53 protein-coding genes and 1 pseudogene (2 of these 54 running past the window's edge) are annotated in these 57151 nt (G+C 61.9%); 31 read left to right on the top strand and 23 right to left on the bottom strand.

The window, feature by feature from the left end:
- The 3 genes from cysN to LY631_RS09525 all read right to left on the bottom strand — a co-directional run.
- Nucleotides 1–441, bottom strand: partial view of a sulfate adenylyltransferase subunit CysN gene (cysN, locus tag LY631_RS09535; RefSeq protein ID WP_274425033.1) — the 5' end (the start) only. 1473 nt of this gene lie to the left of the window's left edge; only the first 441 of its 1914 coding nucleotides appear in the window; its start codon is at nucleotides 439–441; its stop codon lies off the left edge, out of view.
- A complete protein-coding gene (gene cysD, locus LY631_RS09530; protein ID WP_274425031.1) occupies nucleotides 441–1346 on the bottom strand; it encodes a sulfate adenylyltransferase subunit CysD in 906 nt (301 codons plus the stop codon). Before cysD ends, cysN begins: the two co-directional genes overlap by 1 nt.
- Before the next feature lie 176 nt (nucleotides 1347–1522).
- A complete protein-coding gene (locus LY631_RS09525) occupies nucleotides 1523–2656 on the bottom strand; it encodes a DegT/DnrJ/EryC1/StrS family aminotransferase (protein WP_274425029.1) in 1134 nt (377 codons plus the stop codon).
- 191 nt (nucleotides 2657–2847) lie between these two features.
- On the opposite strand from LY631_RS09525, the gene LY631_RS09520 reads away from it, so the two are divergent.
- The 7 genes and pseudogenes from LY631_RS09520 (at nucleotide 2848) to LY631_RS09495 (ending at nucleotide 6881) form a co-directional block, all read left to right on the top strand.
- A complete protein-coding gene (locus LY631_RS09520; RefSeq protein WP_274425028.1) occupies nucleotides 2848–4203 on the top strand; it encodes a phosphomannomutase/phosphoglucomutase in 1356 nt (451 codons plus the stop codon).
- 198 nt (nucleotides 4204–4401) lie between these two features.
- Nucleotides 4402–4527, top strand: coding sequence for a hypothetical protein (locus LY631_RS20340; protein WP_338000423.1), 126 nt, complete (start codon nucleotides 4402–4404; stop codon nucleotides 4525–4527).
- Entirely contained in the window at nucleotides 4487–5038 is a 552-nt protein-coding gene (locus LY631_RS09515) for a class I SAM-dependent methyltransferase (RefSeq protein WP_338000422.1), read from the top strand. Before LY631_RS20340 ends, LY631_RS09515 begins: the two co-directional genes overlap by 41 nt.
- Nucleotides 5039–5159: 121 nt before the next feature.
- Nucleotides 5160–5279, top strand: a pseudogene (locus LY631_RS09510) (RidA family protein); the annotation flags it as partial.
- The gene (locus tag LY631_RS20335) at nucleotides 5262–6077 is read left to right on the top strand and encodes a helix-turn-helix domain-containing protein (RefSeq protein WP_338000425.1); all 816 of its coding nucleotides are present in this window, start codon (nucleotides 5262–5264) and stop codon (nucleotides 6075–6077) included. The pseudogene LY631_RS09510 and the gene LY631_RS20335, both read left to right, overlap by 18 nt.
- A 76-nt stretch (nucleotides 6078–6153) precedes the next feature.
- The gene (locus LY631_RS09500; protein ID WP_274425027.1) at nucleotides 6154–6516 is read left to right on the top strand and encodes a VOC family protein; all 363 of its coding nucleotides are present in this window, start codon (nucleotides 6154–6156) and stop codon (nucleotides 6514–6516) included.
- The gene (locus tag LY631_RS09495) at nucleotides 6516–6881 is read left to right on the top strand and encodes a DoxX family membrane protein (protein WP_274425026.1); all 366 of its coding nucleotides are present in this window, start codon (nucleotides 6516–6518) and stop codon (nucleotides 6879–6881) included. Before LY631_RS09500 ends, LY631_RS09495 begins: the two co-directional genes overlap by 1 nt.
- Before the next feature lie 156 nt (nucleotides 6882–7037).
- Here LY631_RS09495 and LY631_RS09490 read toward each other — a convergent pair whose 3' ends face one another.
- Nucleotides 7038–7973: a LysR family transcriptional regulator gene (locus LY631_RS09490; protein WP_274425025.1), complete on the bottom strand. Its 936-nt coding sequence runs from the start codon at nucleotides 7971–7973 to the stop codon at nucleotides 7038–7040.
- Nucleotides 7974–8150: 177 nt separating this feature from the next.
- Between LY631_RS09490 and chvE the strand changes: the two genes are divergently transcribed.
- The 9 genes from chvE to LY631_RS09445 all read left to right on the top strand — a co-directional run bounded on the left by chvE (nucleotide 8151) and on the right by LY631_RS09445 (nucleotide 19080).
- Entirely contained in the window at nucleotides 8151–9218 is a 1068-nt protein-coding gene (chvE, locus tag LY631_RS09485; RefSeq protein WP_274425024.1) for a multiple monosaccharide ABC transporter substrate-binding protein, read from the top strand.
- A gap of 67 nt (nucleotides 9219–9285) precedes the next feature.
- Nucleotides 9286–10806 carry a multiple monosaccharide ABC transporter ATP-binding protein gene (gene mmsA / locus LY631_RS09480; RefSeq protein WP_274425023.1) on the top strand — a complete coding sequence of 507 codons (1521 nt, stop codon included), beginning with the start codon at nucleotides 9286–9288 and terminating at the stop codon, nucleotides 10804–10806.
- 2 nt (nucleotides 10807–10808) lie between these two features.
- Entirely contained in the window at nucleotides 10809–12041 is a 1233-nt protein-coding gene (gene mmsB / locus LY631_RS09475; RefSeq protein WP_274425021.1) for a multiple monosaccharide ABC transporter permease, read from the top strand.
- A 10-nt stretch (nucleotides 12042–12051) separates the two neighbouring features.
- Nucleotides 12052–13017 (top strand): AraD1 family protein, encoded by a 966-nt coding sequence (gene araD1, locus LY631_RS09470; protein WP_274425019.1) that lies wholly within the window; start codon nucleotides 12052–12054, stop codon nucleotides 13015–13017.
- A 58-nt stretch (nucleotides 13018–13075) separates the two neighbouring features.
- Complete coding sequence (araD, locus tag LY631_RS09465) at nucleotides 13076–14821, top strand: L-arabinonate dehydratase (RefSeq protein ID WP_274425018.1); 1746 nt, start codon at nucleotides 13076–13078, stop codon at nucleotides 14819–14821.
- 208 nt (nucleotides 14822–15029) lie between these two features.
- Nucleotides 15030–15953: a Gfo/Idh/MocA family protein gene (locus LY631_RS09460; protein ID WP_274425017.1), complete on the top strand. Its 924-nt coding sequence runs from the start codon at nucleotides 15030–15032 to the stop codon at nucleotides 15951–15953.
- Nucleotides 15954–15995: 42 nt separating this feature from the next.
- Entirely contained in the window at nucleotides 15996–17531 is a 1536-nt protein-coding gene (locus tag LY631_RS09455) for an aldehyde dehydrogenase (NADP(+)) (protein ID WP_274425016.1), read from the top strand.
- Entirely contained in the window at nucleotides 17528–18451 is a 924-nt protein-coding gene (locus tag LY631_RS09450; RefSeq protein WP_274425015.1) for a 2-dehydro-3-deoxygalactonokinase, read from the top strand. The genes LY631_RS09455 and LY631_RS09450 overlap by 4 nt, the downstream gene beginning before the upstream one ends.
- Nucleotides 18448–19080 carry a 2-dehydro-3-deoxy-6-phosphogalactonate aldolase gene (locus LY631_RS09445; protein WP_274425014.1) on the top strand — a complete coding sequence of 211 codons (633 nt, stop codon included), beginning with the start codon at nucleotides 18448–18450 and terminating at the stop codon, nucleotides 19078–19080. Before LY631_RS09450 ends, LY631_RS09445 begins: the two co-directional genes overlap by 4 nt.
- Before the next feature lie 4 nt (nucleotides 19081–19084).
- On the opposite strand, the gene LY631_RS09440 is transcribed toward LY631_RS09445, so the two are convergent.
- On the bottom strand, nucleotides 19085–19270 hold the full coding sequence (locus tag LY631_RS09440) for a hypothetical protein (protein WP_274425013.1): 186 nt from the start codon (nucleotides 19268–19270) through the stop codon (nucleotides 19085–19087).
- Between the two features lie 207 nt (nucleotides 19271–19477).
- On the opposite strand from LY631_RS09440, the gene LY631_RS09435 reads away from it, so the two are divergent.
- Entirely contained in the window at nucleotides 19478–20941 is a 1464-nt protein-coding gene (locus tag LY631_RS09435; RefSeq protein ID WP_274425012.1) for an aminotransferase class V-fold PLP-dependent enzyme, read from the top strand.
- Nucleotides 20942–20987: 46 nt separating this feature from the next.
- Here the strand turns inward: LY631_RS09435 and LY631_RS09430 are convergent, their stop codons facing one another.
- On the bottom strand, nucleotides 20988–21683 hold the full coding sequence (locus LY631_RS09430) for an IclR family transcriptional regulator (protein ID WP_274425011.1): 696 nt from the start codon (nucleotides 21681–21683) through the stop codon (nucleotides 20988–20990).
- 124 nt (nucleotides 21684–21807) lie between these two features.
- On the opposite strand from LY631_RS09430, the gene LY631_RS09425 reads away from it, so the two are divergent.
- The 7 genes from LY631_RS09425 to LY631_RS09395 all read left to right on the top strand — a co-directional run bounded on the left by LY631_RS09425 (nucleotide 21808) and on the right by LY631_RS09395 (nucleotide 30947).
- Entirely contained in the window at nucleotides 21808–24156 is a 2349-nt protein-coding gene (locus LY631_RS09425) for a cytochrome P450/oxidoreductase (protein ID WP_274425010.1), read from the top strand.
- 50 nt (nucleotides 24157–24206) lie between these two features.
- Nucleotides 24207–25235 carry a TRAP transporter substrate-binding protein gene (locus tag LY631_RS09420; protein ID WP_274425009.1) on the top strand — a complete coding sequence of 343 codons (1029 nt, stop codon included), beginning with the start codon at nucleotides 24207–24209 and terminating at the stop codon, nucleotides 25233–25235.
- A gap of 140 nt (nucleotides 25236–25375) precedes the next feature.
- Entirely contained in the window at nucleotides 25376–25864 is a 489-nt protein-coding gene (locus LY631_RS09415) for a TRAP transporter small permease (RefSeq protein WP_274425008.1), read from the top strand.
- Complete coding sequence (locus LY631_RS09410; RefSeq protein WP_274425007.1) at nucleotides 25857–27158, top strand: TRAP transporter large permease; 1302 nt, start codon at nucleotides 25857–25859, stop codon at nucleotides 27156–27158. Before LY631_RS09415 ends, LY631_RS09410 begins: the two co-directional genes overlap by 8 nt.
- Before the next feature lie 296 nt (nucleotides 27159–27454).
- Nucleotides 27455–28957 (top strand): sugar ABC transporter ATP-binding protein, encoded by a 1503-nt coding sequence (locus LY631_RS09405; protein WP_274425006.1) that lies wholly within the window; start codon nucleotides 27455–27457, stop codon nucleotides 28955–28957.
- Complete coding sequence (locus LY631_RS09400) at nucleotides 28954–29958, top strand: ABC transporter permease (protein WP_445082860.1); 1005 nt, start codon at nucleotides 28954–28956, stop codon at nucleotides 29956–29958. Before LY631_RS09405 ends, LY631_RS09400 begins: the two co-directional genes overlap by 4 nt.
- A gap of 32 nt (nucleotides 29959–29990) precedes the next feature.
- Nucleotides 29991–30947 carry an ABC transporter substrate-binding protein gene (locus LY631_RS09395; protein ID WP_274425005.1) on the top strand — a complete coding sequence of 319 codons (957 nt, stop codon included), beginning with the start codon at nucleotides 29991–29993 and terminating at the stop codon, nucleotides 30945–30947.
- Between the two features lie 67 nt (nucleotides 30948–31014).
- Here the strand turns inward: LY631_RS09395 and LY631_RS09390 are convergent, their stop codons facing one another.
- The 12 genes from LY631_RS09390 to ligM all read right to left on the bottom strand — a co-directional run bounded on the left by LY631_RS09390 (nucleotide 31015) and on the right by ligM (nucleotide 43395).
- A complete protein-coding gene (locus tag LY631_RS09390) occupies nucleotides 31015–31608 on the bottom strand; it encodes an exopolysaccharide biosynthesis protein (protein ID WP_274425004.1) in 594 nt (197 codons plus the stop codon).
- Between the two features lie 255 nt (nucleotides 31609–31863).
- Nucleotides 31864–33072 carry a LysR substrate-binding domain-containing protein gene (locus LY631_RS09385; RefSeq protein WP_274425003.1) on the bottom strand — a complete coding sequence of 403 codons (1209 nt, stop codon included), beginning with the start codon at nucleotides 33070–33072 and terminating at the stop codon, nucleotides 31864–31866.
- A gap of 97 nt (nucleotides 33073–33169) precedes the next feature.
- Nucleotides 33170–34543: an aminomethyl transferase family protein gene (locus LY631_RS09380; RefSeq protein WP_274425001.1), complete on the bottom strand. Its 1374-nt coding sequence runs from the start codon at nucleotides 34541–34543 to the stop codon at nucleotides 33170–33172.
- Entirely contained in the window at nucleotides 34540–35451 is a 912-nt protein-coding gene (locus tag LY631_RS09375) for an NAD(P)-dependent oxidoreductase (protein ID WP_274425000.1), read from the bottom strand. Before LY631_RS09375 ends, LY631_RS09380 begins: the two co-directional genes overlap by 4 nt.
- Nucleotides 35452–36504, bottom strand: a complete 1053-nt coding sequence (locus tag LY631_RS09370; RefSeq protein WP_274424998.1) for a 4-oxalomesaconate tautomerase — start codon at nucleotides 36502–36504, stop codon at nucleotides 35452–35454.
- Entirely contained in the window at nucleotides 36497–37168 is a 672-nt protein-coding gene (locus LY631_RS09365) for a 4-carboxy-4-hydroxy-2-oxoadipate aldolase/oxaloacetate decarboxylase (RefSeq protein WP_274424997.1), read from the bottom strand. Before LY631_RS09365 ends, LY631_RS09370 begins: the two co-directional genes overlap by 8 nt.
- Nucleotides 37168–37896 (bottom strand): PIG-L deacetylase family protein, encoded by a 729-nt coding sequence (locus tag LY631_RS09360; protein ID WP_274424996.1) that lies wholly within the window; start codon nucleotides 37894–37896, stop codon nucleotides 37168–37170. The genes LY631_RS09365 and LY631_RS09360 overlap by 1 nt, the downstream gene beginning before the upstream one ends.
- Nucleotides 37897–37906: 10 nt before the next feature.
- Nucleotides 37907–38875 (bottom strand): catechol 2,3-dioxygenase, encoded by a 969-nt coding sequence (locus tag LY631_RS09355; RefSeq protein WP_274424995.1) that lies wholly within the window; start codon nucleotides 38873–38875, stop codon nucleotides 37907–37909.
- A gap of 29 nt (nucleotides 38876–38904) precedes the next feature.
- Complete coding sequence (locus LY631_RS09350) at nucleotides 38905–40209, bottom strand: TRAP transporter large permease (protein WP_274424994.1); 1305 nt, start codon at nucleotides 40207–40209, stop codon at nucleotides 38905–38907.
- A complete protein-coding gene (locus LY631_RS09345) occupies nucleotides 40206–40709 on the bottom strand; it encodes a TRAP transporter small permease (RefSeq protein WP_274424993.1) in 504 nt (167 codons plus the stop codon). The genes LY631_RS09350 and LY631_RS09345 overlap by 4 nt, the downstream gene beginning before the upstream one ends.
- Before the next feature lie 6 nt (nucleotides 40710–40715).
- Nucleotides 40716–41726: a TRAP transporter substrate-binding protein gene (locus LY631_RS09340; RefSeq protein ID WP_274424992.1), complete on the bottom strand. Its 1011-nt coding sequence runs from the start codon at nucleotides 41724–41726 to the stop codon at nucleotides 40716–40718.
- Nucleotides 41727–41985: 259 nt separating this feature from the next.
- Nucleotides 41986–43395: a vanillate/3-O-methylgallate O-demethylase gene (ligM, locus tag LY631_RS09335; RefSeq protein ID WP_274424991.1), complete on the bottom strand. Its 1410-nt coding sequence runs from the start codon at nucleotides 43393–43395 to the stop codon at nucleotides 41986–41988.
- 212 nt (nucleotides 43396–43607) lie between these two features.
- On the opposite strand from ligM, the gene LY631_RS09330 reads away from it, so the two are divergent.
- The 5 genes from LY631_RS09330 (at nucleotide 43608) to LY631_RS09310 (ending at nucleotide 48857) form a co-directional block, all read left to right on the top strand.
- The gene (locus LY631_RS09330; RefSeq protein WP_274424990.1) at nucleotides 43608–44558 is read left to right on the top strand and encodes an NUDIX hydrolase; all 951 of its coding nucleotides are present in this window, start codon (nucleotides 43608–43610) and stop codon (nucleotides 44556–44558) included.
- Nucleotides 44559–44619: 61 nt separating this feature from the next.
- A complete protein-coding gene (nadA, locus tag LY631_RS09325; RefSeq protein WP_274424989.1) occupies nucleotides 44620–45594 on the top strand; it encodes a quinolinate synthase NadA in 975 nt (324 codons plus the stop codon).
- Complete coding sequence (locus LY631_RS09320; RefSeq protein ID WP_274424988.1) at nucleotides 45591–47132, top strand: L-aspartate oxidase; 1542 nt, start codon at nucleotides 45591–45593, stop codon at nucleotides 47130–47132. Before nadA ends, LY631_RS09320 begins: the two co-directional genes overlap by 4 nt.
- Nucleotide 47133: 1 nt before the next feature.
- Nucleotides 47134–47982 carry a carboxylating nicotinate-nucleotide diphosphorylase gene (gene nadC, locus LY631_RS09315; protein WP_274424987.1) on the top strand — a complete coding sequence of 283 codons (849 nt, stop codon included), beginning with the start codon at nucleotides 47134–47136 and terminating at the stop codon, nucleotides 47980–47982.
- A gap of 110 nt (nucleotides 47983–48092) precedes the next feature.
- On the top strand, nucleotides 48093–48857 hold the full coding sequence (locus LY631_RS09310) for an SDR family oxidoreductase (protein WP_274424985.1): 765 nt from the start codon (nucleotides 48093–48095) through the stop codon (nucleotides 48855–48857).
- A 46-nt stretch (nucleotides 48858–48903) separates the two neighbouring features.
- Here the strand turns inward: LY631_RS09310 and LY631_RS09305 are convergent, their stop codons facing one another.
- From LY631_RS09305 to LY631_RS09285, 5 genes are all read right to left on the bottom strand, one after another.
- Nucleotides 48904–50127 (bottom strand): pyridoxal-phosphate-dependent aminotransferase family protein, encoded by a 1224-nt coding sequence (locus LY631_RS09305; RefSeq protein ID WP_274424984.1) that lies wholly within the window; start codon nucleotides 50125–50127, stop codon nucleotides 48904–48906.
- A 123-nt stretch (nucleotides 50128–50250) separates the two neighbouring features.
- Complete coding sequence (locus LY631_RS09300) at nucleotides 50251–51291, bottom strand: ABC transporter substrate-binding protein (protein ID WP_274424982.1); 1041 nt, start codon at nucleotides 51289–51291, stop codon at nucleotides 50251–50253.
- Between the two features lie 215 nt (nucleotides 51292–51506).
- Nucleotides 51507–53057, bottom strand: coding sequence for an acetolactate synthase large subunit (locus tag LY631_RS09295; protein ID WP_274424981.1), 1551 nt, complete (start codon nucleotides 53055–53057; stop codon nucleotides 51507–51509).
- Nucleotides 53058–53083: 26 nt separating this feature from the next.
- Entirely contained in the window at nucleotides 53084–54532 is a 1449-nt protein-coding gene (locus tag LY631_RS09290) for an NAD-dependent succinate-semialdehyde dehydrogenase (RefSeq protein WP_274424979.1), read from the bottom strand.
- A 150-nt stretch (nucleotides 54533–54682) separates the two neighbouring features.
- Entirely contained in the window at nucleotides 54683–55306 is a 624-nt protein-coding gene (locus LY631_RS09285; RefSeq protein ID WP_274424978.1) for a cupin domain-containing protein, read from the bottom strand.
- A 184-nt stretch (nucleotides 55307–55490) separates the two neighbouring features.
- Between LY631_RS09285 and LY631_RS09280 the strand changes: the two genes are divergently transcribed.
- Both LY631_RS09280 and LY631_RS09275 read left to right on the top strand, forming a co-directional pair.
- The gene (locus LY631_RS09280) at nucleotides 55491–56249 is read left to right on the top strand and encodes an IclR family transcriptional regulator (RefSeq protein WP_274424977.1); all 759 of its coding nucleotides are present in this window, start codon (nucleotides 55491–55493) and stop codon (nucleotides 56247–56249) included.
- On the top strand, nucleotides 56250–57151 hold the 5' portion of the coding sequence (locus tag LY631_RS09275) for a hypothetical protein (protein WP_274424975.1). The gene runs 802 nt beyond the window's last position; the window shows 902 of its 1704 coding nt (coding positions 1–902); it begins with the start codon at nucleotides 56250–56252; its stop codon lies beyond the right edge, outside the window.

Here is a 57151-nt window from a genome sequence, read left to right as displayed (position 1 = left end):
CAGCACGCGCTGGCGCGCATCCACCAGCACGATTGCGAGATCCGCCGTTGAGGCGCCTGTCGCCATGTTGCGCGTGTATTGCTCATGGCCCGGCGTGTCGGCGACGATGAACTTGCGTTTCGGCGTGGCAAAGAAGCGGTAAGCGACATCAATGGTGATGCCCTGCTCACGCTCGGCCTCCAGCCCGTCCACCAGGAGAGCGAAGTCGATTTCCTCGCCCGTGGTGCCGTATTTTTTCGACTCCTGTTCGAGTGCGGCAAGCTGATCCTCGAAAATCAGCTTGGTATCGAACAATAGCCGGCCGATCAGTGTCGACTTGCCGTCGTCCACGGAACCGCAGGTGAGAAAACGCAGGAGCGTCTTGTTGCCTTGGTTCGCCAAATAGGAGCGGATGTCCTCCGCCTGCGCTTCGGGAAGCTGTTCCTGCTCCGACTTCAGCATCAGAAATACCCTTCCCGCTTCTTCTTTTCCATCGAGCCTGCCTCGTCTCGGTCGATCAGCCGCCCTTGCCGCTCGGAGGTCCGGGCCGTGAGCATTTCGGAGACTATATCCTCAAGCGTTTCGGCATCGGAGTCGATTGCACCCGTCAGCGGATAGCAGCCCAGCGTACGGAACCGTACTTTCCGCTCTTCCACAGTCTCGCCCGGCTGCAACTTCATGCGGTCGTCATCGACCATCGTCATCATGCCGTCGCGGTGCACGATCGGGCGCTTCTTGGCGAAGTAAAGCGGCACGATCGGGATGTCTTCCTGCAGGATGTATTGCCAGATATCGAGCTCGGTCCAGTTCGATAGCGGAAAGACGCGAATGGATTCGCCCTGCGCCACGCGGGTATTGTAGATCTTCCACATCTCCGGCCGCTGGTTCTTCGGGTCCCAGCCATGGCTGGCGGTGCGAAAGGAGAAAATGCGTTCCTTGGCGCGGCTTTTCTCCTCGTCGCGCCGGGCGCCGCCAAAGGCCGCGTCGAACTGATACTTGTCCAGCGCCTGGCGCAGCGCCACGGTCTTCATCACATGAGTGTGGACGTTCGAGCCATGCGTGAACGGCCCTATGCCCTCGCGCACGCCGTCCTCGTTGATATGGACGAGAAGATCGAAACCGCGCTCACGCGCCATGCGGTCGCGGAACTCGATCATCTCCCGGAATTTCCAGGTCGTATCGACGTGAAGGAAAGGAAAGGGCGGCTTGGCGGGATAGAAGGCTTTCATCGCCAGGTGCATGAGCACCGATGAATCCTTGCCGACCGAATAAAGCATGACGGGCCGGGAAAAAGTCGCGGCCACCTCTCGCATGATGTGGATCGACTCGGCTTCCAGCCGTTGGAGATGGGTGAGCGTTGCCGGCATAGATGTGTCTCCGACGATTTTCTGGGACCGGCTTTTCCGGCGTGAAACTGCTCTGGGGATACCACGGGGACTATGGCGCCCTCAAGGCGACGCAACCCAACCGAAGCCGCCGATTGACGTGCATTTTTCGCAGTGCATGCCAATCGGGGAAAGTTCTTCTCGACGGGCTCCCGCCATTATTTTTCGGGCCGGTTCAACCGCACGGCATCCCGAACGGTCGTGATGACCCTATCCTGATCCTTCTCCGACAGATATGGGTGCATGGGCAGGCACATGATCCTTCCAGGCAGTTCCTCGGAAACCGGCAGGCCTTTTGGCGACCGGGGATAGTCGGCGTAGGCCTGCTGCACGTGCAGCGACTTTTCATAATAGACGACGGAAGGAATGCCCGCCTCCTTGAGATGCGCGCGCACGGCGTCGCGCACTGGCGTCTCGATGGCGTACTGCGCCCACGCCGAGCGGCTGCCCTCCGGCACCGCCGGGACCTTCACGACATCGCCAAGGCCTTCCGCGTAACGGTTCGCCACCTGCTGGCGCAAATCCATCTCTTCGGGCAGCAACGTAAGTTTTTCCAGAAGAATGGCTGCCTGAATGGTGTCGAGACGCGAATTGAGGCCGACCCTGACGTTGTCGTACTGGCTTTCGCCCTTCCCGTGAAACGCGACCGAGCGCAAAATCTCGGCCAATTCGGCATCGTTGGTGAACATCGCACCGCCATCGCCGTAGCAGCCGAGCGGCTTGGCCGGATAGAAGCTGGTGCTCGCCACGTCGCCAAAGGCGCCGCACATCGTGTTGCCGCGCGAGCCACCGGTCGCCTGCGCCGCATCCTCGATGATGCGCAGGCCTTCGCGCTGGGCAATCTTCTCCAATCGGGAGTAGTCAGCCGCGAGTCCGAACAGGTCGACCGGGATGATAGCCTTGGGCGTCAGGCTGCCTTCGTCCTTGGTAAACGCGATTGCCGCCTCGAGACTTTCCGTATCGATATTGTAAGTGTCCGGATCGATATCGACAAAGACCGGAGAGGCGCCGGCGAGCGCGACAACTTCAGCCGTGGCGGCGAAAGTGAAGCTCGGGCAGAAGACCGCGTCGCCTGGACCAATACCGTAGGCCATCAGCGGCATGAGCAGAGCATCCGTGCCATTGGCGCAAGCGACCGCGTGCTTCACGCCGATATAGTCGGCAATCTTTTCCTCGAACTCGGCAACTTCAGGCCCGAGAATATAACGGCCCTCCGCCAGGACCTTGGCCACCCTTTTTTCAAGCCTCGCCTGAATGCGCTCTCGCTGCGCGCCGAGATCGATAAATTGCATATGCCGCTCACCCCTTGGGATATTTGCCCGAATGGCAGCGTGAATAGGCGGGTGAATTGTGTTTCGCAACAGGAAGGAACGTTCAAACTGCTGGCGGCATTGTTACACGCGGTGAAAACCGGCCCAATTGCTTTGCGAATGCTTCCCATCTAACAAATCAGCAAAGAACAAGCAGGCGAGAGGAAAATGGCATGAGTGCTCCGTTCAAGGCTTATGATGTTCGTGGCCAGATTCCGGGTGAGATCAATGCGCCCTTTGCCTATCGCTTTGCCCAGGCGGTGAAGGAGACGCTCTCTCCGGCGGCGGTCGTGGTCGGTCACGACATGCGTCTTGACAGTCCGGCGCTTGCTGGTGCGCTCGCTCAGGGTCTGCTCGATAGCGGTGTCGACGTGCTACCGGTTGGCCAGTGCGGCACCGAGGAGGTCTATTTCCACACCGCGCGTTCTGGCGCCGATGCCGGGCTGATGGTGACGGCGAGCCACAATCCGCCGGACTATAACGGCATCAAGATGGTGCTGAAGGGGGCCTCGGCCGCCACGCCGGACAACGCCTTCAACCCGATCGAGGATGTGATGCGCTCGGGCAGGGACCTGGCGACGGCCGCAAGCTACGCCGAGCGCGGCAGCCTTCAACCCGTATGCGACCGCAGTGCATATATCGAGCGCCTGCTAGAGGAAGTGGCCGGCCAGCAGCTAAAGCCGCTCAAGATCGTCTGCCATGCCGGCAATGGCTGTGCGGGTCCGATCATCGACCTTCTGGAAAAGCATCTGCCTTTCACCTTCATCAAGATCGACCACGAGCCGGACCCGCGGCTGCCCAATGGCGTGCCCAACCCACTGCTCAAGGAGAAGCGCCAGAAGGCGAGCCAGGCCGTGATCGACCATGGTGCGGATCTCGCCATTGCCTGGGACGGCGATTTCGACCGCTGCTTCCTCTACGACCACAAGGGCCGCTTCGTCGAAGGCTATTATCTCGTCGGCATGATCGCCAAGCGCATGCTGGAAAAGCATCCCGGCAGCACGATCCTCTACGACCCGCGCCTGACCTGGAACACGATCGACATCGTGGAAAGCATGGGCGGCGTGGCGAAGCCCTGCCGCACCGGACACGCTTATTTCAAGCAGATGATGCGCGAGGAAAACGCCGTCTATGGCGGAGAGATGAGCGCGCATCACTATTTCCGCGATTTCGCCTATTGCGATTCCGGCATGCTTGCCTGGCTCGATGTGGTTTCGGAGTTGTCGGCCACCGGCGCGCAGCTCGCCGACGTTCTAGAAGAGCGCATCGCCGCCTATCCCTGCTCGGGCGAGATCAATTTCACGGTCAATGACGCCAAGGCGGCGCAGGAGCGCGTAGCCGAGCACTATCAGAGGGCCAACCCGCAGATGGAGACCATCGACGGGCTGGGCATGGTCTTCGACGATTGGCGCTTCAATCTGCGCGCCTCCAACACCGAACCGCTCCTGCGCCTCAATGTCGAGACCCGCGCTGACCAAGAGCTTCTGGATGAGAAGGTGAAGGAACTGAGCGACCTGATCCAAGGCTGATGCGATGATCAAATTCGAAAGATTAGCTCACGAATGCCTCAAATGAATTCAACGAAACGTTCGGTCTCCTCGTAACCATAAGGTCGTGTGGCGCGGTGCCCCTTTACAGATTTGGAGCCCATTGCGTGCAATTTTCTACCGCAATTCACAATTTCAAATTTCCACGCATGTGCTAGAGGACGGTCCATAGGAGGCCGCATGTTCAGTACCGCCAACGACGCGCGTTTTTGGGACCGCACTGCGCGCAAATACGCCGCCGGTCCGATCACCGACATGGCTGGCTATGAGCGCACCCTCGAGCGCACGCCACTATCTGAAGGGTGACGAAGCGGCGTTCGAGTTCGGATGCGGAACGGGGGCGACGGCGCTCAAGCTTGCGCCCTCCGTCGCGCGTATTGTGGCGACCGACATCTCCAGCGAGATGATTGCGATCGCGCGTGAGAAGAGCGAGTCCGAACGCTGCGCCAACGCGACGTTCGAGGTTGCAACGCCCGATGCCGCGGAATGGCCGGACGGGGCCTTTGACGTCGCATTAGGCTTCAATGTCCTGCATCTGGTAGAGGCTCGGGAAGCGGCCTTGAAAGGCATCCATCGGCTCCTGAAGCCCGACGGGCTGTTCATTTCCAAGACGCCGTGCCTTGAGGAAATGAACCCGCTCGTGCGGATAGCCGTTTCGGCAATGCAACTCGTCGGCAAGGCGCCCTATGTGGCGTTCTTATCCGAGGAGGCGTTGGAGCGCGAGATAGCGGCCGCGGGATTTGAGATCATTGAGCGCGCGCGCCACGCCTCGCGCGGCAGGGACGCGCGGCCGTTCCTCGTGGCAAGAAAGCTATGAAGACGCCCGTCCGTGGCTGCGGGACTTGTCGTTTCGCGGATCGGCAGGACGCGAAGGTCGGCGTCGCTGCCGGTCGCGTTGAGCAGATCCGTCACCTCACGTGACAGAGAGGCGGCGGCGTTCCAAGCTTGAGGTGTCGACCAGGAACGTCAAGAAAGTGTTTGGCGAGGCGCTGCCGACGGAGACTCTGATTTTTCCTGTCCCCAAGCTTGCAATTGATCCCATGCTCTTTTCCGCAGATAAGCGCTATCCAGAAGCCATGCCGAAAGAAGCCGTTCTTGCAAATTCTGTTGGAACATACCTCGAAACCGCGCCGATAGCTGCCCTGCGCTGCTCTTTTCGTTGCGCATGGATAAATAGGCTGCCTGACGAGGAGGTGGGAACGGTCGCCGTCGTTCCTGATGGGTGTATTGATCTGATCTGGCGAGGCGAACGCCTGTCGGTTGTCGGTCCCGATCTGACCGCCGCCCGGCCTGTTCTGCAACGTGGAGACACCGTACTCGGTCTGCGATTCGAGCCCGGCGCCGCCGCCAGCTGGCTGGGTCTGTCAATCGCAGAGATCGTGGGAAAGGAGATCGAGTTGCAGGATGTCTGGGGCCAGAAGGCGCACCGGATCGCTGAAAGCATGGAGGAAGCCGGGGATGCACAACAACGGCTCGTGAGACTGCAGAAGCACCTCGCAGGGACGGCACCCTCGATCGACGGCGTATCCAAGCACGGCAGGGCGATCTTTGGTTTCCTCCAGAAGAATGCCACCAGGCAGTCCGACAGGGGAATACGTCAATTGGCCGTGGCGCTAGGCACCAGCGAGCGATCCCTGCGGCGCCAAACCCATGAAATATTTGGCTACGGTCCCAAGACCCTGCATCGAATTCTGCGACTCCAGGCTTCCATAACATCCGTACGTAGGTCGAACGCTCCTCAGTTGGCCGACATCGCCTACGAGAACGGATACACGGACCAAGCCCACCTCAACCGGGAGATTCAATCCCTTTGCGGCATGACCGCTGGGGAGTTCGTCCGACAGTTGGCTCGTTAAATTGGCCGTTTTTTCCAATACGGACAGCGTCCCTCATCCTACAGTCCTGCTTCGTTCAACGACGAAAGGATACAGAATGGGCACCAAGGGCAATGATCGGCAGATCGACAACATCGAGTTCAACGTGAGTGATATCGGCCGTTCGCGAGCGTTCTATGGGCAGGCGTTCGGGTGGACCTTCACCGACTACGGACCAACCTACTGCGAATTCACCGACGGGCGGTTGACTGGCGGCCTGACCACCGGCAAACCGGTGAAGCCTGGCGGGCCGCTTGTCATCCTCTATGCGGATGACCTTGCCGAGACGCAGAGGCGCCTCGAGGAAGCGGGCGCGAAGATCGTCAAGCCAGTCTTTGCATTTCCGGGCGGTAGGCGATTCCATTTCCAGGATCCTGACGGATACGAACTTGCCGTATGGTCTGCGAGCGAAGGCGAATAATGAGCCTCTATCTGGAGAATGTAGGTCTCATCATGCTCGGCGGAGTTTTCGTCTGTGCCGGGATTGAGCATTTCCTTCGGTTCAGACAGATTGCGGCTCAACTTCCATTTCCGTACCCGCGCTTGATGTTGGCGGCCGGGTCGGCGCTGGAGATCGTTGCGGGCCTCTGCCTCGCTGTCGGGGTTGGGCGGCCCTACGCAGCCTTGGCGCTCATTGCATTTACGATCGCGGCAAGCCTGATGATGTTGAATTTCTGGAGCTATTCTGGACCCGAAAGACAAAGCATTCGTTCAGCCTTCACGATCAACATTGCTGTCGTAGGTGGATTGTTGCTCGCTGCAGCAGCACCCGGCCAGTGGACTTAGGCTGAGGTGACTCAGTTATTGAGTTACCGCGCGGCTCGAATTCCGTCCGGACAGGCGCAGGGCTCTCGGAGGGGCGCATACAACGATAAACTCCCTCCGCCCTGCCACTGCCGCATCTTCTAAGCGCTGGACGTCAATCCCGAACGTGACAGCCGCTCAGTTCTCGCGCGCCAGTTCCTCCGAGATCAGCTCTTTTAGCCGGGTTGCCAGTGGCGAAAGGGGGCGGCCTCTTGGCTGGAGAAGATGATAGGGCGAGATCGTGATCGACTGATGGATCGGCAGCACCTGCAGCCGGGCCTCGCTGCCGGTCGCGTCAAGCATCTCCGTTACCTCACGCGACAGGGGGGCGATGGCATTCGACGTGAGCAAGAGTGCGATCATGGCGAGCAACGAGGTCGTGTTGATGGTATTGCGCGGCGGTTGCGCTCCGGCAATTATGAAAGCGTTTTCCACGGCCACGCGCAACGGCGCGCCCACCGCCTGCATGATCCACTGAAAATGACCGAGGTCGACGATGGAGGTCGTCGTAACGTCGGCGAGCGGATGGCCTTTGCGCACCAGCAGGTCGACAATTTCTCCACGCCCGCGCCCGATGACGAAATCACGCGGATCGAACGGCGGCGGCACACGCGCCAGCGCAAAGTCCAGATGACCGCTGGCAAGGTCCCGGATCAGCGTGTCGCTCGGCGCCACCTCGATATGCACGTCGGAGTTGGGCGATGCTTCCTTGAGCCGGTGAATGGCCGGCATGACATAGCCGACGGCCGCACCCGTGACGGCCCCCACACGCACCCGCCCTCCGACGCCACGCTTGAACTCCTCCACCTCCCGCATGGTCTCGCGCATCTCGGTCAGCAGTGCGTCTGCATGTCGCGAAAGCACCTGGCCGACCTCGGTCGGTCTCATCCCCCGGGCGTGGCGCTCGAACAGAGGCGCGCCGACAATTCCTTCGACTTGCGTGAGTGTGCGCGATGCCGCCGGCTGCGTCATGGAAAGCGAGGCGGCCGCCGGGCTGATCTGCCCATGCTCTGCAATCGCTGCAATGAGCCGGAAGTGATTGAGTTTCAGTCGGAAAGGATGATCGTTTGCCATGCTGAAAGATATACCAATTAAGATATACATAGAAACCTAAAATGCATTTGATTGGTATATTCCCACTCTTTAGTTTGGTCTGCGGATCAGCAAGGTCCACCACTCTTGCGACAACAAGCCATCGGGCGCGGCGAGAAGAGGATGACGCCGCGTCACTGCGGCATGGGAGGATTATCAATGAAAAAGCTTACCGCCATTTTCACGTCACTCGCGATGGGCACCGCGCTCTACGCGGGCACCGCAGCGGCTCAGGAGAAGGGGTATGTCGGTATCGCAATGCCGACGAAATCCTCGGCGCGATGGATTTCCGACGGAAACTCCATGGTCAAGCAGTTCGAGGAGGCCGGTTACGAGACCGATCTGCAATACGCTGAGGATGACATTCCCAACCAGCTTGCACAGATCGAGAACATGATCACCAAGGGCGCCGATGTTCTGGTCATAGCTTCGATCGACGGCACCACGCTGTCCAACGCGCTCGAAAACGCCAACGCCGCCGGGATCAACGTCATCGCCTATGACCGGCTGATCCGTGACAGCGAGCATGTCGATTATTACGCAACCTTCGATAATTTCCAGGTCGGCGTCCAGCAGGCAAATTCGCTCGTTGAAGGCCTGGAGGCGCGCTTTCCGGACGACAAGCCCTGGAACGTCGAACTTTTCGGCGGGTCCCCCGACGATAACAACGCCTACTTCTTCTACGACGGCGCCATGTCGGTACTGCAGCCGCTGATCGATTCCGGCGATATCGTCATTCCGTCCGAGCAGATGGGCATGGACACAGTCGGTACGCTGCGTTGGGATGGCTCGGTTGCGCAGGCGCGCATGGATAACCTCCTCTCGGCTTATTACACCGATGCAGAAGTTCACGGCGTTCTTTCGCCCTACGACGGCCTGTCCATCGGCATTCTCTCTTCGCTCAAGGGCGTCGGCTACGGTTCGGGCGATCTCGAAATGCCAATCGTGACCGGACAGGACGCCGAGATCCCATCGATCAAGTCGATCCTCGCCGGAGAGCAGTATTCCACCGTCTTTAAGGATACGCGCGAGCTTGCCCGCGTGACCGTCGGCATGGTGGATGCGCTTCTCCAGGGTGGAGAGCCGGAGATCAACGACACCGAGACATATGACAACGGCGTGAAGGTCGTCCCCTCCTATCTGCTGGAGCCGGTTCCGGTGGATGCCGACAACTGGGAAGAAGTGCTGGTCGGTAGCGGCTACTACACTGAAGATCAGCTGCAGTAGGCCATCGATATGGATCGGCGCGGCTGGCCACGGTCAGTGAGCCGGCCGCCTCGGCACGGGAATGTCCATGGAACCGATTCTGGAGATGCGCGGCATCACCAAGAGCTTTCCCGGTGTGAAGGCTCTGGACGATGTCAATCTGAAGGTCGCTCCGGGTGAAATCCACGCGCTTGTCGGTGAGAATGGCGCCGGCAAGTCGACCTTGATGAAGGTCTTGAGCGGGGTTCATCCGCACGGCGATTATGACGGCGAAATCGTCTTTGACGGTAAACCCGTCGCCTTTTCCGGTATCGCCGACAGCGAGCGCGTCGGAATCATCATCATTCATCAGGAACTGGCGCTCGTGCCTCTGCTTTCGATTGCCGAGAACATCTTTCTCGGCAACGAAATGGCGTCCGGCGGTGTGATCAACTGGCCGGCAACGCTGTCGCGGGCGGAACACCTGCTGCAAAAGGTCGGTCTGAAGGAGAAGCCGGGCGCGCGTGTCGATACGCTGGGTGTCGGCAAACAGCAACTCGTGGAGATTGCCAAGGCGCTGTCCAAGGAGGTGAAGCTTCTCATTCTCGACGAGCCCACCGCTTCCCTGCAGGAGAATGACAGCCAGAAGCTTCTCGACCTCCTGCTCGAATTCAAGGCGCAGGGGATCACCTCGATCCTGATTTCGCACAAACTGAACGAAGTAGGGCGCGTTGCCGATTCCATCACCGTCCTGCGCGACGGCAAGACCGTGTCCACACTGGATGCGCGGACTAACAAGGTGAGCGAAGACCGCATCGTTCGCGATATGGTCGGCCGGGACATGGCGCACCGTTATCCCGAGCGCACACCGAAGATCGGCGAGACACTTTTGGAGGTAGGGGACTGGAACGTCTGGCATCCGATTCACACGGACAGGCAGGTGATCCACGACGCCGCGTTCCGCGTGGCCTCGGGCGAGGTGGTTGGAATTGCGGGGCTTATGGGCTCGGGTCGGACCGAACTCGCCATGAGCCTTTTTGGCCGCAGCTATGGCCGGGAAATCTCTGGTTCGGTCAAGCTGCGGGGCAATGAGATCGATGTCTCCACAGTCGGGCGCGCGGTGGCCAACGGGCTTGCTTATGTCACCGAAGACCGCAAATCGCTGGGACTGGTGCTGGAAGAGAACATTCTCAGGAATATCACGCTCGCCAATCTTCCGGCCGTTTCGCACAATGGCGTGCTGAATGAGGCCGAGGAGCGGCAAGCGGCCGAGCGCTACCGGAAAGCACTTGGCGTGCGCACACCGAGTGTCTTCCAGAAAGTGGTCAACCTCTCAGGCGGCAACCAGCAGAAGGTCGTGCTCGGCAAATGGCTCTTCACCGAGCCGGACGTGCTCATCCTTGATGAGCCGACGCGGGGTATCGATGTCGGCGCCAAGTTCGAGATCTACAACATCATCGCCGAACTGGCCGGCCAGGGTAAGGGGGTCGTCATGATTTCGTCCGAGATGCCCGAACTGCTCGGCATGTGCGACCGCATCTATGTGATGAACGAAGGAAAAATCCTAGGTGAACTCGCCGCGAGCGAGGCAAGCCAGGAGAAAATCATGTCCATGATTGTGAGGACGTAGAAATGTCCGAAGTGTCCGCCCGCGAAAAGCAGCCCGGCGAGGGCCTGGGTGATAATGCAGTCGAAGGGGCTGCGGTCTCCATTGCCAGCCATGTAAAGAACCACCTGCGCGAGTATGGCATGCTCTTCGCGCTGGTCATCATCATGGCATTCTTCCAGGTCATGACCGACGGCACGCTGATGCGACCGGTGAACCTGACGAACCTCATTCTTCAAAACAGCTATATTGTCGTCATGGCAATCGGCATGTTGCTGGTTATCGTTGCCGGCCATATCGATCTGTCCGTAGGCTCGGTCGTAGCCTTTGTAGGCGCCGTGGCCGCGGTGATGCTGGTCGATTACAACCTGCCGACGCTCTTCGTCATTCCCGCGTGTCTGGCCCTTGGCTTTATGATCGGCGCGGCGCAAGGCTACTGGGTTGCCTATTGGCGCATTCCCTCCTTCATTGTCACGCTGGCTGGAATGCTCGTGTTCCGCGGGCTCACGTTGTGGGTTCTGCAGGGGCAGTCGGTCGGTCCGTTCCCACGCTCATTCCAGTTGCTCAGCACCGGCTTCATTCCTGACATTTTCGGCGTGGGGCAACCGAACGTGACGGCAATCTTGCTTGGCACGGCGACGGCGGCTCTCCTGCTGTTCATGGCGATGCGCAACCGGCGCCGAAATCTCAGCTATGGCATCGAAGAAGAACCGTTCGTCTTTTTCGTCGCCAAGAACGGTCTTCTGGCCGCCGCGATCATCTTCCTGTCGTATCTGCTTGCCACCTATCGCGGGTTCCCGAACGTGATGATCACCATGGCCGTTCTGGCGGCGGCTTATACTTTCCTGACCAACTCCACGACGATTGGTCGTCGGATCTATGCGCTTGGGGGCAATCTGAAGGCGGCGAAGCTATCGGGCATTCCCACAGAACGGCTGACCTTCCTGACCTTTGCAAATATGGGGATGCTGGCGGCGCTGGCAGGGCTGATTTTCGCCGCCCGTCTGAACACCGCCACGCCGAAGGCGGGCGTTGCCTTTGAGCTTGACGTGATCGCGGCCGTTTTCATCGGCGGTGCTTCCATGTCCGGCGGCGTGGGCAAGATTACGGGGGCGATCATCGGCGCCTTCATCATGGGCGTGATGAACAACGGCATGTCGATTGTCGGCATCGGCATCGACTACCAGCAAGTCATCAAGGGTCTGGTGCTGCTCGCGGCCGTGATCTTCGACGTCTACAACAAGAACAAGTCGGCATAGGAGGGATAGGATGCATCTTTCACAGCTCAAGAAGGGTGGCGTGGTCTGCCGCCAGGGGAGCGATGCTCGGCTCGTGAACGGGGCGACAACCACCTATGCGCTGGCGCAGGAGGCGGTGGAGTCGGGACAAAAGCTGCTAACGGTGATCGAAAGCCACGGCTTTGGCGATACGGTCGATCTGGAAAAGCTGGCTGGCGAAGGCGCGCTCGACGTACCCGTTCGCCATCCTGACGCGGCGCATATGCACCTGACCGGGACGGGGCTCACGCATCTTGGCTCCGCGTCGGCGCGTGACGCCATGCATGCCGATGAGGCCGGCATGAGCGACTCCATGAAGATGTTCCGCATGGGCATCGAGGGTGGCAAGCCGGAGGCCGGCAAGGACGGCGTGCAGCCCGAATGGTTTTACAAGGGCACGGGCGTCGCCGCGGTCGCGCCGGGCGATCCGCTTGCCTCGCCCGACTGCGCGCTGGATGGTGGCGAGGAGCCGGAGATCGCCGGCTTTTATATTATCGGCAAGGATTGCCGGCCCTCCCGCATCGGTTTCTCGCTCGCCAACGAGTTCTCCGACCATGTGACTGAGCGCATCAACTATCTCTATCTCGCCCATTCCAAGCTCCGCCCGGCCTCCTTCGGGCCTGAGCTTCTGGTCGGCGACTTGCCGGCCGATATTCGCGGCACCTCGCGCATCCTGCGCGACGGTAAGGTGATCTGGGAGAAGGAATTTCTCTCCGGCGAGGACAACATGTCCCATTCGATCGCCAATCTGGAGTTTCATCACTTCAAATACGGCCTGTTCTGCCAGCCGGGCGATCTGCATGTGCACATGTTCGGCACGGCGACACTCTCCTTTGCCGATGGCATCTCCTGCGGCGAGGGGGATGAATTCGAGATATCCGCGCCCGAGTTCGGGCTGCCGCTCCGGAACCCGCACGCCCGGGAGAAGAAGCGGGCGGCAACAGTCGAAATTCTCTGACTCCTATTCACTTAACCCGCACCTCCGGGCAGCGGACTTGGAAAGGAAACAGAAACGCATGAATGCTTTCACCCCGAAGCCCTGGCCACGCAAGCTGCGCTCGCAGGAGTGGTTCGGCGGGACCACGCGCGACCACATTTACCACCGCTCCTGGATGAAGAATCAGGGCCTGCCCGCAGACCTCTTCGACGGGCGGCCGGTGATCGGCATCTGCAACACCTGGTCCCAGCTCACACCCTGCAATGCGCATCTGCGCGATCTCGCCGAACGCGTGAAGCACGGCATATACGAGGCAGGCGGCCTGCCGCTCGAATTTCCGGTGTTCTCGCCCGGTGAAAGCTCCCTGCGTCCCACCGCCATGATGTATCGCAACATGACGGCAATGGACGTGGAGGAGGCGCTACGCGCCAATCCGCTTGACGGGGTCGTTCTGCTTGCCGGCTGCGACAAGACAACCCCGGCGCTGCTCATGGGCGCGGCCAGCACCGATCTGCCCTCCATCGTCGTTTCCGGCGGGCCGATGCTCAATGGCTGGTTCCGCGGCGAACGCGTGGGCTCCGGCACGGCGCTCTGGCAGATGTCCGAGGCCATCAAGGCCGGCGATATGAGCAACGAGGATTTTCTCGAGGCCGAGCAAGCCATGAGCCGATCGCCGGGCTCTTGCAACACCATGGGCACCGCCTCCACCATGGCGTCGATGGCCGAGGCGCTCGGCATGGCACTTTCCGGCAATGCCGCTATCCCGGGCGTCGACAGCCGCCGCCGCGTCATGGCGCATCTGTCGGGCCGGCGCATCGTCGACATGGTCAAGGACGAGCTTAAGCCCTCCGATATCCTTACCCGCGAAGCGTTTGAGAACGCTATACGCGTCAACGGGGCGATTGGCGGCTCTACAAACGCCGTCGTTCACCTGCTGGCGCTGGCCGGCCGCATCGGCGTTGACCTGACGCTAGATGATTGGGACCGGCATGGCCGCGATATCCCCACCATTGTGAACCTAATGCCTTCCGGCAAGTACCTGATGGAGGAGTTTTTTTATGCCGGCGGCCTGCCCGTCGTCATCAGGATGCTCGGAGAGGGCGGCAAGCTCCACAAGGATGCCCTCACGGTCTCGGGCGGCCCGATCTGGGACGAGGTCAAGGACGTCAAGAACTGGAACGAGGACGTCATCCGTCCGGTCGAAAAGGCGCTAACGCAGCAAGGGGGGATCGCCGTGCTGCGCGGCAATCTGGCGCCCAAAGGGGCGGTTCTGAAGCCGTCGGCCGCCTCGCCACATCTGATGCATCATCGCGGCCGCGCCGTCGTTTTCGAGGACATCGACGACTACAAGGCCAAGATCAATGACGAGACGCTTGAGGTCGATGAGACCTGCATTCTCGTGCTGAAGAATTGCGGGCCCAAGGGTTATCCCGGTATGGCCGAAGTCGGCAATATGGGCCTGCCGCCCAAGGTGCTGAAGAAGGGTATTACCGACATGATCCGCATTTCGGACGCACGCATGTCAGGCACGGCCTATGGCACGGTGATCCTTCACACCTCCCCGGAAGCGGCGGTGGGCGGCCCGCTCGCAGTGGTGCGCAATGGCGACATGATCGAGTTGGACGTTCCCAGCCGCCGTTTGCATCTCGATATCACCGATGCGGAACTGGAAAGGCGCCTGGCGGAGTGGAAGCCGGCAATTGACCGCCCGAAGAGCGGTTACGCCCAGCTCTTCCACGACCACGTGCAGGGCGCGGATACGGGCGCTGACTTCGACTTTTTGAAGGGCTGCCGCGGCCATCCGGTGGCGCGGGAGTCGCATTAAAGAAGGTTTGCCCCCCAAGGGGAGACAACGCAGCCGCACACACGCAGTTAATCGCCGAGCATGGCGATTTGCGGAGTGTGTGTAGCAGCGCTCCATCTCTCCCCTTGCGGGAGAGAAAGCGAATTCTTGGGCTTGAGCCATGCTCACGTCCTTAGAATTTGCAAGAGAGGGGCAATGAGTGTCCCGGAAGTAGAGGGAGATACGTAGCATGAACGGCACCAAGATCGCCGTTGTCGGCATCGGCAAGATTGCGCGGGACCAGCACCTGCCGGTCATAGAGGCGTCCACCCAGTTCGAATTGGCCGCTGCCGTAAGCCGGCACGGCAAGGTCGATGTGGTGGAGAACTACACCGACCTCGAGACCATGCTGCGGGAGCGCCCCGACATTCCGGCGGTCGCGCTCTGCACGCCGCCTTCCGTGCGTTACAACATGGCCGTTGCAAGCATAAAGGCCGGCCGCCATGTGCTCCTGGAAAAGCCGCCCGGCGCGACGCTGGGCGAGGTCGATGCGCTGGCCGAGCTTGCAGGGCAGCACAACGTCTCGCTCTTCGCGACATGGCATTCGCGCTTCGCGCCCTGCGTTGAGCCGGCGCGGCAGTGGCTTGCCGGCAAGACAATCCGCCATGTCGAGATCATCTGGAAGGAAGATGTGCGGCGCTGGCATCCCGGCCAGGCCTGGATCTGGGAAGCCGGCGGGTTCGGCGTGTTTGATCCCGGCATCAACGCGCTTTCGATCCTGACGGCCATCGTGCCGCCGGTCTTCGTCACTGAAGCCGTGTTGCAGGTGCCCAAAAACGTACAAATGCCGATTGCCGCGCAGCTGAAAATGCGCAGCCAAGCAGGTTTCGACGTGGCCGCCGATTTCGACTGGCGGCAAGAAGGGCCCCAGACCTGGGACATCCGTATCGAGACGGATGCCGGCCAACTCACGCTGACCGAAGGTGGCTCAAAGATGTCCGTTGTTGGTCAGGGGCAGGATGGCGGGCTCGAGGCGGAATATGAGGGCATCTATCACCGCTTCGCCGAGCTCCTGAAGTCAGGCGAAAGCGATGTCGACCCCGCCCCGCTGCAACTCGTGGCGGACTCTTTTCTTTCCGGCCGGACTGTGGACGTCGAGGCCTTTCACGAATAGACAGACCCCCAACTGCCCCTACAGACAATCAAGGAGTGCACCATGCCCGAAAGCTTTCAGCCCCGCGGAAAACACTTGATTGCCGGTGAATGGGTCGGCGGTGACAAGACCTTCGCCTCCGATCCGGTAATGGGCCCCTCACACAGCTTTGCGGTCGGCTCTTCCGCTGATGTGGACCGTGCCGCGAAAGCCGCAGAGGAGGCCTTCTGGACCTACGGCCCGTCCACTCGCGCGGTCCGTGCTGCTTTTCTCAATGCGATTGCCGATGAGATCGAAGCACGTGCCGAGGCGATCACCGAGATCGCCACGCAGGAGAGCGGTCTGCCGGAGGCGCGTATTAACGGAGAGCGAGGGCGGACAACCGGGCAGCTTCGCCTCTTTGCAAAGCATATCGAAAAGGGCGACTACCTCGACCGCCGCCATGACCCGGCGGACCCCGAGCGCAAGCCCGCGCCCAAGCCGGACCTGAAGCTGATGCAGCTTCCCATCGGCCCGGTCGGCGTGTTTGGCGCATCCAATTTCCCGCTCGCCTTCTCCACGGCCGGCGGAGACACGGCGTCTGCCTTGGCCGCCGGCTGCCCGGTAATCGTCAAGGGCCACCCGGCTCATCCGGGTACGGGTGAACTCGTTGCCGAAGCGATCGCCATGGCTATCGAGAAAACTGGCCAGAATCCCAGCGTCTTCTCACTCATTCAAAGCAACACCAACGAAGCCGGCGAGGCAATCGTCACACATCCGCTGGTGCGCGCCGTCGGGTTCACCGGTTCGCTCGGCGGCGGGCGTGCGCTCTTCGACCTGGCAAGCAAGAGGCCCGAGCCCATTCCCTTCTTCGGCGAGCTTGGCTCGGTCAATCCGCAGTTCCTGCTGCCCTCCGCCCTCGGCGCGCGCGGCGAGAAGATCGCAGAAGGATGGGCCGGTTCGCTCTCCATGGGGGTCGGCCAGTTCTGCACCAATCCGGGTGTGGCGATTGCGCTTGACGGGGAGAATGCGGACACCTTCGTCGGTGCCGCCCAATCCGCGCTCGAAAACGTGCTCGAGCAGCCGATGTTAACGGCGGGGATCGCGGACGCTTACCGGCGTAGTCGCGATAAGCTTTCCGGCCTCGGCTGTGCGCAGGCTCGCCTTGCCTCCAAGGCCGAAGGCCGCAATGCCGGGCCTGACCTTCTGGAAGCGACAGGGGATGATTGGCTGGCCAATCCCGACCTGCAACACGAGGTCTTCGGGCCGCTCGGCATTGTCGTTCGCGCAAAGGACGAGGACCAGATGCGCGAGATCGCCAGCGGTCTGGAAGGGCAGCTTACGGTCACACTGCACATGGACGACGCCGATACGGCGCTCGCCTCCAGCCTAATGCCGATCCTCGCCCGCAAGGCGGGCCGGCTGATCGCCAACGGCTTCCCCACCGGCGTCGAAGTCAGTGACGCGATGATGCATGGCGGGCCATACCCGGCGAGCACCAACGTTTCGACCACCTCGGTCGGCACCCTGGCCATCCGCCGCTTTCTACGTCCGGTCGCCTTCCAGGACATCCCGGCGGATCTGCTTCCCGAAGATCTTCGGAACGGCGGAGGCTCATGATCACTGCGCCTTTTTGCGCGGCGGCGGATTGGGGCACCACCAATTTCCGCTTGTGGCTGCTCGATGCGAGTGGCGGCGTTCTGGCGGAAAGATCGAGCGGGCAGGGCATGCGCACCTGCCTGCCTGACCACAGCTTCAACGCCGTAATCGAGGAGCACCTGAAAGGGCTCGACGCGCCGGCCGATCTTCCGGTCGTCGTGACCGGCATGGCGGGTGCGCGCGGCGCATGGAAGGAAGCCGCTTACCTCGACACACCTGCACAGCTCGATGCACTCCACGCGAAAGCTGTGCGCGTGGAAGAAGCGCAACGGGACGTGCGCATCCTTCCCGGCGTCTGCCAGCGCCGGAAGGGCCGCGAGGATGTGATGCGCGGCGAGGAAACACAGCTTGCCGGTGCTTGTGCCGAAGGGCGGCGGTCCGGCCTGTTCTGTCTTCCGGGAACGCACTCCAAGTGGGTGCGGCTGCAGGAGGGGCGGCTGACCGAATTCACGACCTTCATGACGGGCGAGCTCTTCGCCCTCATGACCGGGCATTCCGTGCTCGCAGACATGATCGCGAAAGGCACCGGCGACAGCACATCGCCGGCCTTTGCCGATGCGGTGTCGGAGATGTTGGGCGGAACCGCATTGACCGGGCGATTGTTTTCCATTCGCGCTGCGTCACTGCTCGCCAATGACGCTCCGGATGCAAGGGCGCGGCTTTCCGGCTTGCTTATTGGCGCGGAGATCGCCGCCACGCGCGAGGCGCTTCAGGGCGACGCGGCAGCGACGCTGATTGCCAGCGGCGCACAAGCAGGGGCTTACGAGACGGCACTTTCCGTCGCTGGAGTAGGGTGCGGAATCTTGGATGGTCACGATCTTGTAAGGCGTGGACTCTACAGTGCGGCTCTCGCCCTGTGGCCGGAAAGGAGTGCTACATGAGCCGGATCGTCTGGCCGAAACTTCGTCGTGACCTCGTCGCCATCCTGCGCGGACTGAAACCCGAAGAAGCGCCGGCGATCGCCGAAGTGCTGCTCGAAGCGGGTTTCGAGGCGATCGAGGTACCGCTCAATTCCCCCGATCCGTTCCATTCCATCGAGGCCGCCCGCCGCCTTGCGCCGGACCACGTACTGATCGGCGCAGGCACCGTGCTGACCGAAGATGACCTTGAACGTCTTTCTGACGTTGGCGGCAATCTCATGGTCAGCCCCAATGTCGAGCCGGCCGTGATTCACCGTGCAGCCGAGTTCGGCATGGCGACCATGCCTGGTGTCTTCACCGCAACCGAGGCCTTGACAGCGGTTCGCGCAGGGGCCTCCGCTCTCAAGTTCTTTCCGGCCTCGGCCCTCGGGCCCGGCGGCATCAAGGCGATCATGGCCGTTCTGCCCGATTATGTGCCGGTCGGCGCCGTTGGCGGTGTGTCGGAGAAAAATTTTGAGGATTATGCGCAGATCGGCGTGCGCACCTTCGGCCTTGGCTCCAGCCTCTACACGCCCGGCGCCAGCGCAGCCGAAGTCGGCGAAAAGGCCCGCGCCGCGGTGGCCGTCTACGACGAAGTGTTCGGCATCTAACCGGCTACGGAGATTCCGGACTGGTATCCGGCGATAGCTCACCTCTACTCAGTTGCCGGATAGCCTCATCGGCCTCGTCTTCATCGAGCCCGGAGAGCGGCAATCCGTCGACGCTCACGACGCGATCATTGTCGCCGTCGAAGACTTCCCACTGCCCGTCTTCATCCTGTCGTTTGTCGTAATTTGCCATGTACCGGCAAGTAGGGCAGCGGTGCCGGCCGGCAATGGGGGTGAAAGGCGCTCTCGGTTTCTGAGAGAATACTGAACGACAGTTCTCGATGTTATCGTTCATGTGACCAACGGAAGGTGCAAAAAGTCAAAAAATAGGTGGCCATGATTACCGCATCCTGTGCGAATCTTTCCCGGGAATAGGGATGCTCGTTTCGGGAGTTCTGCAATGCGGGATCAAGTTTTGGATGCTTTCTGCGGGAGTTTAAACCGGGAAGATCTGCCGGCTTTCCTCCGCGCTGGCCTGATTGGCGAGAATGCCGTTATCGACGGTCCCTGTGGGCCGAAAACGCTCGTCTATGCCGATTACGTGGCGTCGGGACGGGCGCTGGCCCAGGTGGAGGATTTCCTGCGCGAGAAAGTGCTGCCGTTCTATGCCAACAGCCACACGGAAGCCTCTTACTGCGGCGCATTCTGCACGCGCCTGCGCCGCGAAGCGCGCGCGGTAATCCACCGCGTCGCCAGCGCCGATAGCGACACCAGCGTGGTTTTCACCGGCTCGGGCGCGACGGCCGGAATAAACCGTCTGGCCAGCCTGTTGCAGGTGGCGCAGACCGCAAGCGCGGGGCAGGGCGCCGTGGTTTTCATGGGACCCTATGAGCACCATTCCAACATCCTGCCCTGGCGCGAAAGCGGTGCGGAGATCGTCGAAATCCCGGAGGGGTCGAATGGCGGGCCCGATCGCGCCGCGCTTGAGTCCGCTTTGAAAGAACACGGCGCAAAGGCGCTGAAAGTCGGCGTTTTTTCGGCTGCCTCCAACGTGACCGGTATCGTGACCGATACCGACGCGGTCACGCGGGTCCTGAAGGCAAACGGCGCTCTGGCAATCTGGGATTATGCCGGCGGCGCGCCGTACCTTTCGATGAACATGCGTCCCGGCACCGATTGCGCCAAGGACGCGATCGTTTTTTCACCGCACAAGTTCCCGGGCGGGCCTGGGGCGTCCGGCGTGCTTGTTCTGCGCGACGAGATCGCGCGCGAGCCCCGGCCTTCCATGCCCGGCGGCGGCTCGGTCACCTTCGTTTCGCCCTGGGGGCACGATTATTCGGAGTCCATCAGCGCGCGGGAAGAGGCGGGAACGCCGAACGTGATCGGCGACATCCGGGCCGCCTTGACCGTTATGATCAAACAGGTGCTCGGCCAGGACTTTATCGACCGGCAAGACCGCGAATTGCGCGAGCGCGCGCTGGCGACCTGGGCAAGAAACCCGCACATAGAGCTTCTGGGCCGGTTGGACGCGCCAGGCTTGCCGATCTTTTCCTTCCGCGTGCGGCGGCGCAACGGGAGCCTCCTGCACCATCAGCTTTTCACCCGCATGCTGAGTGACGTTCACGGCATTCAGGCACGCGGCGGCTGTGCTTGCGCCGGGCCTTATGCGCATCGCCTGCTGGAGATCGACGAGGCACAATCCGCGGAACTGCGAGATGCGATCCGTTCGGGCGAGGAAATCCGCAAGCCGGGCTGGGTGCGGCTCAATCTGAGCTATCTCCTGAGCGATCAAAAGGCCGATTTCATCATCTCGGCCGTCGACCGCCTCGCGCGCGATGCCGAGGACTACGAGAGCGACTACCGCTTCGACCCAGCAACGGCGCGTTTCAGGCATGAAGGGAAGGACGTCGAGATCGCCGTTTAGCGTCTGCGCGGGGCATCTGCTTTGCCCTCACGATCTTCTAACGCCGTCAGGAATTCTCCGGCTTCCCCATCAGTCGGGCGAGATCCGCGGCCCGCGCCATGGTAATGCTCGCGGCGTTCTCGATGTCGAGATCCTCCATCGCAACCACGCCGACGGAGCATTCCAGCCCCGGATGAAGCGCACGCGAAAGGGGAACGGGGCTGGCGAGCCCTACGGCTCCGCGCTGCAGTTCTCCGCGCGTTACGCTATAGCCCTGCCGCCGGGCGCGCTGCACCGCCTCCATGTCGTCCGGGTGCGGTTCGCGTCCCGCCAGGATGGCGATGCCGGCGGCACCGACGTTCAGGGGATGCCGGCTTCCGACGCGGTAATTGATATTGAGAAAAGCCTCCCGGGGCTCGGCGGCGAGAACCGCCACGCATTCCTCTCCCTGCGCGACCGAAAGAAAGGCGGCGGCCCTTGCCTCTTCGGCCAAGGCCTCGATCAACGGGCGCGCGTGGCCACGCAGATGGCCATCGAATTGCGCCGCGAGCGTCAAGGCGCCGCTGCCGAGCATAACGCGTCCGTCCGGCCGGCGATGGACCATGCCGTGCGCCTCCAGCGTGCCGACGATGCGATAGGCGATGGCCCGGTGTACGCCGAGTGCCGCGGCAAGCTCGGCAATACTCAATCCCTCGGCGCTGTCCGCCACCCGCCGCAGCGCCACGATCCCGCGATCCAGCGTCTGCAGCTTGTTCGTTTCCATGAAGTCTCCCGATTTTCCCCTCTCCGGGCCACGCCCGCGTTGACAGCGAAAATTACACATCGTACGGTAATAGCACAAGAGTGTGCGATAAAAGTAAAGTCGCTACGCCAAAAGGGAGGAAAGCTTGAGCGTCCAGACGGGCCGTAAGGATTCTGCCGCGAAGGGCTGTCCGGTGCATGCGGGAGAGGGGGCGGCATTGTCCGCTCCGAACGGTTGTCCCGTTTCTCATCGCGCGGCGGCGTTCGATCCCTTCGAGGCGCCTTATCAGGTCGATCCGGCTGATGCGCTGCGCTGGTCGCGCGCTCAGGAGCCCGTGTTCTATAGCCCGAAGCTGGGCTACTGGGTCGTCAGCCGTTACGACGACATCAAGGCCGTCTTCCGCGACAATATCCTGTTTTCGCCGCGTATCGCGCTGGAGAAGATCACGCCCGTCACGCAGGAGGCGACGGATACGCTCAAGCAATACGACTATGCGATGAACCGCACGCTCGTGAACGAGGACGAGCCGGCGCATATGGAGCGCCGGCGTGCGCTTCTGGATCATTTCCTGCCGGAAAATCTGTGTGTGAAGGAAGACATGGTGCGCCGTCTCACGCGCGAGAAGGTCGATGGCATCATCGACACGGGACGCGCCGATCTCGTCGACGAGATGCTGTGGGAGATCCCGCTCACCGTGGCGCTGCACTTCCTCGGCGTTCCGGAAGAGGACATGGATACGCTGCGGCGCTACTCCATCGCGCACACGGTCAACACCTGGGGCCGCCCTTCGCCTGAAGAGCAGGTAGCGGTGGCGCATGCGGTCGGCAATTTCTGGCAATATGCCGGCAAGGTGCTTGAGAAAATGCGGGCGGAGCCGGACGGCCCCGGCTGGATGCACTACGCGATTCGCAAGAACAAGGAGATCCCGGAGGTCGTCACCGACAGCTATCTGCATTCCATGATGATGGCGATCATCGTCGCCGCGCACGAGACGACCGCCCATGCCTCCGCCAACGCGCTCAAGCTGCTGCTTACGCACCGGCAGGCTTGGGAGGACATCTGCACCGACCCGTCGCTGATCCCCAATACGGTGGAAGAATGCCTGCGCTACGCCGGTTCGGTGGTCGCCTGGCGGCGGCAGGCGATGGCCGACACGCAAATCGGCGGCGTTCCCATTCCGGAAGGCGCGAAGCTTTTGATCGTGACGGCTTCGGCCAATCACGACAGCCGCCATTTCGAAGCCGCCGACACGTTCGACATTTATCGCGACAATGCCGTCGATCACCTGACGTTCGGCTATGGCAGCCATCAATGCATGGGCAAGAACCTGGCGCGCATGGAGATGCGCATATTCCTCGAGGAATTCACCCGCCGTCTGCCGCATATGCGCCTGGCCGAGCAGGAATTCACCTATCTGCCGAACACATCATTTCGCGGGCCGGACCACCTCTGGGTGGAATGGGACCCGCAAGAGAATCCAGAGCGCTGCGACGGGAACCTACTGAAACCGCGCGCTTCTTTTGCCGTCGGTGCGCCGTCGAAGAAGGACATCGTGCGCAAGGTGCGCATTGCCGAAGTGCGGCAGGAGGCCGAGGGGGTGCTTGGCCTGACGCTTGAAGACGTGCAGGGCCGTCCGCTGCCGGCCTGGAGCGCGGGAGCTCACGTCGAGCTCGTTTGCGGCGAATATGAGCGGCGCTACTCCCTTTGCGGCCATGCGGACGCCAACACCTTCTCCGTGGCGGTGCTTCGCGAGGATCAGGGGCGCGGCGGCTCGCGTTTTATTCATGAGGCCGCGCGCAACGGCATGGTGCTCAATCTGCGCGGGCCGCGAAACCATTTCCGCATCAATGAGGACGCGCCCCGACACCTTCTGATCGCCGGCGGAATCGGCATCACGCCGATTATCGCGATGGCTGACCGGCTGAAGGCGCTCGGGCACGACTATGAAGTTCACTATGCGGGCCGCTCGCGCGCCACCATGGCTTTCATTGAGCGGCTTGAGCGCGATCACGTCGGGCATGTGAGCCTCTATCCTGCCGATGAGGGCCGCCGCGCGGATCTCTCGGCACTCGCCACCGGGCGCGGGGAGGGCACGCAGATCTATGTCTGCGGGCCAGAGCGCATGATCGAGCATCTGCAGGCGGTCACGCAAAACTTGCCTGAAGACGCGCTGCGTTTCGAGCATTTCAGCCATGATGGCGCGCTGCTCGATCCCGAGCGTGAGTCCCCCTTCGACGTGGAACTCACGGATTCGGGATTGAACGTGCGTGTGCCGGCAGACCAAACACTGCTGCAGGCGCTCCGCGCCGCCGGAATCGACGTGCCCAGTGATTGCGAGGAAGGTCTGTGCGGCACGTGCGAGGTGGCGGTGCGGGAAGGCGGCATTGACCATCGCGACAAGGTTCTCACTTCGGCCGAGCAGGCAGGGAATGATCGCATGATGAGTTGCTGCTCGCGCGCGCTCGGCGGATGCCGGCTCAAGGTGGCGCTGTGAGTCGGTGAGAAAGAACATGGTTTAACGAAACATCCCAGGGAGGAACGCTCATGTTGAAAAGAATCGGACTGGCTTTCACCAGCGTTTTGGCGCTTACGGCATATTCGGGAACGGCCGAGGCCCAAACCACGCTCAAGCTCAGCCACTTCCTGCCGTCTGTGCACGGGATCCACACCGATTTCATCGTGCCGTGGACGGAGGACATCACTGCTTGCACCGATGGCGAGGTGCAGTTCGAGATTTTCCCGGCCGGCTCGCAAATGGGCAACGTCGCCCGCCAGCAGGAGCAGGTGATGAGCGGCGTGGTGGACATTGCCCACGGCCTGCACGGCATCCCGCGCGGGCGTTTCCCGCGCACCTCGCTGATCGACATGCCGTTCCTGACGGCGGATGCCGGCGCGGCCACGCATGCCCTTTGGGAGCTTTATCCCGCCTACCTCGCGGAGGAATATGAGGGGCTCAACGTCCTGGGGCTGCACGCCCATAATGGCGGGCTGATCCACACGGCCGAGGAAAAGGTGGAGACCATGGAGGACCTGGAAGGTCTGCGCATCCGCACGCCGAGCCCGGCCGTCTCCGAAATGCTCACCTTCCTGGGCGCGACGCCGCAGGGTCTGCCACCGGGCGAGGTCTATGAAAGCCTGCAGCGCGGGGTTATCGACGGCACCGTTTTCCCATGGGATCCCGTCAGTTCCTTCCGCCTGAACGAGGTTCTGAACTACCACCTCGATGCCGGCGCCTACACAGTCTCATTTTTCTTCGTGATGAACGAGGATTCCTACAATCAGCTCAGCGAAGAGGCGCAGGCCTGCGTCGACCAATATTCAGGCGACGCGCTTGTCTCCAAGTTCGACGACTGGTGGGACAAGTGGGACGAACCGGGCCGGGAAGGTGCCATTGAGGCCGGCCACGAGATTTCAGAGCTATCGGATGAGGAGCGTGAACGCTGGCGCGAAGCCCTTCAGCCGATGATCGCATCCTACATCGAAGAGATCGAAGCCCAAGGCGTCGAAAACGCTCAGGAAATCTATCGGCTGATGCAGGAAAAGGTCGCCGAGTACCAGCAGCAACAACAATAATGCCGGCGACAGGATGCAGGCCTAACGGCCTGCATCCTCTTTATCCAGGTTATCTGATAACTGTGGGCTGACTTCGGCTGTTTTATAAACGGAACCGCTCAGGCATCAGGTCAACGCCGAACCGGGAAGGGAGGCGCATTGTGACAATCGCTTTGACGGGCGCGCGCCGACTGATCTCGGTGCTCGCGCTTCTGGGCGTCTTGGCTTATGCCGCCGCTGCCCTGGTCACGGTTGCTGATGTTCTTGGCCGCCTTGTCGGCTTGCCCGTGATTGGCGTCGTCGATCTCGTGCAGCTTTTCATCGTGACGGGTGCATGGCTGGTCATGCCCTTCGCTTTCATGACGGGCGCGCATGTCAGCGTGGATTTCATTGCAAACGCACAGCCGCGCCGGATCTCCTTGGCGTTGAATATCTTCGGCGCGCTCGTCGCGGCTGTTCTTCTGACCCTCATGGTCTGGAAAGGTTTTGAGACTTTCCAGACCCGCACCATGTTCGGCGATCGCTCGCAACAGCTTGGCATTCCCATCGCCTGGTACTGGTACGCATTCCTGGTCGCGCTTCCGGTGGCCGTTCTCGGCGTGCTCGTGGCTGCTGTCGATCAGGCCGGGGAGGAGGGCATCCATGAATGAGGCCTGGTTCGGTTTGCTGGGCTTTTTCGCGGCTCTGCTTTTGATCGCCATGGGCCTGCCGGTCGCGGTTGCAATGGGGGCTGTCGGTGTTGCCGGTTACTGGTGGTTGAATGGCTGGTCGGGCGCGGCCTATGTCGTTGGCTCCGCACCTTTCGAATCCATCTTTCCATATTCCTTCAGCGTCATTCCCCTGTTCGTGATGATGGGCGTGTTCGCCTCACATGCCGGCCTGTCGCGCTCGCTCTTCGACGTCATCAACAGTTTCCTCGGACATGTCCGAGGCGGGCTGGCCATGACGACTGTGGGCGCCAGCGCCTTTTTCGGAGCCATCTGCGGGTCGTCCCTGGCGACAGTCGCCACGATCGGGCGCGTTGCGCTGCCGGAGATGCAGCGCCACGGCTATGACAAGTCGCTTTCCTCGGCCACGGTGGCCGCCGGCGGCACCCTTGGCGTGCTTATTCCGCCCTCCATTCTCCTGGTCATATATGGCCTGCTGACCCAGAGCTCCATCGGACAGCTTTTTGTTGCTGCGCTCATACCGGGCCTCTTGGGCGCGTTGCTCTACAGCCTCGCTATTCTGGTAAGAACACGCTTCAGACCCGATCTCGCGCCCCGCGCCGAGCGCACGGCATGGCCGGATCGTCTCAGGATGCTCGGCCGGATCTGGCCGGTCGTTGTGCTCTTTGCCACCGTGATCGGCGGCATCTATCTGGGCGTCTTCTCTCCCACCGAGGCGGCTGCCGTCGGAGCCGTCGGCGCTTTCCTGCTGGTTCTCCTCTCGGGAAAGTTATCCGTCAAGATGCTGCACGCCTCCGTCGTGGAAACCGCCGGCCTGACGGGCATGATCTTCTTCATCCTGATCGGGGCGGCACTCTTCAACTTCTTCCTCGAGGAGACCGGCCTGCCGCAGTTGCTGATCAGCCTTATCGAGACGGCCGGGCTGACCCCGTTCATGGTGTTGCTCATTATCCTCGTGTTTTACGTGGTGTTGGGATGCTTTATGGATTCCATGTCCATGATCCTGCTCACCGTGCCGCTGCTCACGCCTATCGTTCTGCAACTGGATTTTGATCTCATCTGGTTTGGTATCATCGTGGTGACGGTAGCCGAGATCGGCCTCATAACGCCGCCTATCGGCATGAATCTGTTTGTCGTCCAGGCTACAGCCCCAGGCCTGACACAGGGCGATGTGGTCCGAGGGATTCTTCCGTTCATTCTCGCCGATGTGGTGCGCTTGGCACTTCTGGTGGCGTTTCCCGCTTTGGTGCTGTGGCTTCCGGCGGCAATGGGGTGAAAAAACGACTTTATCGCCGGTTTCGTACGTGCGAAATCTGGTGGTTGTAATCGCCGGCATGATCAGTAAAGTGATTGTGAAATCGATTACATCGAGCAGGTGACAAGATAACGCTTGCCGTTGGGAGGAGCGCATAATTTGATGGTTTTGCGGGGGCACACCCGGCGAGCGACGCCTGGCGCGAGTGCTGTGGGTATGCGATTGGGCACAGGTGAGGTTCCTGCCTGTTCCCTTGGGTATGTCGTGTTTGCGAGGCGGTTGGACGAGATCCCGGCCGTTTTTAGGACGGCTGCATTATGAGCGATTCGGTGCTCGCTCTCCGTAAGATTTCGCAATTTTTTGGGCCTATTCAGGTTCTGTTCGACGTCGACTTCGATTTGCGTCCGGGCGAAGTCCATGCGCTTATTGGGGAGAACGGCGCCGGAAAGTCGACGATGATGAAGATCCTCGGTGGCTATCTCCAGCCCAGTGAGGGGGACGTTCTTCTCGAAGGGAAGCCTGTGCACTTCGCTTCTCTCCGCGACGCTGAAGCGGCCGGGATCATCATGATCCACCAAGAGTTCAACCTCGCTCTTCAGCTTTCCGTCGAAGAGAACATCTTCCTCGGCCGCGAGAAGTGGCGCGGTCTCCTGCTCAATCATAAAGCAATGCAGGCCGAAAGCAGGAGGCTGCTGGAGCGGCTCGATTGCTATATCGATCCGACGGAAAAGGTTTCCAACGTTTCCGTGCCGAACCGCCAGATGATCGAGATTGCCAGAGCGCTGGGGCGCGACGCGCGCGTGCTCATCATGGACGAGCCGACGGCGGTGCTCACAAGTCGGGAAACCGACATTCTTCTTGAACAGGTCGACCGCCTGCGCGCCGCCGGCACTGCCGTTCTCTACACATCCCACAAGCTTGATGAGGTCTCGCGCATTGCCGACCGTGTCACCGTTCTTCGTGACGGCCACAAGGTCCTGCAGGCCGATGCGCGCGATCTGACAGAGCACAAGATGGCCGAAGCCATGGTGGGACGCGAGTTGAGTCATCTCTATCCCGCAAAGGCCGAGCCGCAGGACGAGACTGTGCTAGAGGTCCGCGACCTGACCGTACCCGGTCATGTAAAGCACGCCTCCTTTTCGCTGAAGCGGGGCGAAGTCCTCGGCTTTGCCGGTCTCGTCGGAGCGGGCCGCACCGAGTTGATGGAGGGGATAGTTGGCCTGCGCCAGGGGACTGGTAGCGTGCTGGTCAACGGCAAGCCGATCAAGTCCGGATCGGTTCTGGCTGCTCGTGAGGCAGGGCTGGTTTATCTAACGGAAGACCGTAAGGAAAAAGGCCTTCTTCTCGGCAAGAACCTGCGTGAGAACCTGACGCTGCTTGCCCTCGATCGCTTTACCCGCGTTGCCATCGATGCGCGCGCGGAGGATGAGGCCCTCACCCGCGCCTTCAAGGAGTTCGACATCCGCGCTGGAGATCGAACGATGAAGGCCGGCAATCTTTCCGGGGGCAACCAGCAGAAGCTGCTCCTGGCGAAGACCATGCTGGCCGAACCGGATATCGTCATTATCGACGAGCCGACGCGCGGCATCGATATCGGCACCAAGCAGCAGATCTACGAATTCATCAGCCGCTTGGCAGCCGAAGGCAAAAGCGTCATCGTGATCTCGTCCGAAATGTCGGAGGTCATCGGCCTGGCGTCGCGCGTGGTCGTCATGGCGCGCGGGCGCATAGCGGGCGAGATCGAAGGGGACAACATAACGGAAGACGCCATATTGCGTCTGGCAATGGGGATCTCCGAACGCAAGGCGGAGGTGGGATGACCGAAGCGACAATGAACACGCAAAGAAAGATCAACCTGCGCCGGTTTAATTTTCACGTGCTCGGGCCGCTTCTGGCTCTGATCGCGCTGATCATCCTCGGTGCGCTGTTGAACCCCAATTTCCTGAGCTACGGTAACGTGACCAATGTCCTGGCGCGTTCCGCATTCATCGGCATCATCGCCATCGGCATGACGTTCGTCATTACGGCAGGCGGTATCGACCTGTCCGTCGGCTCCATGGCCGCGTTCGTCGCCGGCGTTATGATCATGTGCATGAACGCGCTCATTCCAGCCATGGGGGTGGGTATTCCCCTGATCGTGGTTGGCATGTGCATTGCGCTCCTGACGGGCTTTGCCGCGGGTATGCTGAATGGAGTGCTGATCAGCAAGGTCAAGATAGAAGCTTTCATCGTCACGCTGGGCTCCATGGGCATCTACCGCAGCCTGGTGACCTGGCTTGCCGATGGTGGCACGCTGTCGCTGAATTTCGATCTCCGCGGACTTTACAGGCCTGTTTATTACGATGGATTGCTGGGCATCAGCTGGCCCATCATCGTCTTCGCGGTCGTTGCCATTCTGGGCGAACTGATCATGCGCCACACGGCCTTCGGCCGGCATTGCGCGGCCATCGGCGCAAATGAGCAAGTGGCGCGCTATTCCGCAGTCAATGTCGACCGTTCGCGCACCGCAACCTACGTGCTGCTGGGCACGCTGGTCGGGCTGGCAACCATCATGTACGTTCCGCGGCTCGGCTCTGCATCCGGCTCGACGGGCGTTTTGTGGGAGCTTGAGGCCATCGCCGCGGTGATCATCGGCGGCACAGTGCTCAAGGGCGGCTACGGCCGGATTTGGGGCACCGTCGTTGGCGTCCTGATTCTCAGCCTCATCGATAATATTCTGAACCTCGCCTCGATCGTCAGCCCGTATCTGAACGGCGCGATTCAGGGCGTGGTCGTCATACTCGCCGTGGTCTTGCAGCGTGAAAGGAAAACCGCTGACTAGCACGGGAGGAGTTGTAACCAAGGGAGAGGACTATGAAACGCAGAACTTTGCTAAAGAGTGCGATGCTGGCCGGCGCGCTGGCCACCACCACGGCGGCTGTTGCGCAGGATGAAAGCTATACGATCGGCGTCGCCATCCCCTCGGCCACGCATGGCTTCATGGGTGGGTTGAACTTCCACGCGCGCGAAACCATCGCCCGGGTCGAGGAGACTTATCCGCAGATCAACTTCGTGCTTGCGACGGCAGGCGATGCCTCCAAGATGGTCAATGACGTCGAGGACATGGTTGCCACCCGCGATATCGACGCGCTGGTTGTGCTGCCTTTCGAAAGCGAGCCGCTGACGTCGCCCGTTCAGGCCGTTGCGGAGCAGGGCATCTGGGTCACGGTGGTTGACCGCGGGCTTTCCGTCGAGGGGATCGAGGATCTTTACGTCGCCGGCGACAACCCCGGCTTTGGCCGTATGGCCGGCGAGTATTTCGCTGAAAACCTCGAGGAAGGCGACAATATCGTCGTGCTGCGCGGCATTCCGACCACGCTCGACAATGAGCGCGTTGAGGCTTTTGAGGCAGCCATTGAAGGCTCCGGCATCAATGTGCTCGACATGCAGCACGGCAACTGGAATCGCGATGACGCCTTCAACGTGATGCAGGACTTCCTGTCGAGATACGACGACATCGACGCCGTATGGGCCGCCGATGACGATATGGCCGTCGGCGTGCTGGAGGCCATTTCCCAGGCCGGCCGCGAGGAAGAGATGTGGGTCGTCGGCGGGGCCGGGATGAAGGAGATCATCAGGCGCGTGATGGAGGGCGACCCCCAGATTCCCGTCGACGTCACCTATCCGCCGGCGCAGATCTCCACGGCCATCGAGCTGACAGCCCTCGGGCTGGTTTCGAACACGCCTGTGACCGGCGAGTTCATCATCGGTTCGCAGCTCGTTACGCCGGAGAACGCAGAGCAGTTCTACTTCCCCGACAGCCCGTTCTGATCAGCGACAATTATCGGCCCGGTCGCCTTGCGGCCGGGCCGGTGAACGCCAGCAACGGCGTAGCCCTTTAGACGAACAAAACGCTTATCACGACATAAGCGGATCCGAGCGCGAATGCGAGGGCGACAAGGGCCAGGAGGCCGTCGCGGGCGATCAGCGCGAGCGCAAAAATGCCAATGGCCACCCAAGGTATTGTGCCTGCAAAGGGGATCAGCTCAAGCGGTGGCACGGTGAGGGTGACGAGGATGCACATCGCGGCGGCGAGGCGTACGAAGATGGGTTGAAAAATCCATATCAGCCTTTCCCGCAACACCCGGTCGATGACCTTGGCGACGGGTCTCATATAGCTGATGGCTGTGCGAAACCGATCTCTGTTCAAAGTACGATTCAGCAAAAAGCGCGGCAGCCAGAAATGCTCCAGGCCGACCACGAGCTGAACGGCGATCAGGAACACCACGACCGCCAGCATGGTGGGAACACCCGGAACCCCGCCGAGCGGCGTGAGACCGATAAGCGAAATGACGAGTATGAGGGGTCCGAATGAGCGCCGTCCCACGGCACTCATAATCTGGGATACGGAAATCTCCTTGTTTCCGTCACCGGCTTGCGTCGCCTTATCGAGCACCTTTTCCAGATTAGTCGGTTGTTCTTGCTCTAGCACTTCATCCTCCGCACAGCCGGCTCCAGGCAATCACAGGGTTGCAACGAACAACAGAGCGGCACGAAGGCCGCGAACAACGAAAACCCATTCCGCTGATCAGCACATAGTGGAAATGCGTGACAACGAAATTGGTGGCATTGACCCGCGATCCAAAAGCACAATGACAACCGGATTCCGCTAAATCCGCCGATCGTGACGAAGCTTGGACCCGCAAAAATGGTAGGCGGCGTAATCAGGGAGTTGGAATAGCGGGCTTTAATCACCCTCCGGCCGTATTTCCCGCAGTGTTTCGATGAACTCACTCTGAAGCGCGGTCGGTTTCCACTGCCGGCGCGTGGTCATGCCGATCGAGTGTTCGGGACTGGGAAGGTCGAAATCGAGCGGCGCCAAGAATCCGGCGCGCATTTCGTATTCGATCTGATGCTGGGATAAGAGGGCCAGATGGTCGGATTTCATCAGGATGCCGCGGACGGCGACCAGTGACCCGGTCTCGACGGCGCGATGGGCCGGCCTGCCCGGCGGAAACCGCGCGGTCAATGCATCGAAGGTCTCGCGCGACGGTGTGCCCTGGCGCGCGACCACCCAAGGATACTCCGCCAGACCGGCCGCCGTAAGGGCCTTCTTCGCGGCAAGGGGATGATCGGCCCGAGCGACCACTGACAGCTGGTAGGTAAAGAGTTTTTCCTGAACCAGCATGTTCGATCTGAGCGTGGTGCGCAGCGCACCGACCAGAATTTCGATGCGGCCCATCTCGAGATCGCGCCGCAGGTCATCGTAGCGGCCCTCCGCGACGGCGAAGCTGGCCAGCGGATGGCGGGCGCTAATCCTGGCGATTACTTCCGGTATGATGCTGGTCCGTACCAGCGGGAGGGTTCCGACCGAGACATGACCCTCATAGCGGCCGCGCAACTCGCGCAGCTCGGCGGCGGCGTTCTCCAGTTCGTTCAGCGCCAGGCGCGACCAGCGCGCCGCGGATGTGCCGGCGCTCGAAAGCCGGATTGCCCGCCCGGAGCCCTCGAGGAGCGCGGTTTCCAGCGTCAGTTCCGCATCCCGCGCGGTGCGGTGAACCGCAGGTTCGGATTGCTCGAGGATGCGCGCGGCCGCACTGAAGCTTCCGCCTTCGGCAAAGGCCGAAAGCGCGCGCAGATGCGATATGGTCAGCCGACCTTCGACGGAGCTGTCGTTGCGCTCGTTTGTCGGGCCTCGCAGCCGCGCACAGCCGGTCCTGATCAATTCCAGCGCCCGTTGTGCGCGCGTAAGCACGATGCGCCCTTCTTCCGTGGCAACGGGCGTGCTGTGTTGCGGGTCGATCAGCGTGGCGTCGAAAATGGCCTCAAGCCGCGCCAACGCCTGTGAGGCGGCGGGCTGGGAGATGCCGACCAGATCAGCCGCGCGCGAAACCGAGCCGGACTGCAAGCATTGGCAGAACAGCCGCACATGGCGCAGGTTCGGATATTGCTTCATGATGGCCCCTCGAGGCGGCCCGGGCAGGGGAAACCGTGTTTCCCCGCGCCGAGGCCGATGCCGCGCATCATGTTGAAAGTGCGGGCGGAGGCCAACCCTATTTCTGGCTGCGATGATACTTCCGCGAAGCCTCGTGGATCGGCCAGGGATGAACCTCGGCTCCGATTTCGGTCTGGCGGTGGCGTTCGACCATCGGCTTGGCGGTGCCGCCATTCGCCTCGCCCCAGACGACCGTCAAGTCATTGCCCGGCTCGGAAAGCCCTTCCTCCACCATTGCCAGCGAAATCCACGCGCGCTCATTGGCCGTATAGACGGGGTAGGTCGAAATACCGACAGTCCGGCCATCCTTGACGACCTTGTCGTAAGGATGCGCGGCGTAGTGCGCGGCGGGCATTTCCATCAGCTTCGGCATCTCGCCATCTTCCATCAACCCGGCGAAGACCTTCAGCACATCCTCCTTGTCCCACACGAGGGTCACCTTCTTGCGATGCGGCTGGTCGGCCATTTTCTCCAGCGCCTCGCGGCCGATGAAGTCGTGGTCGAAGCGGACCACGCGACCATAGTCCAGATCCCAGGGCTTGAGGTAATAGTCCTCGACATTGTCCGATTGGAAGCTGCCGCCGATGGACGACACCGCCTCGAAACCGTTGCCGGAGAGCCATTCGCGGTAAGGCTTCATCTTCTCGCCGGTGTAGATGGCCGGCAGCGGGGAGGGGATCCAGCCGGACTCCATGGCCACTGTAGAGTAGGCGCGGCCGCCAGCCTGCTTGATGCCGAATTCCTCGCCGACTTCCAGGAGCGCGGCCTTCACCTTCTGCCCGTCCTCGAACGGCCCCCACAACTCCAGCCCCGGCGCACCGCCCATACCATGAGCCAGCGTTCGCGCCTTGCAGCCGGCAATCGTGATCTCGCCCATATTGAAGAACTTGGTGGTGAGCGGCCCGCCCTCGTTCACCTTTTCCAGGATCTCCATGGCGTTCGGCCCCTGCACCTCGTAGCGGTAGATCTTGCGGGGCTTGTCCGGTTTGTCAGCGCTGCGCTCGTCGCGCTCCACTCTTACGTCGTAATCGCCCGTCTCGGCGTGAAACTGAACCCAGTTGGGCACCGGCGGGCGGCCGACGAGGTTGACCATGTCGTCTTCCAGGCCGAAGCAGATCACATCGCCGATGACATAGCCGTCATAGTTGCAGCAGACGAACTGCTTGGCTTTGTTCTTTCCGAAGTTCGCAAAACTGTTGACGCCGAGGTCGGAGAGGAGCCGGATTGTGTCCGGCCCTTTCACGTAGAGATCGGTCATGTGGAAGGACTGGTCGAAAAGCACGGCCGTCTCGCGCCAGGCACGCTGTTCCGCGATCCAGCTCGTGAACTCGGCCGGAATCGGATAGACGTAGCGGCCAATCGGCGAATTCTGCATCATGGTGGCGGGGTTGCCGACCGCCTGCAGCTTTTCCTCCAGAGACCTGTAGCTCACTTTTTCTGCTCCTGTCCGGTTTCCTGCTCCAATCGGCCGCGCAACACTTCGCGAATGCCGTCGCGAAGCGCCTCGGCTTCGGGCGCCGGGGCTTGAGTTCGGCCTATCCGCTCCTGCACCTCGGCAATCTCCGTCGCGAGCGCTCCGTTGAGCCCCAGCTCTTCCACCGTTGCAGCGCTTTCACGCATTTCCGCGGCGCGCCGGCGTCCGTGGCGCAAACTCCGTTCGAATTCGTAGGCGGCGAAGTCCGGCCAGCCGAGACCGGAAAAATCGCGGGATAGCGATTGATACACCGCGTCGAAACAGTCCGAGGCCTCCGCCGCCAGAAGCGTTTCGACCGTAATCGCCTCCAGCCCTTTCACGAAAAGCGAGCGCACCATCTTGATAGCCGTCGCTTTACCAGGCGACTCGCCCGCAACCGCGTAGTCGAAGCCGAGCGCATCGAGTCGAGCGCGAAGAGCCTCCGCCGAAGCCCCGGCGATCAGCACCGGCGTGCGGTGCTTGCGCGGATGAACGGGGGCCATCACCGCCATGTCAAGATAGCCCGCACCCTTTTGCTCGACGAGCGCGGCGTTGGCGCGCTTTTGTTGCGGCGAGACCGAGTTGATGTCGATGACGAGTTGTCCGGGCTTGAGGTGCGGGCTTAGCGCATCGATCGCATTGCCGCTCTGATCGGCAGTGACGGCACTGATGACCCAATCGGCGGTAGACAGACCCGCAGGTGCATCGCAAATCTCGATACCGCGTTCTTTCATAGCCGCGCGCATCTCTCCGGCCGAGCCCGGCGCATCGAGAAGAATGTCGTAGGCTGAAAAGCGTAGCTCCGGCTCCTCTGCGGCAAGGCTTTCCTGAAACGCCCTTGCCGCTTCGCCGAACCCGATGAAGGCGATGCTCATGCCGTGAGTCATTCAGAACACCTGGCCGTCGAAAAGTTTGCGTGCCGTTCTCAGGATCGCGGTACGCTGCACGCCGCCCTCGGCGTCCAGCTTTGCCACCACGGTCATCTCTCCGGTTGGATGCTCGATGGAAAGCGTGCGCTCCGCACCTTCGCCCGTCTCGGCCATGTCGGCAGCCGGGCCTTCCGGCAGCAGGCAAGCGGTGGCCACACTGACCGCGCCTAAAACGCCGATGGAAGCGTGGCAGCGATGCGGAATGAAGGTGCGCGTGGTGATGGCGCCGCCATGGCGCGGCGGGGCGACCATCGTCATCTTGGGCACGGATTTTTCCGCCACATCGCCCAAATTCATCATCGGCCCGGCCTTCAGTCGGATGGCCTCCAGCTTCCGCCGCAAGTCCTCGTTTGCCTCCAGCTCGGCCCGGTCCTCATAGCCGCTGATGCCGAGATCGGCGGCACGCATGACCACGCAGGGCATGCCGTTGTCGATCATGGTGAGGTCGACACCATCGATCCGGTCGACGGCGTTCCCGGTGGGCAAAAGCGCCCCGCAGGAGGAGCCGGCCGTATCCTCGAACGCAATCGGGATGGGCGCCGCCGTGCCGGGAACGCCATCGATGCGCGCCTCGCCCTCATAAGTCACCGTGCCGCCGGGCGTCTGGATCGTCGCCACGGCGGTCTGGCCCGTGTTCTCCATGAAGATACGCACATCGGTCGTTCCATCCTGCGCCGGGACAAGCCCGCGCTCGATGGCGAACGGGCCGACACCGGCAAGGATGTTGCCGCAATTCTGCGCGTCCGTGACGATCGCCTGATCGACGAAGACCTGGAGAAACAGGTAATCGACGTCGACGCCCTCCTGTTCGGAAGGCTTCACCACCGCGACCTTCGAGGTCAGCGGGTCGGCCCCGCCGAGACCGTCGATCTGGCGCGGGTCGGGTGAGCCCATGATGCGCAGAAGAAGCCGGTCGCGTTCCGCGGTATCCTGCGGCAGGTCCGAGGCGAGGAAGTAGCCTCCCTTGGACGTGCCGCCGCGCATCCACATGGCCCGGATGCCGTCAGACATATTTCAGTCCCTTTTCCTTCAGCCGCTCGCGCATCTTGTAGATGTCGAGGCCGAGTTCGCCTGCCGCGAGGCGCTGGCGTTTTTCTTCCTCATTGGCCATGCGCTTGCGCGCGGCCGCGAGCACGCTTTCGGTCTCCTCCCGGCGCACAACGCACACGCCGTCATCATCGGCCACGATCACGTCGCCCGGATTGATATGCGCGCCCGCGCAGACCACAGGCACATTGACCGAGCCGGGCGTCTCTTTGACCGTGCCCTGGGCGAAGATCGCCTTTGACCAGACGGGAAACTCCATTTTCGTGAGATCGCGCACGTCCCGCACGCCGGCATCGATCACCAATCCCCGGCACCCGCGCACCATGGCCGACGTGGCCAGCAGGTCGCCGAAATAGCCGTCTTCGCAAGGGCTGGTGGGCGCCAGCACCAGCACGTCACCTTCCTTCAATTGTTCGATGGCCACATGCAGCATCCAGTTGTCGCCGGGCGGGGCGGAGATGGTGAGGGCCGAGCCGGAGATCTGCGCGCCGGAATAGATCGGCCGCATATGGGAGGCGAGCAGGCCCTTGCGGCCTTGCGCCTCGTGCACAGTGGCCACCCCGCATTCGGCCAGTCCGGTGATCACCTCCGGATCGGCGCGCTCGATATTCTGAACAACAACACTCATCACAGCTCATCCACGGTTTTGGGAAAGATCGATTGGAAGCCCTCGGCATGCTTGGCCGACCGTCCGCCTGCCTGCCCGCCGGAATTGCGGCGGAACTGGTTAGCGCGGTTCTCTGCCACATTGGTGTAATAGTCCCAGAGGTGCTGCTGGCCTTCCATGCACTCGATGGCCGCGCGCTTCTCGGCCCAGACATCGGTGATGTCGAGGATTGTGTCCGGCTTCCAGCCGCACTGCTCCGTCTGATGAGGCTCGAACAGGTAAAGCTGGGGCGCGCCGAGCACCTTTTCGCCGGGATTGTGCCCCCAGGCCTGTGCGATCATGCGGCACTCCAGCGCCATCTTCGTGGCATAGGGATGATCGGTGTTGTAGGGGTCGTCCAGCGAGTGCGAGAGCATGAAATCAGGCTGCACCTTGCGGATGACGTCGACCAGTCGGTCCTTCGCCGCGCGGTCCATCTCCAGCGGATAGTCACCGAGATCGAAGAACTGTATGTCGTGGGCGTTGAGGGCTGCGGCCGCGTTTTCCGCTTCCTTGCGGCGGGCGGCCTTGACCTTGTCGAGCGTCATGCCTTCCTGCTTCCAGAGCTTGGCGCTCTCGCCGCGCTCGCCGTAGGAGAGGCAGACGATGGTGACGTCATAGCCCTTCTTCTGGTGCAGCGCGATCGCCCCGCCGCAACGCCAAACGAAATCGGCCGAATGCGCGCTTACAACCAATGCGGTCTTACTCATGCATTAACTCCTAGTCTTTTCCCGCCGAGGTACTGACCGGCGGCGTTCCATGTGTGTGGAAGGATTCAATCGTCTTCATTCCCCAGGCCTGGCCTCGTCTGCGCTCGGCCTCCGTCCAGACGATCGGTTCCCAGTCGGGATCAAGAACCAACCGCGCACCGGCATTGGCGACCTCGACCCGGTTCCCGGCGGGCTCGTAGACGTATAGGAAGAAAGTACCCTGGATGGCGTGCTTATGCGGGCCGGTTTCGATGAAGACGCCGTTTTCCAGAAAGATGTCGGCCGCCCGCAGGATGTCGTCGCGGTGATCGGCGGCGTAGGTGATGTGGTGAAAGCGGCCCTGCGCGCCGGAATGGTCCTCCGTGCAGGCCATGTCGTAGCCCTTGTTGTTGACGGTGAACCAGCAGCCGCCGATACGCCCATTGTCGAGCTGGATCATCTCGGTGACGCGGCTGCCCAGGGCTTGAACCATAAAATCGCGGATCTTCGACACGTCGCTGGCAAGCAGATTGAAATGGTCGAGCCGGCGCGGCGCAACGCCCCGGCCGTGATAGCGCTGGGCGATGTTCTTCAGCGCCGGCTTTTCGCCTTCCTGCGCGACATATTTCTTGGTTTCCCAGTAGAGTTCGAAAACGTGTCCGTCAGGGCTCTTGAAGCGGTAGGACGGTCCGTGGCCGAGATCGCCGTCAGTCCAGCCGATACCGAGCCCCATCTCCTCAATCACCTTAACTCGGCGATGCAGCGCGGTTTCTGATGACGTGCGGTAGGCGCAATGTCCCATGCCGGTCGTCTCCGAGCGAGTGAGTTTCAGCGAATGAAACTCGTAATCGTCCCAGGCGCGCAGATAGACGGAGTCGGCGTCGCGTCCGCTCTCGGTCAAGCCGTAGACATTGACAAAGAAATCGAGGCTTTCTTCAAAACGGTCGGTGAGCACCTCGACATGGCCGAGATGAGCGACATCGAAACACGGTTCAGTCAAATCCACTCTCCTTCATTCCTTTCGGTCGCTCAGTTGATCATCGTGTTCGGCAGGAACAGCGCGATCTGTGGAAACGCGACCAGCAGGATCAGCGCCACAAGCATGGCGATCCAGAACGGCATCACGCCTGCGAAAATCTTGCCCATGGGCACGTCTCGTGCCACCGACTTCACGATAAAGACGTTGACGCCCACGGGCGGGGAGATCAGCCCCATCTCGAGCGTCACCACCACCAGAACGCCGAACCAGATCGGGTCGAAGCCGAGCATCGTGACGACGGGAAAGAAGATCGGCATCGTCAGCACGAGCATCGCAAAACCTTCGATGAAGCATCCGAGCACGAGATAGCAAAGCAGGATCAGCCCCAGGACCGTGAGGTTGGAGGCATTCAGCCCCTCGAGAAAGGCGCCGACCGCCTGCGGGATGTGGCTGAGCGCCAGAAACGGATTGAGCAGGTGCGCGGCGGTCAGGATCAGCATCACGGTGGCCGTGGTGACGACCGAGTCCTTTGCCGCCTGCCACAGGACGGATAGGGAGAGCTGGCCAATGATCGCGCCCAGCAGGATGATCAACCCTGCACCGACCGCCGCCGCCTCCACCGGCGAGAAGAGGCCGCCATAGATGCCGCCGATCGTCAGGAGGATAACGCCGACGATGGGCAGCGCCCCGGCAAGGGCCTTCACCTTTTCCGGCACGGAGGTGCTCGGGCCGCTGGGGCCGAGCGCGGGACGCCACCAGCAAAGAAGCGTGATCGTGAAAATGAAAAGCGTAAGCAGCAGAAGCCCCGGCAGAACCCCCGCAAGAAAGAGCCGGCCGATCGATTGCTCGGTCAGGATTGCGTAGATCACGAAACCGGTGGATGGCGGGATCAGGATGCCGAGCGTACCGCCCGCCGTAACCGAGCCGGTGGAAAGACGCGAATCGTAGTTGAAACGCTTCATCTCGGCGAGCGAGACCTTGCCCATCGTGAGCGCGGACGCCACGGAGGAGCCGGAGAGCGCCGCAAAGCCGCCGCAGCCGATGATGGTGGCAGAGGCGAGGCCGCCCCGGATCGAGCCGATGATCGCATAGGCCGCATCGTAGAGCCGGCTGCTCATGCCGGTCGCGGAGGCCACATTGCCCATCAGGATGAAAAGCGGCACCACGACGAGCTCCGCCGAAGAGGCCAGGGTGAATGTCTCCGAGGCTAGGAGATTGATCGCCGAGGAGGGGCCGTTGAGAATGGCGATGCCGGCGAAGCCGACGGCGAACATGGCAAAGGCCACCGGCACGCGCAGCACGAGCAGCGCCAGCAGAACGGCCATTCCAATGCCACCGACCGCCATCGGACTCATGGCCGCTCCTCCCGGACGTCACGGCCGGAAATGGTGAGCTCGAGCGCGCGCATGATCATGCCGAGCGCGGCTACGAGTGCGAACGCCGACAGCGCCCACTGAAAATAAACCTTCGGCAGGTTGAGAATGTTGGTGGCGAGATTGAGCATCTGCGAGATCTTGGAGGACTCGTAAACCGCCCAGGCAATGCCGACGAAAATCACCGCACCGAGCAGCGCGCTCGCCACATTGGCCAGGTGGTTGAGCCAGTGCGGAAATCGCGATTCGAAGATGTCCACCGCGATATGCCCGCCGAGCCGGTCGCACAGCGCCATGGCACCGAAGACCAGTATGACCATGCCCATTTGCGAGAGGTCCTGGGCGCCCCTAAGAGGGATGCCGAAATAGCGCTCAGCCACGTCGATCAGGATGACGACGACCTCAAACAGCAGCCCGAGGGCGCCGATTGTTGCGGACAGGCTGATCAGCCCGTCCGCGAAGCCTCGCAAATTGCGCAGCATGAAGGACTAATCTCCCTCCCCACGCATGGTGGCGAGAACATCCTCGGCGCCCATCTCTGCGACGAGCTCATCGGTCACCGGCAAGGTCAGCTCGGCGAACGCCTCCGCTTCCTCGGGCGTCAGATCGATCACCGTGTTGTCATCGGACGCGCGAATGGACTCCAGGGTTTCGTCAGCGCGCTCGTTCCAGGATTCCTCGCCGCTCTGGGACAGTTTCAGGCCGCTGTGGTTGTCGACGGCGGCCTTGAATTCGTCGGAAAGGCCGTCATAGCGCTCCTGGTTCATGACGAGATAGAAGCTGATATGGCCGAGCGGCGCGCCGACCGTATAGCTGTTTGCGACCTCGTCCAGTTTGAAGTCGGCGACCGCGCTGGCTCCGGTGATCAGCCCGTCGATCAGGCCCGTCTGCAGCGCATTGTAGATTTCGCCGGCCGGCATCTGGACCGGCGTTGCGCCGAGCGCTTCGACGACCGACGATGCGATTGAGCCGGAGACGCGGATCTTCAGCCCGGCCAGGTCCTCCGGCGTTCGAACCTCATGGTTCTTCATGATGATGATGTTGGGTTCGGAAGCCCACAGCGCCAGCGGTTTGGTGCCCGGAAACTCGTCCGTCAGATGCGCGTCATAGGCATTCCACAGCATCTCGTAGCCGGTCATGCCGTCGGGAATGGCCCCGGGCATCTCGACGATCATGGTTTTGGGGAACTGCGAGGAGGTGTAGCCCTGCAGGCCCCAGGTAATGTCCGCCACGCCCTGCAGCGCGCGCACATACTGCTCCATCGGCCCCGCACCCAGTTCGCCGCCGGGATAGACATCGATGGTCAGTTCGCCGTCCGTGTCCGCCGATACGCCCTCGGCCAGCGGTTCGACCACGGACCCCGTCACAACGTGACCCGGCGCGACGAAGTGCGCGAGCGACAAGGTCTCGGCCGAAAGCGGCGTTGCCACGAACGTGGTGGCGAATGCAGCGGCGGCCACCGTGCGGACCGCGACACTGGAAATCATCTGTCGAAACATCTGCTTTACCTCCCTGTTGCACATCCCCACCATTGCGAACGAGGCGGGACCAAGCAAGCCGGAGATTAAGCGATCGGGGGAGGGAGGCGAAATTCGTTCTGCTGTCTAGCTATAAGTTTTTGTTACATATGAAATTTGGGCAAACGAAATTTTCCCGGAAATACAGGTGTTCCGGAGCAGCCCGGCTAGGTTCCCGGTTATAGTTGCTGGTTGCTAAGGGTCGGCAGCACACGCGCCGACCCCTCCGGCATCGGATATGTCAGGCGCTTTTCTTGTTCCGCCAGCTCTCCGCATAATTCTCGCGCGCCTCGCGGGCATAAGGTGTCGGCGCGACCCGCACGCGAATTTCGGCCTGCTTATGCTTTTCCGCCGAAGTTTTCTGGGTGTCGTCCGGCTCGCCCCAGATCAGTGTGAGCACATCGCCTTCCTGAACATCGGCATCGACGACGCCCAGCGACAGCATGCAGCGCTCGTTGAAGGAGTAGCCGTTGAACATCGACATGCCGACCATCTTGTCGCCGTGCATCACCTTATCGGCATTCGTCGAGGCGTAGTTCGGCTGCGGGAAATCGACCCACTTATAGGGCGTGCCATCCTCGAACCCGGAAGCGATGACTTTCAGCAGATCCTCGCGGTTCCACTCGAAGGTGACCTTCTTGCGGTTCTTCTGCTGCTTCATCCCGGCCAGGGCATCCTTACCAATGAAGTCGGACTTCCATCCGATGTAGAAGCCATAGCCCAGCTCGAACGGATTGACGTAATAGTCCTCAATATTGTCGCTGACATAGCTGCCGCCGAGCGAGCCCATGGCCTCGTAGCTGTCGGGCCCGAGCCACTCGCGGTAATCCTTCATCATGCCGTCGCCGGTGTAGATGGCCGGCAGAGGCGAGGGGATCCAGCCCGATTCCAGCGTGTTGGTGGAGTAGGCGCGCGCACCGACCTGACGCAGGTCGACCCCGACATCCTTCGCCGCCTGGAGGATCGTCGACTGGATATAGTGCTTATCGGCATACGGGCCCCAGATCTCCAGGCCCGGCGCGCCGGCCATGCCGTGTCGCAGCGCCTGCACGCGCTTGCTGCCGACATTGATCCAATCGACATGGAAGAATTTCACCTCCGGGACCGGCCCGCCATTGATCTTCTCGAAAATCTTGTTGGCGTCGGGGCCCTGGATCTGGAAACGGTAATGAGTGCGGTAAATCGCCTTGCCGTCGGGGCGGCTGTCGGAGCGCGGATCGTGGGTCAGGCGCACCTTGAATGTGCTGATCGCCTGCTGGAATTTTACCCAGTTTGCCGTCGGGGCGCGACCGACAAGAATGAATTTGTCTTCGCGCTCGCGGAAGGTGATCATGTCGCCGATGACATGACCTGCCGGCGTCACCGGGACGAAATGCTTCGCCCGGTTCAGGTCGAAATTGGAAAAACTGTTGATGCCGATATGGTCTAGGAACGCTGCGGCGTCCGGACCCTCGACGATCAGCTCGTCCATGTGATGCGTCTGGTCGAACAATACGGCGGAGTCGCGCCACGCGCGCTGTTCGTCCCGCCAGTTGGAAAACTCCGGCGCGACGACCGGGTATACATACATCCCGATTCTGGAATTCCGGAGCACCCGAACGATATTGCCGTTTTCCTCGATAATGTCCTGCAGGCTCGATGTGGAACCCATTGCGTCCTCCCTATGGAATACTAGATGTATACCGATGTTGAACAAGCAATGGCGAAAATGCAAGCGCAAATCTATGCGCGAGCTGCGCGCGTCCGAGCGGCCTCGGCGGTATCGGGATGCGCCGAAGATTGCACCTACGATCATCCCACGGTGGCACAAGGCCACTGTTTTGTGCATAAGCGAGGAGCAAAACAAGCAGGTGCGCACAGCCGATGGACGACACCCGGAAGTCACGCAAGTCTCATGACGTTCAGGTAGATCTGATTGCCGTTCTGGTGTCCGTTATAGCGGGGGCCCCTTCAGTGCTGACGATTCGCCAGGGAGACATGCTGCCGTCCGGGCCTTTCGAATTCGAGCATCGCTCGCTCCAGGCAGGGCTGCGTGCATGGGTCGAGCAGCAGACGGGCCATCCGCTCGGTTATATCGAGCAGCTCTACACTTTTGCCGACCGTGACCGGATCGACAATGAGGCCGGGCGCGCCATTTCAATCAGCTATCTCGGGCTGACCCGGGCGGAGGAGCCGCACGCTGCCTCCGCGCCCCACTGGGTCGGCTGGTACGACTATTTCCCCTGGGAGGATCATCGCGACGGCACGCCCCCGCTGCTGGAAGAGGTGATCCAGCCGCTTCTCGACGAGTGGGCCGAAAGTGCTTCCGACCGGCAACTCCGGGACGAGCGTCGGCGGCGCATGGCCAGCGTCTTTGGCTTCGATGGAGAGCGTTGGAACGAGGAACTGGCGTTGCAGCGTTACGAGCTTCTCTACGAAGCAGGTCTGGTTGCAGAGGCCCGGCGCAGGCGCAAAGCGGCAGACTGTCCGAGAAAAGAGATTCCCGGTGTGGCGATGTTTGCCGATCACCGCCGCATTCTGGCGACGGCGATCGCCCGGCTGCGCACTAAGATCAAATATCGCCCCATGGTGTTTGAACTGATGCCGCCGGTTTTTACCCTCCTGCAATTGCAGCAGACTGTCGAGGCGCTCTCCGGCCGGCTGGCCCACAAGCAGAACTTCCGCCGCCTGATCGAACAGCAGGAATTGATCGAGGAGACGGGGGAAATGGCCTCGGACACCGGCGGACGCCCGGCAAAGCTCTTCCGTTTCCGTCCAGCGGTGCATATCCAGCGCACCTTGATGGGGACACGCCTGCCAGTCATGCGCTCTTGACTTATGCTCATCTCAAGCATATCCTTACTTATACTCGAGCTGAGTATAAGGAGAGCGGCCAATGCTAGACACACCCGCACAGCTGAATTCACTTTACGACAGGGTGCGCAACGTTATCCCGCCTATCGAATGGCCGGCCTTCACAAGCGATATCGAGTCCATTCTGGAGCTGAAGGAAAAGCGCGACGCCGTCATACTGGCGCACAATTACCAGACACCGGAAATCTTCCATTGCGTGGCCGATATCGTTGGCGACAGCCTGGCGCTTGCTCGCAAGGCTATGGAGGTGGAGGCAGGTACCATCGTGCTCGCCGGTGTTCACTTCATGGCCGAGACGGCCAAGCTGCTGAACCCGGAAAAGACCGTGCTCATTCCGGATACGCGGGCGGGCTGTTCGCTGGCCGAGTCCATCACACCGGCGGATGTCCGGCTCATGCGCGAGCGCTATCCCGGCGTGCCGATCGTCACTTACGTGAACACCTCGGCAGCGGTGAAGGCCGAATCCGACATCTGCTGCACATCGGGCAATGCCCGCGCCGTGGTGGAATCGCTCGGCGTGCCGCGCGTCATCATGATCCCAGACGAATACCTGGCGCAGAACATCGCCAAGGAGACCGATGTCGAGATCATCGCCTGGAAAGGCCATTGCGAAGTACACGAGCTGTTCACCGCGGACGATATCCGTGAGTTGCGCGAGGCACACTCCGGCGTGACGGTACTGGCCCATCCCGAGTGTCCGCCGGATGTCGTGGCCGAGGCGGATTTCTCCGGCTCCACCGCCGCCATGTCCAATTTCGTGGAGACGAAGGCGCCGGGCCGTGTGGTGTTGTTGACCGAGTGCTCCATGAGCGACAATATCGCCGCCGCGCATCCCGAGGTGGAGTTTATGCGCCCTTGTAATCTCTGCCCGCATATGAAGCGCATCACGCTGTCCAATATCCGCGACGCGCTGGAGCAGGATCGCTATGAGGTGATCCTCGATCCGGCAACGGCAGACCGGGCTCGCGTTGCCGTCGAGCGGATGCTGGCCGTATGACGACCCGGCATCTGGCCGGGCAGCCGGTCATCATCGGCGGTGGAATCGCGGGACTGCTGACGGCACTGCATCTGTCGCCGGACCCCGTCGTGTTGCTCACCAGGGCACCGCTGGGCGCTGTTTCTTCGAGCGAGCTTGCCCAGGGCGGTTTGGCGGCGAGCATTGCCGACGATGACAGCCCGGCCCTGCACATGGCCGACACCATGACGGCCGGCGCCGGCCTGTGCGACCCGCAAATCGTGCGGCAGGTCACCGAGGCCGCGCCGGACGCCATCGCAACGCTGGAGCGCTTCGGCGTTTGTTTCGACCGAGGCTCGGACGGCACTCTGAGCCTCGGTCTTGAAGCCGCGCACAGCCGCAAGCGCATTGTCCATGCCAGCGGTGACGGAACGGGGCGTGAGATCATGCGCGCATTGGCCGAGGCCGTGCGCAAGACGCCCTCCATCACCGTTTTCGAGCACGTGGAGGCGCGTCGGCTTCTGCTGGCGGACGGTATTGTTTGCGGTGTGCTGGCGCAGTCGGGCAATGGGCCAATCACTTTTCCCACGAACCGCGTGGTGATGGCCACGGGCGGCATCGGTGGCTTATTCGAAGACACCACCAATCCTATCGGCTGCTGGGGGCAGGGGCTTTTGATGGCCGCTCGTGCTGGCGCAGCGCTGGTCGATCTCGAATTCATCCAGTTTCATCCCACGGCGCTGGACGGTGCCGGCCGGCCGATGCGGCTCGTCAGCGAGGCCGTGCGCGGCGAGGGCGCGGTGCTGATCGATGAGACCGGTCGGCGCTTCCTGGGGGATACGCCGGGCGCGGAGCTCGCCCCTCGCGATGTGGTCACGCGCGGCGTGGCCGCGCATATGCGCAAAGGCCACCGGGTGTTTCTCGATGCGCGAAAGGCGATCGGATCGGGTTTCCCGGAGCGTTTTCCTGCCATCAATGGCTTCTGTCACGAAGCAGGCATCGATCCTGTGTGCGAGCCCATTCCGATACGTCCTGCCGAGCACTACCACATGGGCGGCATCGCCGTGGATGGGCAGGGGCGCAGCACGGTGGCGGGTCTTTGGGCCTGCGGCGAGACGGCCTCCACGGGACTTCACGGCGCCAATCGGCTTGCCAGCAATTCCCTGATCGAGGCAGCGGTTTTTGCGCGAAAGATCGCGGAGAGCGTGGTCGACACGCCGGCAGGAACCGTTCGCCGGCCGCCTCCGATAGACGTGCCATTGCCGCCTGACCTCGCCGCCATTCGCCCGATCGTTTCGCAGTCTCTTGGTGTCGTTCGTTCTGGCGAAGGGTTGTGCTACGGAATCGAGACGCTGTTGCCCTTGGCCGAAGAGGAAAGCGCAGACGCCGATCCCGCTGCCCTGGCGCTCCTGATCGCGGTGGCCGCACTGCGGCGCACCGAAAGCCGCGGCGCGCACCATCGTCTCGACTACCCGGAAAAGCGCGCCACGACGAGCCGTGCGCTTCTGACCCTTCGGGACGCCATGGAAGAGGCACGCGAGCTGGCTTGCAACTCCATGCCGCTGGCTCGGAGCGCGTAGAATGTCTCTGACTCCTCTTCCCAAGATCATGCTCGAACCTCTTGTGCGCAATGCGCTTTTGGAGGATCTGGGCCGCGCCGGGGACATCACCACCGACGCCATTGTTCCCGCGGAGCTTCAAGACTCGATGCATTTGCGCGCCCGCCAGCCGGGCGTGGTTGCGGGGCTGGATCTCGCTGCGCTCGCATTTCGCCTGATCGATCCCTCCGTGAAATTGAAGGTCGAGCGGGCGGAGGGTCAGCAGATCGCCGCCGGTGATTTGATCGCCTCTGTGACGGGCCCAGCGCGCGGCCTTCTGACGGCGGAGCGCACCGCCCTCAATTTCCTGTGCCATCTGAGCGGTATTGCCTCGGTGACCCGCACCGTGGTCGACGCGGTGCGCGATCATGAGGCGCAGATCGTTTGCACGCGCAAGACCACGCCCGGCTTGCGCGCGGTCGAAAAATATGCCGTGCGGGCGGGCGGCGGCGCGAACCACCGTTTCGGCCTCGATGACGCGGTGCTCATTAAGGACAACCATATCGCTATGGCCGGCGGCATTCGCCCGGCGATCGAGCGGGCGCGGGCCCATTGCGGGCACATGGTGAAGATCGAGGTCGAGGTGGATACGCTCGACCAGCTCGAGGAGGCTCTGGCGACCGGAGTCGATGCCGTTCTGCTCGACAATATGTCCAATGAAACGCTGAAGCGGGCTGTCGGCCTGGTGGATGGCCGCGCGATCACGGAAGCCTCGGGCCGGGTGACGCCGGAGACCGCACCGGAAATCGCCGCCACCGGCGTGGACCTGATCTCCATAGGCTGGCTCACCCACAGCGCGCCCATCCTCGACATCGGTTTGGACCACGTGTAGCCCACCGGAATCCGTTGGCTAGCAGGGCGCACGCACTCTATAACGGGCTTCACCTCGACGCGAACGACACCGTGCGACGCTCGCGCGGGAAAGAACATGGGAGGAGGCATATGGCGGATAAAGCTGGCAACGTGGCACTTGTGACCGGCGGCGGCACCGGCCTGGGGCGCGGGATAGCCGAAGCCTTGGGCGCGGAAGCCTATAAGGTCGTCATTTGCGGCCGGCGTGCGGACGTCCTGGATGCGGCAGTTCGGGAGATGGAAGCGAACATCGGCGGACATTTCATGGCGATACCCGTCAATGTCGGCGAGCCGAGCTCGGTCGAGGCGTTGTTCGGTGAGATAGAGAGCACCTTCGGGCGACTCGACCTGCTGGTGAACAATGCGGGGATTGGCGCGCCGGCCGTTCCGATGGAGGACCTTACCTTCGACCAGTGGAGCGCCGTCGTAAGCGTCAACCTGACCGGCGCCTTCCTCTGCACCCAGCAGGCCGTACGCCTGATGAAGAAGCAGGAGCCGCGTGGAGGCCGGATCATCAACAACGGCTCGATTTCCGCAACGGCGCCGCGGCCGCACTCGGCTCCGTATACCGCGACCAAACACGCCATTACCGGCTTGACGAAATCAACAGCGTTGGACGGTCGGTCCTTCGACATCGCATGCGGCCAGATCGACATCGGCAACGCGGCGACGGAGATGACCGCGCGCATGAGCGAGGGTGTGCTTCAGCCCAATGGCGAGATCGCTAGCGAGCCGACCATCCCGGTGAGCGAGGTCGCGAGAGCGGTGGTTTATATGGCGAGCCTACCGCTGGACGCGAATGTGCTGAACATGACGGTCATGGCGACCAAGATGCCGCTGGTGGGCAGGGGCTAGCCATTCGGCAGAGCGTGATGACGCCGAGGGGGAGCCAGCACCCGGATTATCGTCCGACGCGGAACGCTTCCACCTCGCGGGCCACCACGCCGGCGGCGGCTTCGACTGCGCCGCTGCCATGCGGGATGTCGAGCGCCTGCATGCCCGCTTCCATCGCGGCCAGCGCGCCGAGCGTCATATGGGCGTTGACGTGCCCCATATGCGCCACGCGCAGGTAGTCGTGATAAGCCGGTTCCGTGGGCGGAGCCATGCCGAGACCGATGCCGAGCGTCACGCCGGCGTTTTCTTCAAGCCATTGCCGCAGCCGGGAAGCGCCGCCGCCGCCCACCCGCGCGCCGGTAACCGCATGGGCGCGCACATCGGCGTCGCTGACATTCAGTGCGATTTCACCATCCTTTCCCCAAGCCTCGAAAGCAGCCCATACCGCGCGGGCAAGCGCGCGGTGCCGCCGCCAGATGGTCTCGAGCCCTTCTTCCTCGAGAATCATGGTGAGCGACTCGCGCAGGCCGAAGAGATGATGGGTCGGTGCGGTGCCGGCGAAGTAGCGGTAATATTCTGTGCTCGTGGTGCGCGACGTCCAATCCCAATAGGGGGTGGACATGTCCGCCTCGTTTGACGCGGCGGCGGCTTTTTCGGAAAACCAGATAAAGCCCAGCCCCGGTGGCACCATCAGCCCCTTTTGGCTTGCGCCGACCATGACGTCGATGCCCCAGTCGTCGAAGTGAAGCTCTTCGCAAGCGAGCGAGGCGATGGCATCCACGGCGAGCAGGGCGGGATGCCCGGCGGCGTCGAGCGCGGCACGGACGGATTTGATGTCATTGCGCACTGTCGAGGCCGTGTCGACATGGGTCATCAGCACGGCACGGATACTGTGCGACCGGTCCGCCGTCAGCGCCTCCTCGATACGCGCCGGATCGATGGCGCTCGATCTGCCGAAATCGATTGTTTCGACTTCAAGGCCCATGGCGCTCGCCCATTCGGCCCAGCCGCGGCCGAAATGCTGGGTCATCGCTACCAGCACCTTGTCTCCGCGCGAACACATGTTGGTAATCGCCGCTTCCCAGGTGCCGTGACCGTTGGAGATGTATATGGCGACATTGCCCGACGTCCGAGCGACCCGGCGCAGATCGTCGAGGATCGAGCGCGTCGTCTCTATAATCTCGCCGTGATAGATGTTGGGCGCCGGCCGCTGCATTGCCGCAAGCACGCGATCGGGAATGACTGACGGACCGGGAATGGCGAGATAGTTTCGCCCGTTGGCTAGGCTCATGAGATTGGATTCCGGATTTCCGAAGCTGGATGAACAGCACAAAGAGATCGTCTTATGAGCCTATAGCTGTCCGTTCATCGCTCGGCAAGCGTGCGGGAACGGTGCTCCCGCACGCGGTGCTAATCAGGTCATCAGCCATTCTTCGAAGCGCATCGTCACTTCTGCAGGGTCGCCGCCGAAGTTCATCATGTCCTGTTCGAAGACCTTGTCAGCATGATCCGGGTGGGTGGGCATCAGCTTGGCTTCTTCCGGCGGAACGAGGTCCATTGCCGCCGGGTTTAGCGGACCGTCCATCTGGGCCGCCGTGAAGCCGGCCAGCGGCTCGGGTGACGTTGCGAACGCCACGAATTCCTTGGCGGCTCCTACAGCGGGGGTGTCCTTCGCCACGACCCAATACGCTTTGTCCAGTTCCGCCTGGTTCCAGGTCATCGCCACCGGAGCGCCAGAATCCTGGACGGCAAAGAAACGGGTCTGCCAGATGCCGATCATATCGATTTCGCCGTCGCGAAGTAGCTGGGACGATTGTTCGCCCGCCGTCCACCACACAAGAATGTGGTCCTTTATCCGGTCGAGGGACGCAAAGGCGCGATCGATGTCGAGCGGATAAAGCTCGTCCGGATCGACACCATCCGCCAAAAGCGCAATGGGTAGGACGCGCGAAGCGTATCGCTGAAGGGAGCGCGTTCCAGGGAAGCGCTCCACGTCCCAGAAATCCTTCCAGTCTTTCGGTCCCTCACCGAACTTGTCTTCACGCCACGCCATAACCGTAGAAAAGGCGTGTGATCCGACTCCATTCTGAAACAAGCCGCCAGGATAGGGCGCCACGTCCCAGCTCTCGATGATGCCCGCCTTGTTTGCGCGCACGAGCTCGGCTCCGCCGAGAGTCGTGACGTCGAATTCGTAGGTGCCGGTGCGCACCTGCGCCGCAAGCTTGGCAAAGGAAACCGGCGAAACTGTCTGGATCTCGATCCCGGTGGCTTCCGTGAAAGGATTGAAGAGGTATTTCCTGGCGTTTTCGAGCCAGGGACCACCCCAGGAATTGACCGAAATAGTGCGTGTCTGCGCGCGTAAAACAGCAGGAGCTGCCAACGATGCAGCGACCGCGCCTCCCGTAATTGTAAGAAAACGCCTGCGCGAAATCCCGGGCTTTATATCGAACAACATATCATTCCTCCGCTTTTTCGCCCTCTCTGAAGAGATACTCTTTTCTTGGATGCAATTAGAATATATTCAATTAGAATAATATTTATTTAGTATATATTGATGTATTCTTATAAAATACGCAAAATACTAGAAGTATCGTTCACAAGCACGCATAGAAAGTCAACAGCGCATCGTGAGATGCGCTGCGAGATCTTGAGCTGGTTTTTACAGGTGGTTCAGATGACCGCTTCGATCAGGAATGGCCCCTGGCGCGACAGGCCGGCCTCGAGCAGCCTGGTAAACGCCTCGGCCGTCTCCGCGCGGCCGGCCTCGACGCCCATGCCGCGTGCCAGCGAACACCAGTCCAGCGTCGGATCGTCGATATCCAGCATGCGCCGGGCGTTCTGCCCGAACGTATTCACCCCGACGTTGCGCATTTCGCCTTTGAGGATCGAATAGCCCCGGTTGGAAAAGACGATCGTCAGCACGTCGAGATTTTCCCTGGCCTGGGTCCACAGGCCCTGGAGCGTGTACATGCCGCTGCCATCAGCCTGGAGCGTCACGATCTTGCGGCCGGGAGCGCCAACCGCGGCACCCACGGACAGGGGAATGCCGATGCCGATGGCGCCACCGGTGATCGGCAGGTGGTCGTGCGGCGCCATGGTGGGGGCGAGTTCCGGGAAACGGCCAGAGGAGGTGATGGACTCGTCGCAGATGATCGCGCCTTCGGGAAGAAGACGGGCCACCGCGACCGAGATCGCATCCGGTGTCAGTTCGCCGGTGGGGGCGGGCAATTCCGGCGCGGTATACTGACCGCGTGTCGGGGCTGCGAGGTGGTCCGGTCCCAATTCGCTCGCCAGCGCATCCAGAACGCCATGCAGGTCGTGCTCGACACCGGCAAGCTCGATGACCTCACAGCCTTCGGGAAGTAGGAAGCCGGGTTTGTCCGGATAAGCGAAAAAGCCGACGGGCGTCCGCCCGCCGATGCAGATCGCCACCTCGAACTCCTTCAAGGCTTCGACTGCAAGATCGATATTGTAGGGCACAGGCCGCACGGCAACACGTCCCGCGCCCCGCTCGGAGCGCGCCGGCCGCTCACTGAACAGGGTCGCATCCGTTCCTGCCGCGATCCGTCCGGCGACCTCCAGCGCATCGGCGCGCACGGCGCGCCCGCCGAGGAAGACCGCGGTCTTCCGGCCACTGCGCAGTGCGACCACGGCCTTTTCTAGAGTATCGGGGTCGATAGCGGGGCGGTCCGGAACTTCGGCCGGCGTCAGCTTTTCCGGCGCGACTTCACCCCACGCGGCGTCGGCCGGCAGGATCAACGTGGAAATGCCGGGATGGCTGAGCGCGGCCACATAGGCTTCCTCCGCCTTCGCACGGATGTCGCTTGAATTCGAAGCGCGCCCGACCCATTGCGACATGGGGCGGGCGAGGCTTTCGATATCGCTCGTCAGCGGCGCGTCATATTTCAGGTGATATGTCGCGTGGTCGCCGACCACATTGACGATCGGCGTGCGCGCACGCCGGGCGTTGTGCAGGTTTGCCAGACCGTTGGCGAGACCGGGGCCGAGGTGAAGCAGGGTCGCGGCCGGCTTGTCCGCCATGCGCGCATAGCCGTCGGCGGCTGCGGTCACCACGCCTTCGAAGAGGCCGAGCACACAGCGCATCCGCGGCTTGCGGTCGAGCGCCGCCACGAAATGCATCTCCGACGTGCCGGGATTGGCGAAGCAGACGTCAATCCCGTTTTCCAGCAGCACATCACACAGGCGGTCGGCCCCGTTCATTCGCTTCCCTCTCTTCTTGGTTCCCGTCAGGCGCTGGCTTGGGTCACAAGCTTGGTGACGAGATAGGCGTCGATAGCCTCCGAGCCGCCTTCCGTGCCGTAGCCGGAGTCCCTCACCCCGCCGAACGGCACCTCAGGCAGAGCCAGGCCATTGTGATTGATGGTCGTCATGCCGGCCTCGATCCGAGTCCCCAGCTGCTGGGCGGTTTCGGTCGATCCAGTGAAGGCGTAGGAGGCGAGGCCGTAGGGCAGGCGGTTGGATTCCTCGATGACTTCGTCGACAGTGGAGAACGGGTTGAACACGGCCACCGGTCCGAACGGCTCTTCGTTCATGATGCGCGCCTCCTTCGGCACGTTGGAGAGCACTGTCGGCTCGAAGAAGTTGCCCTTGTTGCCGATGCGCCGGCCGCCGGTTTTCAGCTCTGCGCCGTTGTCGACGGCATCCTGAATGAGGCTCTCCAGTGCCGGGATGCGGCGCTCATTGGCGAGCGGCCCCATCTTCGTGTCTTCCTCGCGGCCATTGCCGACTTTGATCGCCTTGGCCGCATCCGTAAAGGCATCGACTACCTGGTCGTAAACCCGGTCCTGCACGAGGAAGCGTGTGGGCGAGACGCAGACCTGTCCGGCGTTGCGGTACTTGGCCGCGGCGAGCACCTTGACCGCCTTGTCGAGATTGGCGTCCTCGAAGATGATGGCCGGCGCATGGCCGCCGAGTTCCATCGTCGCGCGTTTCATGTGGGTGCCCGCGAGAGCGGCGAGATGCTTGCCGATCGCGGTGGAGCCGGTGAATGAGATCTTGCGGATCACCGGGTGCGGGATGAGATACTCGGAAATCTCGGCAGGCACGCCATAGACGAGATTGACCACGCCGGCCGGAATCCCGGCATCCACAAAGGCCCGTACCAGCTCGGCCGGGGAGGCTGGCGTCTCTTCAGGCGCTTTCACGATGATCGAGCAGCCGGCGGCAACCGCGCCTGAAAGCTTGCGGACCACCTGGTTGATTGGAAAGTTCCACGGCGTGAAGGCCGCCACGGGGCCGACCGGCAGCTTGACCGTCATCTGCATAACGCCCGGCGCGCGGGCGGGGATCACCTGGCCGTAGGTGCGGCGCGCTTCTTCAGCGAACCAGTCGATGACGTCGGCGCCAGCCATCACTTCGCCCTTGGCTTCGGCGAGGGGCTTGCCTTGCTCAAAGGTCATGATTTCGGCGATGCGGTCGCTACGCTCGCGCAGCAGGTTGGCTGCCTTGCGCATCAGTTTGGCGCGTTCGAATGCGGAAACCGCGCTCCAGGTCTTGAATCCGCGCTCGACCGCCGCGAGAGCGGCGTCCAGATCCGTTTTCGTGGCATGAGCGACAGTTCCGATGACCTCTTCCGTCGCCGGGTCGACCACGTCGATGGTCTTGCCCTCGGCGCCGGGGCGCCATTCGCCGTCAATGAAGAGCTGCGTGTCGGGATAGTTCGAATTCTGCGCCATTTCTCATTCTCCTTGCTGGCGGCGTCTTTCCAGTTTGGTGGCCGCCGTGAATGCCCGCGACGTATGTCAGATTGGGCGGTGACGAGCAATGCGCTGCCCCGGATCGGACGGGGCTGTAGCATTGCTCATTATATTGATCAATGACTACACTCAAAGATAGGGTGGTGTGCAGGCCGAGATTACAACGGTGCGGCGGGACGATACGTTGCGAAAGCGGTGCGGCGTGCGGCTGTCGAAAAGGTAGGCTTCGCCGGCCTTGAGCACGCGCACATTGTCCCCAACTGTGACTTCGAGTTCCCCTTCCACCACGAATCCGCCTTCGCTGGAGCCATGTTGGAGCGGCGTCTCGCCAGTGTCGGCGTTCGGCTCGTAGACCTCGTGCAGGATTTGCAGGTTGTGCTCGCGCGCATTGCCGATCTGGCGCAGCGCGATGCGACCGGGGCCGTCGCCAATGGCGTTCATCGCCACTTTGGACGTCAGATCGATCAGATCCTCCGGCTTGAAAAAGGGTCCGGGGGGCGCCTCGCGTTCGGGCTCGAAGAAGTCGGCCATGCCCACGCCGAGTCCGCTCAGGATCTTTCGCAGGGTGGAGATGGACGGGCTGATCTTGTTTTTCTCGACGTTGGAAATCTGCGCGTGCGGAACGCCGGCCCGCTCGGCCACCTGACGTTGGGAAAGCGCGGCGGCGGCCCTGAGTGTGCGCAGCCGCGCGCCGATGTCGAATTGCGCGTCTCGCGACTCGGCGGAGTTCAAAGGGATTTCTGTCTCGGACATGGGCCTCTGGACAACATTTTTAGCGCTCTAACTGATCTAGCACGTCAGCCGGTATCTCCCTAGCCCGCCAAGGCTTTGCCACCCAGATTTCCACGTCGAAAGCGCCGCTTGATCACATCGAAATGTAAAAAATTTTGAGCATGGCGGTTGACTCGCCGGATCATTTTGTAATCATGTATCCGAAATGGATACGATATATTCAAATAGAATACAGGGCGAAGGCGGGGGCGTCCGTCCACTGTCGACGGCTCTGAAAACTCTCGCGGTCCTCGATACGCTGGGCTCCAGCTCGCGGCCGATGCGCTTACCCGAGGTCGCCGCGGCAATGGGGCTTTCCCGCCCGACCGCCTATCAGCGCTTGCTGACGCTGGTGGAGGCCGGCTGGGTCGAGCAGGATGAGCAGTCCCGCTATCGCCTTTCCATGCATGTGTCCCGGCTGGCCGCCGCGGCCCTGGAGCAGGCCGATCTCGGCACCCGCGTTCAGCCGATCCTCGAAGGACTGGTGCACGAGACGAAGGAAACGGCGTCGCTCGCCGTGCTGGATCGGGGCGTTCCCTGCATCGTCTCGCGCGTGGAGTCCGACAGTGTTCTGCGCGCGGAGCAGAAGATCGGCACGACAATGTCGCTCGAAGGCTCCGCCTCGGGGCGCATTCTCGCGGCGTTTGCGGACGAGGCGACGCTGCGCCGGCTGAAGGAAGGGAAAGAGGAACTGGCCTCGGAAGAGATCCTCGCCGCCGCGCGCGCCGACGGGTATGCCTTGTCGAGTGGCTACAGCCAGGTTGGCGTCCGCGCGGTCGCGGCACCCGTCTTCGATGTCCATGGCAAGTGCAGTGCCACGCTTTCTCTCGTCATGCCGGAAACGCGCTTCAATCTGGAAGCGGTGAAGGGACTGCTTCTCCAGGCAGCCAGAAAAATAAGCGAATTGCAGCAGGGGGCGCGATAGATGGATGGCCTGTCGACGGAGATGCCGCGGCCGCGGTCTGGTCACGATGTGATGCGGCCGGAAAGATTGTCCGCGATCCAGCCGAGCCGGGTCAGCGTCACGCGCGCATTGATGAACAGGATGTTGCGCGAGCGCTGGGATATCTCCATTGAGCGTTTCGACATCGACGAAAGTGCTTCCGGCACCGTGGTCTATTCCATCAAGGCGCCGGGGCAGGAATTCAGCTTCATTGCGTTCTCCCGCCCGCCGAGCCGAAAAGCGCGCACCGGCCGCATTATCGGCCAGGCCTGGGACATGATGGGCACGCTGAACGAAGGCCCGGCGACGGAAGCGGGCATCGAGTCCGCACGGCAGGAAATCCCGAAGCTCTATCGTGGCCGGGCGACGACGAACGCGCTTGTCTGGTGCCGCTCAAACCGGTCGATGCGGGTGTTCGACAGCACGCTGGAGGCTCTGGCTGCAGGGCGCCAACCCTCCGTCGATGAGCTTGCTCAGGTCTGCTACCTGATGCGCAACACCGGCCTCGACGGCAACGGCACTTTCGGCACGCGCTCCTTCCCCTCGCTTGGGCGGGACCATGCGCTCGGCGGACCCCTGCAGGCCCAGCTTCTCACCGCCTATCTGATGCGCGAGTTTTCCTGCGACCTGGTGGAGCACCTGGCGAGGCTGAAATCGGACGAGGCCGTTCCGCTGGATCCGGCGATCCGCCGTTTTCTCGGAGTCGGTAACGGGTCCGCTCTCGGCCTCATATTCTTTGTTCAGAAGCACCCGCGCCTCATCAGCCGCTTTATCGCCGCGCGCGAGGAAGCGATTGCGCGGGCGAGGGGGCTCAAGCTCGAAAAGGGCGACGCGAAGATCGATGAGCTTTTAATGCTGGTGCGCCGCGCCATGACCTTTCGGCG

Origin of the sequence: Chelativorans sp. YIM 93263 (genome assembly GCF_028767125.1) — a bacterium.
In the GTDB taxonomy this organism is placed as follows: Bacteria; Pseudomonadota; Alphaproteobacteria; order Rhizobiales; family Rhizobiaceae; genus Chelativorans.
Note: the sequence above shows the minus strand (reverse complement) of the source record. Positions and strands in the feature narration are given on the sequence as shown.

Bases quoted from the DNA above. Each gene is read 5' to 3' on its own strand.
- nadA (WP_274424989.1), top strand. From the start codon at position 44,620: ATGCTAGACACACCCGCACAGCTGAATTCACTTTACGACAGGGTGCGC.
- LY631_RS09305 (WP_274424984.1), bottom strand. From the start codon at position 50,127: ATGAGCCTAGCCAACGGGCGAAACTATCTCGCCATTCCCGGTCCGTCA.
- nadC (WP_274424987.1), top strand. From the start codon at position 47,134: ATGTCTCTGACTCCTCTTCCCAAGATCATGCTCGAACCTCTTGTGCGC.
- araD1 (WP_274425019.1), top strand. From the start codon at position 12,052: ATGCATCTTTCACAGCTCAAGAAGGGTGGCGTGGTCTGCCGCCAGGGG.
- LY631_RS09410 (WP_274425007.1), top strand. From the start codon at position 25,857: ATGAATGAGGCCTGGTTCGGTTTGCTGGGCTTTTTCGCGGCTCTGCTT.
- LY631_RS09280 (WP_274424977.1), top strand. From the start codon at position 55,491: ATGGATACGATATATTCAAATAGAATACAGGGCGAAGGCGGGGGCGTC.
- LY631_RS09460 (WP_274425017.1), top strand. From the start codon at position 15,030: ATGAACGGCACCAAGATCGCCGTTGTCGGCATCGGCAAGATTGCGCGG.
- araD (WP_274425018.1), top strand. From the start codon at position 13,076: ATGAATGCTTTCACCCCGAAGCCCTGGCCACGCAAGCTGCGCTCGCAG.
- LY631_RS09330 (WP_274424990.1), top strand. From the start codon at position 43,608: ATGGACGACACCCGGAAGTCACGCAAGTCTCATGACGTTCAGGTAGAT.
- LY631_RS09400 (WP_445082860.1), top strand. From the start codon at position 28,954: ATGACCGAAGCGACAATGAACACGCAAAGAAAGATCAACCTGCGCCGG.
- LY631_RS09455 (WP_274425016.1), top strand. From the start codon at position 15,996: ATGCCCGAAAGCTTTCAGCCCCGCGGAAAACACTTGATTGCCGGTGAA.
- LY631_RS09435 (WP_274425012.1), top strand. From the start codon at position 19,478: ATGCGGGATCAAGTTTTGGATGCTTTCTGCGGGAGTTTAAACCGGGAA.
- LY631_RS09430 (WP_274425011.1), bottom strand. From the start codon at position 21,683: ATGGAAACGAACAAGCTGCAGACGCTGGATCGCGGGATCGTGGCGCTG.
- LY631_RS20340 (WP_338000423.1), top strand. From the start codon at position 4,402: ATGTTCAGTACCGCCAACGACGCGCGTTTTTGGGACCGCACTGCGCGC.
- cysD (WP_274425031.1), bottom strand. From the start codon at position 1,346: ATGCCGGCAACGCTCACCCATCTCCAACGGCTGGAAGCCGAGTCGATC.
- LY631_RS09345 (WP_274424993.1), bottom strand. From the start codon at position 40,709: ATGCTGCGCAATTTGCGAGGCTTCGCGGACGGGCTGATCAGCCTGTCC.
- LY631_RS09360 (WP_274424996.1), bottom strand. From the start codon at position 37,896: ATGAGTAAGACCGCATTGGTTGTAAGCGCGCATTCGGCCGATTTCGTT.
- LY631_RS09440 (WP_274425013.1), bottom strand. From the start codon at position 19,270: ATGGCAAATTACGACAAACGACAGGATGAAGACGGGCAGTGGGAAGTC.
- LY631_RS09420 (WP_274425009.1), top strand. From the start codon at position 24,207: ATGTTGAAAAGAATCGGACTGGCTTTCACCAGCGTTTTGGCGCTTACG.
- LY631_RS09320 (WP_274424988.1), top strand. From the start codon at position 45,591: ATGACGACCCGGCATCTGGCCGGGCAGCCGGTCATCATCGGCGGTGGA.
- LY631_RS09450 (WP_274425015.1), top strand. From the start codon at position 17,528: ATGATCACTGCGCCTTTTTGCGCGGCGGCGGATTGGGGCACCACCAAT.
- LY631_RS09395 (WP_274425005.1), top strand. From the start codon at position 29,991: ATGAAACGCAGAACTTTGCTAAAGAGTGCGATGCTGGCCGGCGCGCTG.
- LY631_RS09310 (WP_274424985.1), top strand. From the start codon at position 48,093: ATGGCGGATAAAGCTGGCAACGTGGCACTTGTGACCGGCGGCGGCACC.
- mmsB (WP_274425021.1), top strand. From the start codon at position 10,809: ATGTCCGAAGTGTCCGCCCGCGAAAAGCAGCCCGGCGAGGGCCTGGGT.
- chvE (WP_274425024.1), top strand. From the start codon at position 8,151: ATGAAAAAGCTTACCGCCATTTTCACGTCACTCGCGATGGGCACCGCG.
- mmsA (WP_274425023.1), top strand. From the start codon at position 9,286: ATGGAACCGATTCTGGAGATGCGCGGCATCACCAAGAGCTTTCCCGGT.
- LY631_RS09495 (WP_274425026.1), top strand. From the start codon at position 6,516: ATGAGCCTCTATCTGGAGAATGTAGGTCTCATCATGCTCGGCGGAGTT.
- LY631_RS09285 (WP_274424978.1), bottom strand. From the start codon at position 55,306: ATGTCCGAGACAGAAATCCCTTTGAACTCCGCCGAGTCGCGAGACGCG.
- LY631_RS09525 (WP_274425029.1), bottom strand. From the start codon at position 2,656: ATGCAATTTATCGATCTCGGCGCGCAGCGAGAGCGCATTCAGGCGAGG.
- LY631_RS09375 (WP_274425000.1), bottom strand. From the start codon at position 35,451: ATGACTCACGGCATGAGCATCGCCTTCATCGGGTTCGGCGAAGCGGCA.
- LY631_RS09500 (WP_274425027.1), top strand. From the start codon at position 6,154: ATGGGCACCAAGGGCAATGATCGGCAGATCGACAACATCGAGTTCAAC.
- LY631_RS09295 (WP_274424981.1), bottom strand. From the start codon at position 53,057: ATGAACGGGGCCGACCGCCTGTGTGATGTGCTGCTGGAAAACGGGATT.
- LY631_RS09340 (WP_274424992.1), bottom strand. From the start codon at position 41,726: ATGTTTCGACAGATGATTTCCAGTGTCGCGGTCCGCACGGTGGCCGCC.
- LY631_RS09300 (WP_274424982.1), bottom strand. From the start codon at position 51,291: ATGTTGTTCGATATAAAGCCCGGGATTTCGCGCAGGCGTTTTCTTACA.
- LY631_RS09365 (WP_274424997.1), bottom strand. From the start codon at position 37,168: ATGAGTGTTGTTGTTCAGAATATCGAGCGCGCCGATCCGGAGGTGATC.
- LY631_RS09515 (WP_338000422.1), top strand. From the start codon at position 4,487: ATGAGCGCACCCTCGAGCGCACGCCACTATCTGAAGGGTGACGAAGCG.
- LY631_RS09490 (WP_274425025.1), bottom strand. From the start codon at position 7,973: ATGGCAAACGATCATCCTTTCCGACTGAAACTCAATCACTTCCGGCTC.
- ligM (WP_274424991.1), bottom strand. From the start codon at position 43,395: ATGGGTTCCACATCGAGCCTGCAGGACATTATCGAGGAAAACGGCAAT.
- LY631_RS09445 (WP_274425014.1), top strand. From the start codon at position 18,448: ATGAGCCGGATCGTCTGGCCGAAACTTCGTCGTGACCTCGTCGCCATC.
- LY631_RS20335 (WP_338000425.1), top strand. From the start codon at position 5,262: ATGCTCTTTTCCGCAGATAAGCGCTATCCAGAAGCCATGCCGAAAGAA.
- LY631_RS09520 (WP_274425028.1), top strand. From the start codon at position 2,848: ATGAGTGCTCCGTTCAAGGCTTATGATGTTCGTGGCCAGATTCCGGGT.
- LY631_RS09405 (WP_274425006.1), top strand. From the start codon at position 27,455: ATGAGCGATTCGGTGCTCGCTCTCCGTAAGATTTCGCAATTTTTTGGG.
- LY631_RS09350 (WP_274424994.1), bottom strand. From the start codon at position 40,209: ATGAGTCCGATGGCGGTCGGTGGCATTGGAATGGCCGTTCTGCTGGCG.
- LY631_RS09385 (WP_274425003.1), bottom strand. From the start codon at position 33,072: ATGAAGCAATATCCGAACCTGCGCCATGTGCGGCTGTTCTGCCAATGC.
- LY631_RS09290 (WP_274424979.1), bottom strand. From the start codon at position 54,532: ATGGCGCAGAATTCGAACTATCCCGACACGCAGCTCTTCATTGACGGC.
- LY631_RS09370 (WP_274424998.1), bottom strand. From the start codon at position 36,504: ATGTCTGACGGCATCCGGGCCATGTGGATGCGCGGCGGCACGTCCAAG.